This is a genomic window from Noviherbaspirillum phoenicis, from assembly GCF_047237965.1.
In the GTDB taxonomy this organism is placed as follows: domain Bacteria; phylum Pseudomonadota; class Gammaproteobacteria; order Burkholderiales; family Burkholderiaceae_D; genus Noviherbaspirillum_A.
The window spans coordinates 3,422,239-3,479,909 of the sequence record NZ_JBDFLX010000001.1; the positions used below are offsets into that span (position 1 = coordinate 3,422,239).

The window sequence follows — 57,671 nt, forward strand, 5'->3', positions numbered from 1 at the left end:
TAACGGGTGTTGCTGTCTCCAGCCGGATTGCTGACTGTCTTGATAATGACATTGTCGTTCCTGTCATAGCCGTAGCTGGTCTTGAGCGCCAGGCCTGCGGGGTCAACCACTTCCTCCGTGCGCCGGCCCAGCTTGTCATATTTATATTGCGTCTTCGTGCCGGCAGGGTCGGTGACGGTCAGCGTCTTGCCGCGCTGGTCATAGGTGGTGGTGGTCGTCAGATTGAGCTTGCCCGTGCCGACGTCAACGATTTGCTTGGTGACCTGGCCGTTCAGGTCGTATTCGGTCACAGTTGCCACGCCGCCCGGATCGACCGTTCTGGTCTGCCGGCCGAGTGCGTCGTACTCATAGCGCGTTACCAGGTTCAGGCCGGTGTAGGCGGGCGAGGCGGTGCTTGGGTCGACGGTGCGGGTCAGCACGCGGTCCGCCGCATCGTATTCCATGACGGTGCGAATGCCGCGTTCGTCGGCGGTCTCGATCAGGCGGTTGGCCTTGTCGAAAGCCTGCTTGCCGCTGCGCTGCAGCGGCAGGTCGGTCTGGGTGAGGTTGCCGTTGGCATCGTAGGTGTAGGTCACGGTGTTGCCTCGGCCGTCGACCACGCTGGCTACCTGGCCGTGCCGGTTGGTGCTGGTGCGTACGGTGACACCTTCGGGCGTGGTCATCGTGGTGGTGCGGGTGGCGCTGTCGTAGGACGTGGTGGTGACATTGCCCAGCGCATCGGTCTGGGTCCGCACCCGGTCGAAGGCGTCATAGGTGGTCGACTGCACTGAGCCCAATGCATCGGTAAGGCGGACCTGCCGGCCCTGGCGGTCATACTTGATGCTGCTGCTGTTGCCGCGGGCATCGGTGTTTTGCACAACGCGGCCGAAGGCGTCATAGGTCTGCGTGCTAGTGGCATTGATGCCGCTGGGGTCCGCGCTAGTGCTGAGCAACAGGCCGCGGCGGTCGTAGGCGAAGATCGATGTCAGGTTGCTGCTCGTGGCGATCGGGATGGTGACGCCCCTTTGCTCGCCAAAGGCGTTATAGCTATAGAACGTCAGATTGCCCAGCGCATCGCTGCTGCTGGCCACAGTGCCGTCCTTGTTGTAGGCATAGCTGGTCTTGCTGTCGAAGGCGTTGTTGGCAATGCCTTTAACCGCGTTAGTGATAGCGGCATCGACCAGGCCACCCTGCAGGCTGGCCAGCGTGCCGGCGGCAAGCGGGGTGCCATAGCGTGTCTCGGTAACCAGCTGGCCCAGTGCATTGTAGGTGTTGCCTTCCACCTCGCCCAGGGCATTGACGACATAGACCTGCCGACCATCCTGGTCGTAGTAGTAACGGGTGACGTTGCCGTTCTCATCCGTGGAACGCACCAGGCGGTCAGCCTTGTCATAGGCTTGCAGTGCCTTGTTGCCGCGGGCATCGGTGCTGACGGTGAGCCGGCCCAGCAGGTCGTACGTCATGCCTACGGTGCGCGCTTCCGTCGTGCCATGGGCCACGGTGACGCTGGTGACGTTGCCTGCGGCGTTGTATTCGCGGAAGGTTACCGTGCCCTGCGCGTTGGTGGTGGTGACTGCCCGGTTCAAGGCATCATAAGTTGCCTTTTCTTCCTGGTCGGCACTGGCGGTAGCAGGCCGCACGCTGGCCAGCGTGGTGGTGGCGGTAATAGTGCCCAGCACAGTGGCCGTGAGCGCACTGGCATAGCGACGCGTCTGGGTTTCGTTGCCGTTGGCATCATGGACATGCTCGGTGAGGTAGCCTTCGCCATCGATCGCGGCCGCCACGTCGCCCTCGGCATCGTACAGGGTGTAAGTGGTGATGTCGTCGGTGTTGCTGGCCGGGCGCAACTGGTCCAGGGTGCCGCTGTTGCGCAGGGTGGCCGTGGTGGGGTTGGCGTAGGCGGTGGTTTTCCAGAGCTGGCCCAGGTTGTTGTAGCTGTTCTCGACCAGATAGCCTTCGCCGTCGAGCGTGGCGCGCAGCAGGCCGTCGTTGTCGTGGAAGTTGCGGCTGACGCGGTCGTTCTGCGGGTCGGCGATGGGCACGACGGCCGCTGCGGTGGGCGCGCTGCCCAGGTTGGTGGTGTCGATCGGGTTGGCATATTCGATGGTGCGCACCAGTCGGGACTGGCCGTCATACTGGAATTCGGTGACGGCGCCGTTGGCTGCGACCTGTTCGATCAGGCGGTTGGCCTTGTCGTAGATGTTCCAGGTCTTCTGGTCGCTGGCATTGGCGGCAGGACGCAGTTCCTCGATCTGGACCAAGCTCTCTGCCTTGATGTCGGCGCCGCCAACCCGGAGGCCGAATTCATTGCTGTTGTCGCCGGTCCATTCATAGTAGGTCTCGACCAGGGAATGGCTGCCGACGCTGAGATTGACCGTATTGGCGAGCGTGGTAACGGCTTGCGCACGGTCGTTATTTATCTGAAGTACTCCGTCGATGTAGAGGTTGGAGCCGTCGTCCGAGCGGATATAGAAGGTGTAGTCGCCCGCGGTGAAGACATTGATGCTGCCAGTGAAGCGCATGGCGAACAGATCGGGGTTGGTGACATTCAGCGACGACACCTTCCTGGCATTTTCGACGCCGAAGGTGGCGGTGGTGAAGGCGCCCACCAGGGTGGCACTGCCAATGGCGGTGTTCGTCAACCCGACCTTCGACAAGGTCAGGGGATTCAGGCTGGGAATGGTAAAAATCTCCGCATCCATCACCGGCGAGAACATCGCCTTGACCGGGGTGGCATACCGTATGGTCTGCGTGACCTGCCCGTTCCTGTCGTACACATATTCGGTCAGGCTGCCGGTGCCGTCGACCTCGCCGTTCCTGCGGCCGGCAGCGTCGTACAGCAGCCAGGTGCGCACGCCAGTTGCGTCCTCGGTCATGCGAAGCTGATGATTGTTGTCGTAGTAGTAGCGGCTTGTACCGAGATCGGCGTCGACGGCGTCGCGCTGCTGTACGCTGACCAGGCGGCCAGCCTTGTCGTAGGTGCTGATTGTCTTCAGGCCGTTGGCGGCGGTCAGCGTGGTCTTGTTGCTGGCGTCGTCGTAGCTGTAGATGGTTTGCTGGCCCAGGCCGTTGGTGGCGACCAGCAGGCGGTCCAGGCCATCGTAAGTATAGGTCGTGGTCTGCGCGCTGCCGCCGAGCGGGGCAACGGTGGAGAGCAGCCTGCCGGCCTGGTCGTAGACATAGGTCGTGGCGGCCGCGCCGCTTGGGTTGCCGGCGCTGTCGACAGCGCTGTAGGTGGTGGCCCGGATCAGCTGGCCGCGGAAGTCATACTCCATGTCGGTGCGCTGGAGTTGCGCCTTGCTGGTGGTGCCGGCCCAGGTACTCAGTTCCGTCTCGGTGGCAGTGGCGGCGGCATAACTGCCCGCAAGGTATTCCATGCTCCTGATGCGCTGGCCCGCCGCGTTGTACTGGTGCTCCGTTACCCTGCCTTCGGGGCTGATCACAAAGCGCAGCCTGCCGGAGGTGTCATAGGCGTAGCGGGTGCTCAGCGGCGCGCCGGGAGTGCCGGCGGTGCCGGTATGGGTAGGGTCGGCGCCGTCCGGATCAGGCGTGAGGTAGGCCGTTTCCGTCAGCAGACGGTTGCGGCTGTCGAAGGTGCGCGTGACGGTATTGCCGGCCTCGTCGCGCTGCAGGGTCTGGTTGCCGTTGCCGTCGTACTGCATCACGACGCGGCGGCCTTCGCCATCGGTGATGGTGACGATGTCGCCATTGTTGTTGTAACTGAACTGCTGGATGCTGGTGACGCCGCCCGTGGAAGGTGCCGTAATGCTGCCCAGCCGGCCGTTGGCATCGTACTGGTAAACGGTTTTGTTGTTCAGCGCATCGGTGACGGTGGTCTGGCCTGTGCTATAGAGGTAGCCGGTGATGTTGCCCAGGGCGTCGGTGATGCTGGTGACGCGGCTGCTGGAATCGTAGTTGATGCTGATGGCGCTGCCATCGCTCTGGGTCACGGTCCTGACGCGTTTGCTGGCGCCATCGTAGGTGTAGCTGGTGGTATAGACAATGTTGTCCTGGGCATTGTCAGGCGTGAGGTCGACAGTGACGACCTGCAGGCGGTTGCTGCTGTCATAGCCATAGCTGACGCGACTGAACTGGCTGCCATCGGCGCGTTCGACGCGGATTCTGGTCAGACTGGTGCCGGTATAGTCGAGGATGGTTTTCTCGCCGGAAGCATTGAGCACTTGCTGCAGCATGCCGCTGGCCTGGTAGGTATAGGACACGACATTGCCGCTCACGTCCTTTTCGCTGAGCAGCTTGCCGCTGCCGTTGCTCCAGTCGTAGGTTTCTGTCACCCGGCTGTCGCCGTCCGTCCAGGTCCACCGGCTCGTGTTGCTGTCGTAGCTGAGCGTGTCATAGCTGCCGTCGCCATCGGTGTTGACATACATCCCGCCATTCAACTTGTAAATCAGTTCGGCGCCGTCGGCTGCCACGCGCACGATGCTGCTGTTGGCGGCGCCTATGGCGCCGCCCAGGTCCTTGAGGCTGCGGTAGAAACCAATGCGCCAGTTGTCGTTGTTGTCGCCGTCGGTCACGCCCTGGCTGTTATAGGTGCGCATCACTGCGGTATCGAGCGCCCGGCCTATCAGAAGCTCGTCCTGTCGCTGCAAGACGAGATTGCCATTGACGACATTGACCGCGAGCTGTTCTCCGCTTCTGCCCGTGTTGGGGCCGGTGGTGCTGTTGATCAGGGGCAGGGATGTGGCGACCAGGCCCAGGCTGTTGCTGCTTGCGATTGCGCTCATTATTTTTCCCGGAAGTGTTTGAATGGCTGCGTTGTCGTGGCGCGCGGGATATGGAATCCGGAGTCGATCGTGCAAGCGGCCCTGGCGGTCGCCTTGTTGTCGATCTGATTGGGAGAAACGATATTTCGCGCTCTACAACCAGTTATTCGCTGGTTTGCAGGGCGGATTTAGCGGGTTATCGAGAAAGATTGTGCGCAATTAGAGCGTTGGTGCGGATGGATGCTTGGGGGCATCGGGGTGCTTGTCTCGTTCTTCTGTAACGGGGGAGAGTGGGTAGGATAGTGCTGCCCGGGCGTTGCGGGATGACGCAACACGGCTGCACTGCTGTGGAGACAAGCCGGGAATCCGTCCCGGCGGCCGGGTTACTTTTTTTGGCGCAAAAAAAGTAACCAAAAAAAGGCGACCCGGTGATCAACCGCGCTGCGCGGGGTGCCCGTGCCAGCGGTGCCCGGAGCGGGGCGCGGCTAAACTCGCTCCGCTTCGCTGCACTCCGAGAGACGCCGCGCCTTTTCCCGCTCCGGGCACCGCTGATACGGCGCGCTCAACGGGATTTCACTACAACGGCCACTTCAAGAGCAACTGCAAGCGTAGGGCGTCATACCCCGGAGGGGTATTGCGCCATTTAAACCGGCGCGGCGCCGTTCCACTTTCCTCATCCTCACGGCAACGCCACTTCCCCCGCTGCCGCCGAACGCGTTCCCTGCACCGGCGGATTCGATGAGCCGCGATACGCAAACACCACCGACGCCTTCATCCGGTCGCTGTCGTTGCGACCCGCCGCATGGAACAGCTTGCTGTGAAAGAGCACCACGTCGCCCTGTTCCAGCACCGGCGCGACGCCGCGCGCGAACAGGGCCTGGTTCTGCGGCACTTCCGGCCGCAGGAAGTCGAGCGCATCCATCTGCTCCGGGGCCAGCGGGATCCGGTGCGAGCCGGGAATGAATTTCAGTGCGCCGTTGCGGGCCTCTTCATGGCCGAGCGCCAGCCATACCGAGATCAGGTCCGGACGGGTGTAGGCCCAGTAGCGGATGTCGCGATGCCAGCCGGTGGCGGTGCCGAAGTGGGGGTGCTTGGTCATGATGCAGTTGTGATGCGCCAGCGTCAGCACCACGTCTTCCTGCAGCAGCTGCTGCAGGCCAGCGACCAGCACCGGATTCTCGGCCCAGTCATGGAAGCAGGCATCGCGCTGCCAGGCGGCGCGCAGCCGGCGCGCGGTGCGGCCGCCCGGCGCATCCAGCGACGCCGGTGCGCCTTCGTAGCCGACTTCGGCTTCGTATTCCAGCGGTGGCACGGCGCGCGCCAGATGGTCATTCGTCACTGCCAGCATGCGTTCGCAATCGGCCGGCGCCACCATGCGGGGAAGGATCAGATAGCCATCGGCTTCAAACTGCGCGATCTGGCTGGCGGAAAGCGGCGCGGAATTCGGGATGTTCATGGCATTCGTCAGAAGAGCGGAGCCGTCATTATCGCGCCTGATGCCGGGTTACAACAATCGGCAGATGTATCGCGCCAAATGCGGGGAACCTCACCGATCGCGCTGGTAGGCGGGAAGCGGGGCGCCGCAGTCCTTGCAGAATTTCGCGTCGGCCTCATGGCCTTCGGACAGGCATTCCGGGCAGGTGCGGGTGGTGGTAAGCCGGAACAGCCTGTTCTGCATCGTCATTTCCGAACTGATGATGCCCGTCGGCACCGCCAGGATGCCCCAGCCCAGCAGCATCATGATCGATGAGATCGCGCGGCCGATGTCGGTCTTGGGCACGATGTCGCCGAAGCCCACCGTGGTGATGGCGGTGATGGCCCAGTAGACCGAGGTCGGAATGCTGGTGAAGCCATTGCCCGGTCCTTCCACCACGTACATCACCGTGCCCAGCAGCAGCACCACCATCATCACTACCGACAGGAAGATCAGTATCTTGCGCCGGCTTGCCAGCAGCGCCCGGGTCAGCATGCGGTATTCCTCGACATAGGACGTCAGCTTCAGGATGCGGAAGATGCGCAGGAGGCGCAGGATGCGCACGTCCAGCAGCACGTGGGCGCCCGGCATCATCATGGCGAGATAGGTCGGCAGCACCGAGAGGAAATCGATGGCGCCGAAAAAGCTGGTGGCGTAGCGCAGCGGCCGCCGCACGCAATACAGCCGCGCCGCGTATTCCACCGTGAAGAGCAGCGTGAAGAACCATTCCAGCGCGCCCAGCATGTCGCCGTGGCGCGACGATACGGCCTGCACGCTGTCGAGCACCACCACCATCACGCTGGCCAGGATGGCGACGATCAGCGCCAGGTCGAAGATGCGGCCGGCGCGGGTGTCGGCCTCGAAGATGACGGTGTAGAGCCGGGCGCGCAAGCCTTCGGACGGTTTGCCGAACTGGTGGCCCGGATCGGCCGGCGTGGCCGTGGCCGGGTGTTTGCCTGCATGCATGGGCATCTGGGTGGACGATGAATGGAAAGGCAAGTATAGCCGCCGTCGGCAGCGCCGGTTTGTCGCCGTTCAGGCTTCCCGGTAGAACAGCGCCAGCCAGACGCTGTCGGCATCGGGCGTGGTCCATTCGACCCGGTGTCGGCAATGCGCGGGAATCGTCACGTGCATGCCGGGCGTCATGCGCAGCAGGCGATCGCCTTCCTCGAAGCGCAGGGTGGCTTCGCCCTGCACCAGCATCACCCATTCATGCTCATCCTGGTCATACCAAAAGCCGGCCGGCGAATGCTGGCCGTGGGAAACGATGCGCTCCAGCCGGAAGGCGCTGCCGGCCAGCAGCGTATGGATGACTTCATCAGGCAGGGCTGCCGGCAGATTGCTGCAGAAATGTCCGGAATTTTCCATGGCGGCCATTATGCGTCAAATCAATCCGGGCGCAGGTAGCGGTGCGCCGGCAGAACTACCGGCCAGGGCTCACTTCTAATTGGCTCTTTTTCCATTTCAACAAGAAACGCGGCGGGGCCTGTTCCCTGCACACCTGGAGAAAACAATGAATGACATCACCACCGACAGCAGGCAGGAAGCCACGCCCGGGCGTGACTTCTCCGCGCTCGATCCGGGAAGCGCGCTGTCCAAGCATCCGCCCGGCAGCGAATTCCGCTACGAGGCGCCGTCCCGCGATCAGCTCTCAACCCTGGCCACCGGCGCCGGCATGGTGATCCTGGGCCTGGGCATTGCCCAGCTCCTGGCGCCGCGCCAGGTGGCGCGCTCGACCGGCATTCATGCGCATCCGTCGCTGGTGCGCGCTTCCGGCGCGCTCAGCGTGGCCAGCGCGGTCAATATCCTGAACAAGGGCAGGCCGGCGCCGCTGGGACTGGCGCGGCTGGCCTGCGTGGGGCTTGAACTGACCCTGCTGGCGCGCTCGGCCATGCATGCCGGCTCGTCCGGACGCCGCAGCCGGCTGGCCTTGACCGGCGCCGGCGTAGCCACGGCCGCGATGCTGGACATGAGCGCGGCGCTGGCGCAGACAGCCCGCCAGACCATGGGCGAGCGCAGCACCGAATCGGGCGCGATGGCGGTGGAAAAATGCATCACGGTCAACAAGTCGCCGGAAGAGTGCTACCGCTTCTGGCGCGAGTTCGACCGCTTCCCGGAATTCATGGAGCACCTGGAGGAAGTCAGCAAGGTCAACGACACCCGCTCGCACTGGAAGGCCAAGGCGCCGATCGGCTCCAGCGTGGAATGGGATGCCGACATCACCGCCGACCAGCCGGGCGAGCTGCTGGCCTGGCATTCGGCGGAAGGCGCGGATGTCGACAATGGCGGCACCGTGCGCTTCGAACGCGCGCCGGGCGGGCGCGGCACCATCGTCCGGGTCGAGATGCAGTACAAGCCGCCGGGCGGCAAGGCCGGCGCGCTGGTGGCCAGGCTGTTCGGCGAAAACCCGCTGCAGCAAATGGACGCCGATCTGCGCCGCTTCAAGCAGTTGATCGAGACCGGCGAAATCACCACCACCGAAGGGCAGTCGTCCGGCCCGCGCAGCACCATGGTCAAGCTGATCAAGAAAGGGGTACCGGGATGAGAGCCTTATGCTGGCATGGCGCCAAGGATGTGCGGGTCGACAATGTGCCCGATCCGAAGATACTCAATCCGCGCGACGCGATCCTGAAGATCACGTCCACCGCCATCTGCGGGTCCGACCTGCATCTGTACGATGGCTATATCCCCACCATGGAAAAAGGCGACATCCTGGGCCATGAGTTCATGGGCGAGGTGGTGGAACTGGGCAGCGCAGTGACCAACCTGAAGATAGGCGACAGGGTGGTGGTGCCGTTTCCGATCGCCTGCGGCAACTGCTACTTCTGCGAGGAGCAGCAGCATTCGCTGTGCGAGAACTCCAATCCCAATGCGGCGATGGCGGAAAAGATGTGGGGCCATTCGCCGGCCGGCATCTTCGGCTATTCCCACCTCACCGGCGGCTATGCGGGCGGCCAGGCCGAGTATGTGCGGGTGCCGTATGCCGACGTCGGCCCGATCCGGGTGCCCGACGGCCTGGACGACGAGAAGGTGCTGTTTCTGTCCGACATCCTGCCTACCGGCTACATGGCGGCGGAGAACTGCGACATCCGGCCCGGCCATGTGGTGGCGGTCTGGGGCTGCGGCCCGGTGGGCCAGTTCGCGATCCAGAGCGCCTATCTGCTGGGCGCGGAGCGGGTGATCGCGATCGACCGCTTCCCGGAGCGGCTGCGCATGGCGCGGGAAGTCTCGCGCGCCGAGACCATCAACTATGAAGAGGTCAATGTGCTGGATGCATTGAAGACCATCACCGGCGGCCGCGGTCCGGACGCCTGCATCGACGCGGTCGGCATGGAAGCGCATGGCGTCGGCCTGGTGGGCGCCTACGACCGCGTCAAGCAGGCGATGATGCTGGAAACCGAGCGTCCGAATGCGCTGCGCGAGGCGCTGATGGCCTGCCGCAACGGCGGCGTGGTGTCGATCCCGGGCGTCTATGGCGGTTTCCTGGACAAGATGCCGATCGGCTCCTTCATGAACCGTTCGCTGACCCTGAAGACCGGCCAGACTCATGTCCAGCGTTATCTGAAGCCCCTGCTGGACCGGGTGCAGGCAGGGGAGATCGACCCCAGCGTGATCATCACCCACCGCATGCCGCTGGAGCAGGCGCCGGATGCCTACAGGATGTTCCGCGACAAGCAGGATGAGTGCGTGAAGGTGGTGCTGAAGCCCTGAGGTATTGAAGCGCCCGGCAAAAGGTCTCCGGCGTCGGCTGCATGCCTGCCCGGAGGCCGCTGCCCGTCCGCAAGCGGCGGGGAAGGCCATGCCGGTATGGCGCCACCCGGGCGCGGCGCCGGCGTGGCGCAACGCCATGGCGGTGTGCGCCACTCAAGCCGCCATGAACCCGCTCTCCATCCGACCGGCCCAGCCGCCGGCCCAGGCAACCATGCCTGACCCTGGCCCGCAACCCGGCGGCTTGCCACCCAACGCGCCGCTCTGGCGCCATGTCGCGCAGGGCGCATGGATCACGCTGGGCGCCTTCAGCCTGCCCACCATGCTGTCGCCCTGCGTCAAGGGGCTGCTGTCGCCGCGCGCCTTTGCGCTGCGCACGCTGCTGGGCGGCTTTATCTATATCGACATGATCCAGCCGCCGCAGCAGGTGCGCTTTGCGCCGGCGCCTACGATCGACCAGGAAATCGTGGCGCTGACCCTGGGCATGACGCCCTACATCGCCGCCTTTTATGCGCAGGCCCGGCTTGCCAATGGCTGGTGCAGCCGCGACGGCAGTTCGGGCGCGCAGATGGCGGCGGCCAGCCAGCGCTTCTGGCAGCGCCTGTGCGGCTTCCTGCCCGTGCGCCTGGCGCCGGCGGCGCGCGGCTATCCGATCAATTTCGTGCTGGCGCGGGTAACGGCGCAGATGCTCGCGGTCAGCGCCGGCAGCCTGATGTCGGCGTGCTTCCATCATGCCCGCGGCGCGCGGCTGGAGCCGGTGGCGCGGCCTGCCGGCATGCCGTCGCTGCGGCAGCGCATCGAAGCCAATCCCGCCGCCTATCTGGCCTGCGGCCCGGCGTTTGCCTCGTCGGTCTGGATGACATTGCGGCTGGACCGCGCTGCCGCCCGCGCCGGCGGCGCGCTGCCGCCAGCCCTGGTGGCCTTGCTGGCAAGCCATGTGGTGGCGGCCTGCATCGCCACCGCGCTGATCCATCCAAGGCCGCTGGCCGCACACCATTGAGAAGACGCAAACGGGATTGAATGCGCGCGCTTCCGGTGCAGCAGGCAGGCGGCCCGGGCTACTTACGGCGTCATGAAAACACCTGATCACAACGGCGCGGCACGGCGCGCCGACCGGCCCGCAAGCATCCGTGTCCCTCGCGGACAAGCGCCTGAACCCGCGCCGCCCGCAGCATATGTGGCGCGTGCCATGCGTACGACCTTCTGCGCATTCACGGTGCCTACCATCCTTGCGCCCTTCCTGCCGGCACCCCTGCAGCCGTTAAGGCTGCTGGCCTGCGGCGCCATCTATGCCGACCAGCAGATGCAGCCCTCGGACACGCGCTTTCATCCGCAGCCCAGCCGCCGCCGGCAATACACGGGCATCATGGTGAGCCTGCTGCCCTTCATCCCGGCCTTCGCGTTGCAGGCGCACCTGACCGAGACCTGGTGCGCCAATCCGTCGAGCTGGGGCGGGCGCATGGCGGCGACCAGCCAGCATGCGTGGAACCGCTTCTGTCAGCGCCTGCCACGGCAGGTCAGCGCAGTCGCCGCGCGTTATCCGATCAACTCCGTGCTGGCCCGTTTCGTCGCGCAGATGGCGGCGGTCAGCACTGGCAGCATGCTGACGCTGGCATACCATCGGCGGCGCGGCAGCCAGCTCACCATGCGGGCGACGCCCTCGCCATCGCGCCCGCTGCGGGAACGGCTGCAGTCCAGGCCGGATGCCTATGCGATCGGGGCCGCGCCCTTTCTCCTGCCGGCCGCGCTCGACAGCCGCTTCGGACGCGCGATACTGCAGGCGCCCGGCATGCCGCGGGCACTGTGCGGCGTGGCCATTACCAGCGCCATCGTCGGCGCGGCGCTGTTGACGGCCGTGGTCGGCTCGGAGAACAGGTCATGAACGCGGACTATGAATCGATGCTGTTGCGGCTGTGCCTGCTGGCCGGCGTGCCGGCGGAGGAGCATGCGACGGTGGCCGGGCAGCAGGCGATGACGGTCAACGGCATGGCGGTCCAGTTCCGGCTGGAAGAGTGGTCGGGCTTTATCAGGATCTATGTCGAGGCCGGCCAGCCGGCGCCGGCGCGCCTTCCGGCCTTGTGCCAGTCCATACTGGAGCAGCAGCTGGAATTGCCGGTGCCGTTCGTGATGCTGACCGCGCTCGATGCGGCCTCGGGCGCGCTGATCCTGATCGGTTGCGCGCCCATGCCGTCGCACCAAGCGGAGGACGAGGAACTGCTCGCCTTTCTGCATGCCTGCGTGGATGGCGCCGCCCTGTTGCGGCGCGCCATCGACAGCGAGGAGGACAGGGTGACCGACCTGACGGCGTTCCATTACTTCTGAAGCTTCTGAATGGCGTTGCAGGTCCTGCAAGGCGGCAGCCCATGTCGCTGAGTCGCCCGGCCGCACGTCATGCAGCGCCTGCCGTCCATGCACCGTCCAGAGCGCAGCCATCGGCATGCGCCCCGAACGACGCCCGTTTCACATACTGCGCCGGTACTGTCCGCCCACCTCGAACAGCGCCTCGGTGATCTGACCCAGTGAGCAGACCCGCACCGCATCCATCAGTGTGGCAAACACGTTCTCGTCGTGGATCACCGCCTGCTGCAGCCGCTGCAGCATGGCCGGCGCCTCGGCCGCATGCCGTTGCTGGAAGTCGGCCAGGCGCCCGAGCTGGGACTGCTTTTCCTCGTCGGTCGAGCGGGCCAGTTCGATCTGCTGCGGCACGTTGCTCGCATGCGGATTGCGGAAGGTGTTCACGCCGATGATGGGCAGGCTGCCGTCATGCTTCCTGTGCTCGTAGAGCAGCGACTCTTCCTGGATCTTGCCGCGCTGGTAGCCGGTCTCCATCGCGCCCAGCACGCCGCCGCGCTCGGCGATGCGCTCGAACTCCTGCAGCACCGCTTCCTCCACCAGGTCGGTCAACTGCTCGATGATGTAGCTGCCCTGGTTCGGGTTCTCGTTCTTGGCCAGGCCCCATTCGCGGTTGATGATCAGCTGGATCGCCAGTGCGCGCCGCACCGATTCGTCGGTCGGCGTGGTGATGGCCTCGTCATAGGCATTGGTGTGCAGGGAGTTGCAGTTGTCGTAAATCGCAATCAGCGCCTGCAGCGTGGTGCGGATGTCGTTGAAGTCGATTTCCTGCGCATGCAGCGAACGGCCCGAGGTCTGGATGTGGTACTTCAGCTTTTGCGAGCGCTCGTTGGCGCCGTACTTGTCGCGCATGGTCACGGCCCAGATGCGGCGCGCGACCCGGCCCAGCACCGTGTATTCCGGGTCCATGCCATTGGAAAAGAAGAAGGACAGGTTGGGCGCGAAGTCGTCGATGTGCATGCCGCGCGCCAGATAGGCTTCCACGAAGGTGAAGCCATTCGACAGCGTGAAGGCCAGCTGCGAGATCGGATTGGCGCCGGCTTCGGCGATGTGATAGCCCGAGATCGACACCGAATAGAAATTGCGCACCTGGTGGTGCACGAAGTATTCCTGGATGTCGCCCATCACCTTCAGCGAGAACTCGGTGGAGAAGATGCAGGTGTTCTGGCCCTGGTCTTCCTTCAGGATGTCGGCCTGCACCGTGCCGCGCACGTTCTGCAGCACCCAGGCGCGGATCTTCTGGGCTTCGTCGTCGGTCGGCTCGCGGCCATTGTCGGCGCGGAACTTGTCCTGTTGCTGGTCGATGGCGGTGTTCATGAACATCGCCAGTATCGTCGGCGCCGGGCCGTTGATGGTCATCGACACCGAGGTGCTCGGGCTGCACAGGTCGAAGCCTTCGTACAGCACCTTCATGTCGTCCAGCGTGGCGATCGATACGCCCGAATTGCCGACCTTGCCATAGATGTCGGGCCGCGGCGCCGGGTCGGCGCCATACAGCGTGACCGAGTCGAACGCGGTGGACAGCCGCTTGGCATCCATGCCCTGCGACACCAGCTTGAAACGGCGGTTGGTGCGGAAGGCATCGCCCTCGCCGGCGAACATGCGGGTCGGGTCCTCGTTCTCGCGCTTGAAGGCAAACACGCCGGCGGTGTAGGGGAAGGAGCCGGGCACGTTTTCCAGCATCAGGAAACGCAGTATCTCGCCATGGTCCTCGAAGCGCGGCAGGGCGACCTTCCTGATCTTGTTGCCCGACAGGGTTTCATGGACCAGGCCGGTGCGGATTTCCTTGTCGCGGATCTTCACCACGTATTCGTCGCCGGCATAGGCGGCCTGCATCGCCGGCCACATTGCCAAAAGCTTTTTCGCGCCGGCATCCATGCCGGCGTCGCGGGTATCGGCCAGGTCGGTCAGGGCCGACAGCGTGCCGGCATCGGCGTCGGACTGCGCCTCGGCCAGCATGCGGGCCGACTCGGTGAGCTGCTGGCGTTGGCGCGCCAGCGTCACCTGGGCGCCGGTGAACCGGTGATAGTGGCGCACGGTGTCGGCGATCTCGGCCAGGTAGCGGCTGCGCGCCGGCGGCACGATGGCATTGCGTCCGGAGGAATAGCGCACCGCCACCGGCGCCAGCCGGCCCGGCTTCACTAGCAGACCCATGTCCTTCAGGCGCGCCAGCAGGCCCTGGTACAGCGCGGTCACGCCATCGTCGTTGAAGCGCGATGCCTGGGTGCCGTAGACCGGCATGTCCTCCGTTTTGCTGCTCCACAGCTCGCGGTTGCGCTGGTACTGCTTGGCCACGTCGCGCAGCGCATCCTGCGCGCCCTTGCGGTCGAACTTGTTGATGGCGACGAAGTCGGCGAAGTCCAGCATGTCGATCTTTTCCAGCTGGGAGGCGGCGCCGAACTCGGGCGTCATCACATACATCGACAGCCCCACATGCGGCACGATGGCGGCGTCGCCCTGGCCGATGCCGGAGGTTTCCACGATCACCAGGTCGAAGCCGGCCACCTTGCAGGCGGCGATCACGTCCGGCAGCGCGGCCGAGATTTCCGAGCCGGCCTCGCGGGTGGCGAGCGAGCGCATGAAGACCCGGTTCTGGCCCTGCCACGGGCCGATCGCATTCATCCGGATGCGGTCGCCCAGCAGCGCGCCGCCCGACTTGCGGCGCGACGGGTCGATCGAGATCACGGCGATGTTCAGGCCATCGTCCTGGTCGAGCCGGATGCGTCGGATCAGCTCGTCGGTCAGGGAAGACTTGCCGGCGCCGCCGGTGCCGGTAATGCCCAGCGTGGGCGTATTGATCGCCGCCGCGGCCTCGCGCAGCTGCGCCGGCAGGGCAGGGCTGGCCTTGCCGTTTTCCAGCGCCGTGATCAGCTGCGCCAGCGGCCGGTGCCGCTGCGCGATGTCGCCGTCCTGCAGCGCTGTAAGCGTAGTCGGCGCATAGGAAGAGAGATCGGTGTCGCAGGCCTGGATCATGGACTGGATCATGCCCACCAGGCCCATGCGCTGGCCGTCTTCCGGGCTGAAGATGCGCGTCACGCCATAGGCATGCAGCTCCTCGATCTCGGCCGGCACGATCACGCCTCCGCCGCCGCCGAACACCTTGATATGCGCGCCGCCGCGCTGCCTGAGCAGGTCGATCATGTACTTGAAGTACTCGACATGGCCGCCCTGGTAGCTGGAGAGGGCGATGCCCTGCGCGTCTTCCTGCAGCGCCGCGGTGACGATGTCGTCGACCGAGCGGTTGTGTCCCAGGTGGATCACCTCGGCGCCATTGGCCATCAGGATGCGGCGCATGATGTTGATGGACGCGTCATGGCCATCGAACAGCGAGGCGGCGGTAACGAAACGCACCTTGTTGGCCGGCTTCCAGGCGGCAAGGTTCTGGGTAACGGACAGGTCGGTCATGGAGTCTCCGGAATTCTTGTAGCGCTCAGGCAAGGCCGGCGCGGATGGCATTGATCTGGAATTGACGTTAACGTCAACGTCAAGGAGTATGCCTCAAACCATCGTGAAAAGGGTAGCGGCGCGGCGCCGCACGGCATGCAACCGCGGTGTAGCCGGATGGCGTCAGCATGAAAAAGATTCCTGGCGGAATCAATGCCTGGTTTGCTACTATTGCAAACAGGAAATATATTCAAGCCCACCATGTCCCTTTCCAGCCGACTGAAAACCCTCTTTCCCGCTACCCTGGTCTTGGCCCTGTGCGCCGGCGCCAGCCAGGCCGCCGATCTTCCGTCACCCGATCTGGGCAAGCTGCTGGCCACGGGCGGCGTGAGCCAGGTGGAAGGCGCTGGCGGCGGCGGCTTGACGCCCTGGGCGCTGATCACGGGCTATGGCACCCGCGACAGCTATGGCGCCAACCTGCATGCCACCGCGATCCGGACCCAGGACTATGGCCTGGACAGCCATGGCGTGGCGGTCGGATTGGCCGACCGGGTGGAACTGTCGCTGGCGCGCCAGACCTTCCGCGGCAGCGACGGCGCGCTCGACGGCTTGCGCATCGGGCAGGACATTGCCGGCGTCAAGGTCCGGCTGGCCGGCGACGCGGTATATGAACAGGACAGCTGGCTGCCGCAGATCGCCGTCGGCGCGATGGCCAAGCGCAATACAGGCGTGTCTGGCCTGGCCGGTGTCGACAACGTGAAACAACTGGGCGCGGCCAGCGACCATGGCGTGGATATCTATCTGTCGGCCACCCGCATCCTGCTGGACAGAAGCCTCTTGATCAACGGCACGCTGCGCGCCACCCGCGCCAACCAGATGGGCCTGCTGGGTTTTGGCGGTGAGCGCGGCAACCATTACCAGCCGATGCTGGAAGGCTCGGTCGCCTACCTGTTCAGCCGCACCGTAGTGGGTGGTGTCGAATACCGGATGAAGCCGCGCAACCTGGCAGTGGACAGGGAAAAGGATTACTACGACGTCTTCGTCGCCTGGTTTCCATCCAAGCATGTCTCGCTGACCGCCGCCTGGGTGGCGCTGGGCGACATCACCGTGCTCAACCCGACCCGGCAGAAAGGCGTCTACCTGTCGCTGCAGGCCGGCTTCTGAATCTCTCCCCATAGCGCTTACCGACCATGCAATCCTTCCGCACCCTGATCGCCCTCCTGCTCGCCGTGGGCAGCCTGCATGCCTTCGCCGCCGACGATGCTCTCTACCAGGACCTGGGCGGCGGCGCCGGCATCCGCCGCATCGTGGCCGATCTGCTGCCGGCGGTGCAGGCCGACGCCCGCATCAGTGCCTCGTTCGACGGCGTCGACCTGGAGCACCTGGCGGAAAAGCTGGAAGAGCAGTTCTGCGATGTGGCCGGCGGCCCGTGCAAGTACAGCGGCAAGGACATGCAGACCATCCATGAAGACCTGAAGCTGAACCATGCGCATTTCAATGCGCTGGTGGAGGATCTGCAGGCCGCCATGGAGCGCAATGGGGTGCCGTCGCGGGTGCAGAACCGGTTGCTGGCGCGGCTGGCGCCGATGCACAGGGATGTGGTGACGAAGTAGGGGGATGGGGCGAGGCGCCTTTTCGGTACAGGTAGCGACAGTGGCGGTTGCTTTTGACGTACGCGCAGCGACAGTTGCGGTTGCGGTTGCGGTTGCAGTTGCAGTTGCGGTTGCGGTTGCCGTTGCCGTTGCCGTTGCCGTTGCCGTTGCGGTTGCCGTTGCCGTTGCCGTTGCCGTTGCTGTTGCCGTTGCCGTTGCAGTTAGGGTCCCCGTCTGTGTACCGCCGTGTCGGCGATGCCCGGAGCGGGAAAAGGTGCGGCGTCTGTCTGAGTCAAGCGCAGCTTGGCGAGTTTAGCCGCGCCCCGCTCCGGGCATCGACGGCACGGGAACCCCGCGCAGCGGGGCGGCACAGTCGGGGTCGCCTTTTTTGGTTACTTTTTTGGCGAAGCAAAAAAGTGACTCGCCCGCCGGGGCGAACACCCGGCCTGGTCATGACGACAGTGCAGTGGAGTTGTTTCACCCGGCGTAAAAACGTCACTGCGAAGCAGCAGTTGCTTTTGAAGTTTGAAGTTTCAATATGAACGTCAACAACAACACCGACAGTGCTGCCCGTGCCTTGCCGGGTGACGCAAGGCGATTGCACTGCCGTGGAGACAAGCCGGGAATCCGTCCCGGCAGCCGGGTCACTTTTTTTGCTTCGCCAAAAAAAAGTAACCAAAAAAAGGCGACCCGGTGATCGCGCCCCCGCTGCGCGGGGGTTCCCGTGTCAGCGGTACCCGGAGCGGGGCGCGGCTAAACTCGCCAAGCTAAAGCTTGGCTCAGACAGACGCCGCACCTTTTCCCGCTCCGGGTACCGCTGACACGGCGCGCTCAACGGGACTTCACGGCAACTGCAAAAGCCAACTGCAACGGCCACTTCAAAGGCAACGGCCACTGCAACGGCCACTGCGACTGCAACCCCTTGCGCATACTTCAATATCGCTTGCAGGCCTCAAGGCCGCACCGAAACGTTTCAATCGCGCTAGGCCTGCCTGTACACGCTAAAGCCGCGGCTTGTGAAAGCGTTTGGAGGAGGCCTGATCGCGGCGAACGAATCACATGTCAAGAAACGCACCAGCGAAAAAAGATACTCAGCAAGAGGGGCCTGGCCTCACAACTAAGCCGATTGAATTTTTTAACTGGAGAAAACATGAGCAAGCATCACGGCATTGGGCAAAAAGCTGTTCCGCAAGACGTCAGGATGACAGAGCTGCTGTTGGACGATGTTGTCGGCGCGGGGAACGAACCTCTCATCATCAGCTTTTCGGACACTTTGGAAGCGCGGGAGCGCGTCAGATACGCATGTGAAGAGTTCGGCTCCGAGTCAGAAGAAGCAATGAAGCAAAAAAAGCTCCTCGCAGATATGGTATCCAGGCTGCCTCCGATCGACAGATAGCCTGGATCATCCATGGCAAACGCAATGCGCATCGCCCAACCGGCAACCTGCAATGCGCCTGACTATTTCCCTTGCAATCCCATCCGTCATCGTTAATAATCCAAATGAGAATAATTCTCATCTTTCGGGGCCTGACAGCCCCGGATGTTTAATTTTTTATCCGTTTAGCCGTTTCAAGCTGTCCCACTCTTAATAGCCAGCCCCCGCGACAGCGGCAGCCAGCCACCATGCCATTTGCAAAGGAATGATGATGCCCACTGCCACCCTGACGTCCGAATTTCCTGATTCGTCTGCCGTTGTCTCCCAGCCCGAGCTGCTGGTGTCGGCGGCGCTGCACCTGATGTCGCATTACAGCACCCAGGCCCGCGAAGGCGGGCCTTGCCTGAAGCTGGCTTCGGTAATCGAGCGTCACCTGAAGGCGCTGGCGGCGCTGCCGCAGCTGGCGCCGGTGCTGCAGGGCACCTGCAGCCAGCTGGCCGAACAATGGGCCATGCATATCGAACAGGCAGTGCCGTCGGCGCGGCCGACATTGCTGACCCGAATGCTCAACGGCACCCGTGCCTGAGAGGAGATTTTTCGGTCAGGATGCAGCCGAAGGATGTGCCTTTCCCTGTACTGACCGACGCGCGAATGACGGGCCGGCGCCGCACATGCGTCGGCGCCCGGCATGCCAGGCCTGCCTGGAAATCAGAATTCTTCCCAGTCGCCGCCCTGCTCGGCAATCCGGCTTGCCGGCGCTTTCGCCCCGGCCGGAATGGCCGCCACGGCACGCGGACTGCCGGCGACCGGCGCAGCGGGAGCCTGCCGGCCTGCGGGCACGGTGGCTACCGCGCCTTCCGCTGACAACTTGAACGTGCCGACCGTCACCGCCAGCGACGAGGCCTGTTCCTGCATCGAACCGGCCGCTGCCGCCGCCTGCTCCACCAGCGCCGCATTCTGCTGCGTCACCTGGTCCATCTGCGCAATGGCCTGGTTCACCTGCTCGATGCCGGCGCTCTGCTCATTACTGGCCGCGGTGATCTCGGCCATGATGTCGGTCACCCGCTGCACGCTGGCCACCACTTCCCGGATCGTGCCGCCGGCCTGCGCCACCAGCCGGCCGCCGGCCTCGACCTTTTCCACCGAGTCGCCGATCAAGCCCTTGATCTCGCGCGCCGCCGCCGCGCTCTTCTGCGCCAGGCTGCGCACTTCGGTGGCCACCACCGCGAAGCCGCGGCCCTGCTCGCCGGCGCGGGCTGCTTCCACCGCCGCGTTCAGCGCCAGGATGTTGGTCTGGAAGGCGATGCCGTCGATCACGCCGATGATGTCGACGATCTTCTTCGAGGAGCTGTCGATGGCGGCCATGGTGTCGACCACCTGGGCCACCACCTCGCCGCCCTGGGTGGCCACGCCTGATGCGGTGAGCGCCAACTGGTTGGCCTGGCGGGCGTTGTCGGCATTCTGCTTGACGGTGGAGGTCAGTTCCTCCATCGACGAGGCGGTTTCCTCCAGCGAGGAAGCCTGCTGCTCGGTGCGCGAGGACAGGTCCATGTTGCCGGAGGCGATTTCGCTGGCCGAGGTCGCGATGTGGTCGGCGCCGCTGCGCACCTGGCTGACCAGCCGGCCAAGATTGTCGTTCATCGTGGCCAGCGCCTTCATCAGCTGGCCGGTCTCGTCCCTGCTGGCGACCTCGATGCGGCCCGACAGATCGCCCGCCGCCACCCGGTTCGCCACTTCCACCGCCTGTGCCAGCGGCCGGGTAATGCCGCGGGTGAGGAAAACCGAGAAGCCGATGCCGGACAGCACCGCCAGCGCGCTGACGATCAGCAGCATCGCGCGCCCGTGGCGGTATTGCGCGGCGATGTCGTCGGCCTCTTCATTGATCAGCCGGGCCTGCTGCTCGGTCATGGCGCGGATCGCGGCCAGATAGGCGGCTAGCTTGGGCCGGGTCTCGTTGTCGAAATGGGCGATCGCCTGCGCCTGGTTGCCCGCTGCCTTGGCGTCCAGCGCCACCTTGCGCGAGGCTGTGTAGGCCTTGCGCGCCTGCATCAGCGTGTCCAGCCGTTCCTTCATCATCGGCTGCGTGAGGCTCTCGATGAAACTGTTCTGCACGAGTTCCGCCCGCGCGCTGGACGACTTCATCGCATCGCCCAGTTCCTTTTCACGCACCGCATCGCTGGTGCGCAGTGCATCCGCAGCCCGCACTGCGTTGAGTTCGATCGCAAGCCGCCATTCGCCGAGCAGGCGCTCGTCGCGCAGGCTCGACTTGATCAGTGCCTCTGTGGCGTCGGCGGCATGCTGCATGCGCCAGATGGCGGTGCCGGACAGCACCAGAAGCATGGCCAGCACACAGGTAAATCCAACAGCAAGACGTGATCCGATTTTCAGATTCTTCATGACAGAATAAGGATAAGGATGAAATGACGTAGGCTCCGCCAGAGACGGGATGAAGCCGCAGTATTCTCCACTGTCAATGTTTCTGCAAATAAATTAAATGATTAAAGTCAATTTTTTGATGCGCCGTGGCACGGGAGCCGCTTCCGAACCCGGCTGCAACGTGATCGGTTGCAATATTCGCCACGGGCAAACACGGTATAGTCGACCCTCTTGACCGACAGGCAAATCAGATGGCCTTACGCTTTTTATCCGGTGGCGGCACGATGGGTCGGATGATGCGCGACCACGACTGGGACAATTCGCCGCTGGGCAGGCCGCAAACCTGGCCGATGCCGCTGCGTACCATCGTCGGCGTGATGCTGTCGGCTAACCAGCCGATGTTCGCCGTCTGGGGTCCGGAGCGCTCGCTGCTCTACAACGATGGCTATGCCGAGATCCTGGGCAACCACCATCCGGCCGCGCTGGGGCGGCGCTTCTTCGACGTCTGGCGTGAACTGGTCGACGAGGTGGGACCCATCATGGACCGCGCTTACGCCGGCGAGCCGACTTCCATGAACGACCTGATGCTGACGATGCAGCGCCACGGCTATCCGGAAGAAACCCATTTTTCGTTTTTCTATGCGCCGCTGCGCGACGAGGGCGGCAACGTCGGCGGCGTATTCTGCGGCTGCACCGAGATCACCGCCCAGGTATTCGCCGAGCGCAGCCGGCTGGCCGAACTGGACCGCTTCCAGGTGCTGTTCAACCAGTCGCCCAGCTTCGTGGCGGTACTGCGCGGGCCGGAGCATGTGTATGAGCTGGTCAACCCCAGCTACCTGCAACTGATCGGCCACCGCAGCCCGATCGGCCGCACGGTGCGCGAGGTGCTGCCCGAAATCGGGGCGCAGGGCTATTTCGAGCTGCTGGATCATGTCTACCGCAGCGGCGTGCCGTATGCGGCCAGCGCGGTCGACGTCTTCCTGATGCGCACGCCCGGCGCCGGGCTCGAATTGCGGGTGCTGGACCTGCTGTTCCAGCCGATGCGCAATGCCGCCGGCGAGGTGATCGGCATCCTGATCAACGGCACCGACATCACCGAGATGCATGCGGCCCAGGAACAACTGCGCGAAAGCGAGATGCGCAACCGCCAGATCCTCGACGGCGCCATCGATTACGCCATCATCGCCACTGACCTGGAAGGCCGCGTCAATCGCTGGAACCAGGGCGCATGCAGGCTGTTTGGCTGGTCCGAAATCGACATGCTGGGGCAGACGCTGGAACGCGTGCTCAATCCGGAGGACCAGGCCGCCGGGCGGCTGGCGCATGACAGGGAAACAGCGCTGGCCGGCGGCACCGCAAGCGATGAGCGCTGGCACCGGCGCAGGTCGGGCGAGCTGTTCTGGGCCAGCACCGAGACCACCGCATTGCGCGACGAGTCCGGCGTCGTCACCGGCTTCGTCAAGGTGCTGCGCGACCGCACCGAGGAACACCTGGCGGCGCGCGCGCTGGCCATCTCCAACGACCAGCTGCAGCGCGCGCAGACCGCCGGCGGCGTCGGCGTGTTTACCGTGGACCTGGAAACCGGGCGCATCCGGACGACGCCGGAGTTCTGCCGCATCTTCGGGCTGGCGCCGGTGGAGTCGCTGCCGGCCGGCAGCATCGAGTCGCTGGTGTTTTCGGAAGACCAGCATCTGATATCGAACCGCGCCAGCCGCGAAACCGGCAGCGCGGCGGTCCGCGCACAGTACCGGATCCGCCGCGCCGACGACGGCAGCGTGCGCTGGATCGCGCGCAGCGCCGAGTTTCAGTACGATGCGGCCGGCCGGCCGGTCAGCATGGATGGCGTGGTGCAGGATGTCACCGAGCGCCATGCCGCCGAAGTCCAGCTGCGCAACAGCGAGGAACGCTTCCGCACCTTTGCCCAGGCCTTGCCCAACCACGTGTGGAGCGCCTATCCCAATGGCCAGCTGAACTGGTTCAACGACCAGGTGCTGGCCTATACCGGCAGCAGCCACGATGCGCTGGCTGGCGAAGGCTGGCTGTCGGTCATCCATCCCGACGACACCGAAGCGGCCGGCGCGGCCTGGCAGCATGCGTTGCAAACCGAGTCGCTGTACGAGATCGAGTTCCGCATCCGCCGCCGCGACGGCGCCTGGCGCTGGTTCCTGGCGCGCGCCCTGCCGATGCGCGATGCCGACGGCGTGCTGACCCACTGGCTGGGCACCAACACCGACATGGAAGACCAGCGCGCCGCCCGGGAAATCCTGATGAGCACCAATGCCGCGCTGGAGCAGCGGGTGCAGGCGCAGACGCTGGAGCGGGAACGGATCTGGAACCTGTCGCAGGACCTGCTGGTGGTGGTGGGCGCGGACGGCCATTTCCGCAACGTCAATCCGGCCTGGACCCGCATCCTCGGCTTCCGGCCGGAAGAGGTGATCGGCAAGCATGTCGACGCGCTGATCTATCCGCCCGACCGTGACGCCACGCTGGCGGCGCTGGCGCGCGCGTCCCGCGAAAACCTGAACCAGTTCGAAAACCGTTACCTGCACAAGGACGGCAGCTTCCGCTGGTTTTCCTGGTCGGCCTCGCATGACGACAACGGCGTGGTATATGCCACCGGCCGCCATATCACCGCCGAGAAGGAGGCCGCGGCCGCGCTGGCCCGCACCGAGGAGGCGCTGCGCCATGCGCAGAAGATGGATGCGGTCGGCCAGCTCACCGGCGGCATCGCGCATGACTTCAACAATCTGCTGCAGGGCATCACCGGCTCGCTGGAGATGCTGAAGCTGCGCATCGACGCCGGGCGCTATGACAGCGTCGACCGCTTCGTCACCGGCGCGATCAATTCCGCCACCCGCGCCGCATCGCTGACGCACCGCCTGCTGGCGTTCTCACGGCGCCAGCCGCTGGACCCGAAGGCGGTCAAGGTCAATCCGCTGGTGGCGTCGATGGAAGACCTGCTGCGGCGCACGCTGGGCGAGCGCATCCAGATCGAGCTGGTGCTGGCCGGCGGCCTGTGGCCGACGCTGTGCGATCCCAACCAGCTGGAAAACGCCATCCTCAACCTGTGCATCAATGCCCGCGACGCCATGCCCGACGGCGGCAAGCTGACCGTGGAAACCTGCAACGCCCATCTCGACGATGTGTATGCGGCCGGCATCCGCGGCCTGGCGCCGGGCCAGTATGCCTGCATCTGCGTGACCGACACCGGCACCGGCATGTCGCCCGACGTGCTTGAACGCGCGTTCGAACCCTTCTTCACCACCAAGCCGCTCGGGCAGGGCACAGGGCTGGGGCTGTCGATGATCTATGGCTTCGCGCAGCAGTCCGAGGGCCATGTGCGCATCTACAGCGAAGTCGGGCAGGGCACCACGGTAAAGCTCTACCTGCCGCGCTTTCGCGGCACGCTGCCGGGCGAGGACGACACGCCGCACCTGAACGACGCTCATCTGTCGGCCGAGAGCGAGATCGTGCTGGTGGTGGAGGATGAAAAGGTGGTGCGCTCGCTGATCGTGGACGTGCTGCATGAACTGGGCTACCGCGCGCTGGAAGCCGAGGACGGACCCAGCGGCCTGGCGGTGCTGCAGTCGCGCGGCAAGATCGACCTCCTGGTCACCGACATCGGCCTGCCCGGCCTGAACGGCCGCCAGCTAGCCGACGCCGCCCGCCTGATGCGGCCGGAGCTGAAGGTGCTGTTCATGACCGGCTACGCGGAAAACGCCGCCTTTGCCAACGGCTTCCTCGAGCACGGCATGGAAATGATCACCAAGCCGTTTGCGATGGAGCGGCTGGCCAGCAAGCTGCGCGAGATGGTGGAACGGCGCTAGGCGCCTGCGTGGCAGAAGGCGGCGCCGCCAAAACGCATCGTCTTCTCACGCGTTGGAGCCGACTGCCCTTCTGCCGCACGGATGCCCGGGAGCGGTCTGCCGGGCCATGCGTTGCGAGCCAGCCCTGGCCGCAAGGCGTCATTCGTTGCGCCGCTTGCCTGCCAACACGTCGTATTCCGAGTGGAACTCCAGACTGAACGGAAAGAAGGCTGTTGGATTGGCGCGCACCCTGCGCGCAAGCGCGCACCGATAATCTTCGCTGGCCAGCGCGCGCTCTTCATCTGAAGTTGCAAGTGGAATGCTCATCCGGGGCCGGTAAAACATGGTGGTATCCGGAGCCTTGCTGCAATCGACCGAGAGCACATGGATCTTTCCCTTGCGCCACAGCACGTAATCGCCGTCGCGCTCATGCACCTTGATGTAGTGGCTGAAGTCCAGCGGAAGCAGCTTTTCATAGACGGCTTCGATCAGGGGCCGGACTGCGGCGACAAACTCGCTGCGGGAAGACGGGGCGGGCTTGTCGTTTTGTTCCGTATAAAAGCGGGCCGGCTTCGCGAATGCCGGCTTGCTGCCCTGGCGGGCACGGCGCGGCCAATGGCGGCAGGCGCCGGCCATCACGGCGCCGCGCACGTCCTGCGGCTGCATCCGGCGGTACCATGGCCGCGCGCCACCCGGGCTCGCATCGGCGCCTGCGTCGTTGCCCGGAGTTTCATGCGCCGGCCGGAACCGGATGATACGGCCGTCTCTGCCATCCGCTGCCATGATGCGGGCGCTGGCACCCGCCGCTGCGGCGTCGATACGCAGCGAGCTTGGCGAACGGACGCCTATTTTCGGCGGATGTACCGAAAGCGGGTTTTGCCCGGATCTGACCGATCGGGGCTTGCGCAATGGCGCAAGAGGCTTGCGCGGGATGGTTGTGATTGCCAGGGTCATGGCGATGATCTCCGGTTTTTGCTTCAACGGGGCGAGAGTGCGGCTGCCTCGCCTGCATGGACTGATCCCGAGCGCATGAGCATGTCCGGCGCGCCCGGATCAGAGCCGGAGTATTGTCGCCCCGTGCGCGCCGCGGCAATCAGGAATCGCATTGCCTCCGCGGAAAAACATCGTGCCGTGTCGCGTCGCTGCAATGCCAATGGCCGGCATTCGGCACACTCATGCGATTGCCATGCTGGCTGACCATGCCAGGCTCAGCAACACGAGTACGGCATAAGGGAATGCAACCGTAGGTCGCAGCATGTTCTTGCCGTATTGCGCCAGCAGGCCAGTTGTTCCCGGCCTTGATGCCAGCCATTCGGTATGCAGCTGGCAGGGTAAGCCGGTGTGCGTGGTGTCTTCCCGCAGCAGGCGCTCAATGCGCAGGATGCGTTCGCCCAGGCGCGCCTGAAAAGTCCGCAGGATCGCTTCCTGCAGCCAGAGCACCATCAGCAACGCAATGATTGCCAGCGCATCCAGTCCCAGCGCCGGGCCGACGACCAGGAGCGCGACGGCGGCGAGCTTGATGAGGAGACCGTTTCTCTCATGCTGCTCATGATTGCCTTGCAGGACGGCCCATTCATCGGACAGGGCGGAGTTGCGTTCGGCTTGATGCATCATTTCTTTTTTGTTAATTGGAAGGGCAGGTTCTGCGTTATGCAGCCTCTTCTTTTGAGCGATTGAAAATATCATGTCCTCACGCGATCTGGTCCTGCCTGTGTCAATGACGTTGATGCTGCTATGACGGACAGGCCTGATGCGAGGCGGGGTAGGGAAACGGTAAAGCGTTTGCGCGGTTGCAGTTGCTTTTGACGTACGCGCAGCGACCGTTGCCGTTGCGGTTGCCGTTGCCGTTGCCGTTGCCGTTGCAGTGGCCGTTGCAGTTGCGGTTGCTTTTGAAGTGGCAGTGAAATCCCGTTGAGCGCGCCGTGTCAGCGGTGCCCGGAGCGGGAAAAGGTGCGGCGTCTGTCTGAGCCAAGCGCAGCTTGGCGAGTTTAGCCGCGCCCCGCTCCGGGTACCGCTGACACGGGGACCCCGCGCAGCGGGGCGCGATCACCGGGTCGCTTTTTTTTGGTTACTTTTTTTGGCGAAGTGTATAGACCGGGGACATGGGTAACAACTGTGCCGGGACATGGGTAACACTTTGGCGTATTCCATATCAAGCCAAAGGATTCTCTAACCATGCCCTGGAAAGACGTTGACATGATGACCCTTCGACAAGAATTTACGGCGCTAGCGCAGCAGGATGGCGTGAACTTCAGTGCCCTATGCACGCGTTTTGGAATCAGTCGCAAGACAGGATACAAATGGCGTGAACGCAGCATGACGCAGGGCCCTGCTGGCCTGCAGGACTGCTCGCGCAGACCCTGCAATACGCCACTGCGTACCAGCCAGGCAAACGAAGAGCTGGTAGTGAAGGTGCGTCTGAAACACCCCACCTGGGGCGGCCGCAAGATTCATCGCAGCCTGCTCAATCAGGGTCACATCCAGGTGCCAACCCCCAGCACCATTACCCGGATTCTGCATCGACATGGCTTGATCTCAGAAAAGGCAAGCGCAAACAGCACCGCCTGGCAGCGCTTCGAGCATGCCCAGCCCAATGATCTCTGGCAGATCGACTTCAAGGGCCATTTCCAGACCGGCCAGGCCACGTGTCATCCACTGACCGTGCTGGATGATCATTCACGCTACAACATCGTCCTGCAGGCTTGCCTGAACCCGGACACTGCCACTGTGCAGGCAGCTCTGGAAACTGCCTTTCGCCATCACGGCATGCCAGTACGGATCAACGCTGACAACGGTTCTCCATGGGGCAGTCCGTCGCAGCACGAGCATGGCATCACCAAGCTCACCATCTGGTTGATTCAGCTGGGCATTCGCATCAGTCACAGTCGTCCGGCTCATCCACAGACCAATGGCAAGGACGAACGTTTCCATCGCACGCTCAAGGCAGATGTGCTGCACGGGCGTCACTTCGTTGACCTTGAGGAGGTCCAGAACGCATTCGACCGCTGGCGAATGATCTACAACAACGAGCGGCCGCATGAAGCCATCGGCATGGCCACGCCGGTAACCCGGTTCCGGCAAAGCCGTCTGGCCTATCCCGAGCGATTGCCAGAGATTGTTTATCCGCAGGAAGACCTGGTGGAGACCGTCGGGTGGAACGGGCATGTGAAGTTCCACAAGCGCAGCTTTCGCGTCTCCAGCGCCTTGCACAGGCATCGTATTGCGGCCCGCGCCCTGTCAGGCCAGGACGGCATTTATGACCTGTACTTTGCGCATCAGCGATTTGGCCAAATCGACTTGCGCAATGCCGAAAAGCACGATTAAATCTGTTACCCATGTCCCGGCACATGTGTAACCTATGTCCCCGGTCTATACAGCGAAGCAAAAAAAGTGACCCGGCCGCCGGGACGGATTCCCGGCTTGTCTCCACGGCAGTGCAGCCGTCTTGCGTCACCCGGCAAGGCACGGGCAGCACTGTCGGTGTTGTTGTTCAAAGGGTTTTGAAGCCTAAACCTTTAACGTCAAAAGCAACTGCTGCTTCGCAGTGACGTCTTTCCGCCGGGTGAAACAAGCCGACTGCACTGTCGTCATGACCAGGCCGGGTGTTCGCCCCGGCGGGCGAGTCACTTTTTTGCTTCGCCAAAAAAGTAACCAAAAAAGGCGACCCCGACTGTGCCGCCCCGCTGCGCGGGGTTCCCGTGCCGTCGATACCCGGAGCGGGGCGCGGCTAAACTCGCCAAGCTGCGCTTGACTCAGACAGACGCCGCACCTTTTCCCGCTCCGGGCATCGCCGTCACGGCGGTACACAGACGGGGACCCTAACTGCAACGGCAACGGCCACTTCAAAAGCAACGGCAACTGTCGCTGCGCGTACGTCAAGAGCAACTGCAACCGCCATCGCCTCCGTACTGCGCCAGCCCTTATTGCCCGTCGCCGCTATCCTTGCCACGCAGCGCCCGCTGCGGCTGCAACTTGCCCCCACGCGTTGACCGCTGCGGCTGAAGCGGTAACGGCCGCGCGCCAGCCCGGCCGCGCGGCGCTTTCTGCGATGGTTCGACCCGGAAGCTAAGCTTCTGCCGCTTCGCCAGTGCCTTGTTCGCCATTGCGTCGTGCTCCGCCGACCTGGTGTTACAGCACGTAGCGCGACAGGTCTTCGTTGACCGCCAGTTCGCCCAGCCTGGCATCGACATAGGCGGCGTCGATCACCAGCGACTTTTCCTGGCTGTCGCTGGCGGAATAGGACATTTCCTCCAGCAGCTTTTCCATCACCGTGTACAGCCGGCGGGCGCCGATGTTCTCGGTCTTTTCATTCACCGAATAAGCGATCTCGGCCAGGCGGCGGATGCCGTCCTCGCGGAAGTCGATCGCCACGCCCTCGGTGCCCAGCAGCGCTTCATACTGGCGCGTCAGGCAGGCGTCGGTGCCGGTCAGGATGCGCTGGAAATCCTCGATCGACAGCGAGTCCAGCTCCACCCGGATCGGGAAGCGGCCCTGCAGCTCGGGGATCAGGTCCGATGGCCGCGAGAGGTGGAAGGCGCCGGAGGCGATGAACAGGATGTGGTCGGTCTTGACCATGCCGTACTTGGTGTTGACGGTAGTGCCTTCCACCAGCGGCAGCAGGTCGCGCTGCACGCCGGCGCGCGAGACGTCGGCGCCGCCGGATTCCGAGCGCGAGGCGATCTTGTCGATCTCGTCCAGGAACACGATGCCGTTCTGCTCGACATTGGCAATGGCCTTCTGCTTCAGCTCGTCCTCGTTGACCAGCTTGCCGGCCTCTTCCTCGGTCAGCAGCTTCATCGCGTCGGCGATCTTCATCTTGCGCGACTTCTTGCGGTTGTTGCCCAGGCCAGAAAACATCGACTTGATCTGCTCGGTCATTTCCTCCATGCCCGGCGGCGCCATGATTTCCATCTGCGGCGCCGCCTCGGCGACCTCGACTTCGATTTCACGGTCGTTCAGCGAGCCCTCGCGCAGGCGCTTGCGGAAAGTCTGGCGGGTGCCGCTGTCGCTGGTCGACTCGGCGCCGTTGTTGAAGCCGAAGTCGCGCGCCGGCGGCAGCAAAATATCCAGCACCCGGTCTTCCGCCGCTTCCTCGGCGCGGGTCATCATCTTGCGCTTTTCGCTTTCGCGGGTCTGCTTGATGCCGATGTCGATCAGGTCGCGGATGATGGTGTCGACATCGCGGCCGACATAGCCCACCTCGGTGAACTTGGTGGCTTCCACCTTGATGAAGGGCGCGTCGGCCAGCTTGGCCAGGCGGCGGGCGATCTCGGTCTTGCCCACGCCGGTGGGGCCGATCATCAGGATGTTCTTGGGCGTGATCTCATGGCGCAGCGGATCCGGCACCTGTTGCCGGCGCCAGCGGTTGCGCAGCGCAATGGCGACCGCGCGCTTGGCGCGGCTCTGGCCCACCACGTGTTTGTCGAGTTCGGAAACGATTTCCGGCGGAGTCATGTTCATTGTTGTATCCCGTATGCAGTACTGAGGGGGAGGCGGACGCTGGCGCCGCCCTTATTCCAGGGTTTCGACGATGTGCGAGAGATTGGTGTAGATGCACAGCTCGCCGGCGATGGTCAGCGAGCGCTTGACGATCTCTTCCGGCGACAGGTCGGTGTTTTCCTGCAGCGCCTTGGCGGCCGACTGGGCATAGACGCCGCCCGAGCCGATGGCGCCAATGCCGTCGGTCGGCTCCAGCACGTCGCCGTTGCCGGTGATGATCAGCGTGCTTTCGCGGTCGGCCACCAGCAGCATGGCTTCCAGCCGGCGCAGCATGCGGTCGGTGCGCCAGTCCTTGGCCAGTTCCACCGATGCGCGCATCAGGTTGCCCTGGTGCTTGTCGAGCTTGGCTTCGAAGCGCTCCAGCAGCGTGAAGGCGTCGGCGGTGCCGCCGGCGAATCCGGCCAGCACCTTGCCCTGGTGCAGCCTGCGCACCTTGCGCGCGGTGCCCTTGACGACGACATTGCCCAACGTAACCTGGCCGTCGCCGCCCAGCGCAACCACGTTGCCGCGGCGCACGGAAAGAATGGTCGTGCCGTGAAATTGTTCCATGCTTGCCTCTGAAATGAATGACCGGGCGCGTTGCAACCCGTGGCGGCGCCCGGTCCGAATCAGAAGAATGGGGCCGCCGGGAACAATTACAAGACTGGCACCACGGCCGAGATCAGTGCTTGCGCGGCAGCACGCGGACGATGTCGGTCAGGCCGATCATCGAAAACAGCGCCGCTACCAGCCGGCTGACATGGTGCATCTCAATGGTGCGGCCGTTGCGGGCCAGCGGCGCCAGGCCCACCATCAGCTGCCCGGCGGCGCTGAAGTCGACCCGGTCCAGGCGCGCGCAGTCGAGCACCAGCGGATCGTGCAGGTCGGCATGCTGGGTAATCGCGGCCAGCAGCGGCTCGGTGCGGCCGTCCACCACGGCAGGCATCAGGAACGCGCTGCCGCCGGACGGCTCGGCGGCGTCTTCGCGCGCGGCGCTGCTGCCGTGCACCGGCGGCACGAAAGGCGGCGGCGAGACTTCAAAGGTGATGCAGTAGTCGATGCTGGTTTCCTCGAACTCGTGCTCGCGGTTCTGCAGGCGCAGGATTTCCAGCAGCAGCAGCCAGGGCGCCTCGGTCTCGTCGCGGCGGCCGACTTCCAGGATGGCGCGGATGCGCGCGGTCAGCTCATTGGCGCCGATCACGGACACATCATGCTGCTGCAGTTTCTTCAGGGTGCGCAGCAGCAGGCCGCAGCCGACCGGCGCGACTTCGGTCACGCGGCCGAATTCCAGCCGCAGCGCCTGGTGTTGCTCGGCGATTTTCAGCACCTTTTCCACCAGCTTGACGATGCCGGCGTCGAGCTTGCCGGCAAATGCCACCGACGGCAGCGCCGGACGCGTGGCCGCCGGCGGCAGCGTCTTGCGCCAGGCCGGCGGCGAGGTTTCGAAACGGCGCGCATAGTCGATCGACAGGTGCTCGAACTCGGTCTGCCGGCCAGTGGCCTGGTACAGGTCGAACAGCATCAGCCAGGCGTCGACGCCGGCCTCGGGCTCGGCCGCCGCCATGCGCAGCATCTGCTCGGCGACTTCATCCTGCTCATTGGCAAACAGGATTGCCGCCTCTTCCAGCATCGGCGCGGCTTCGGAGGCATTGACTTCTAGCCCCAGCCCACGCACTTCCGCGCCGAGCAGCATGTCGGTGGAATGGGCAAGGTCGGGCAGGGTGTTCTGCGATGCTTGCGGAGCTTCCTGCTGGCTGTTGGCGGTGAGCAGGTGGGAGGGCACGAACTCGGACGACATCTCGGACTCGATGGCGTCGATCTTCCTGGCGGTATCGGACGCGCGATGGCTGCGCTGGCGCTGCTGCTCGGTGTCGGGCGGCGCGGGCGTGGCCGGCGTGCGGGAACGCGGCGCGTCCTTGTCGCCGGGCGCCGATGGCGCATCCTTTTTGCCGAATAGACCGAAGAGTCCCACGTTGTCCTGCCGCCTTTGCTGAACTTGCCGAAGAGGGAGCGTCGCGGTGAAGGGCGCCGTGGCCGTCACGGCTTGCCGCACGCAAGTCCGGCAAGCATACCATGCGGCCAGGCCAGGCTTGCAAGCGGCCCGGGCGCCTGGCCGCAGGCCGATTAGAAAGCCGTGCGCACGCCGACGATCAGGTTGCGGCCCGGCAGCGGCGCCTGGTCCTTCAGCACCGAGGTGGACAGGCGGATGTCCTGGTTCAGCAGGTTGCGGGCGAGCAGGAACCAGGTGACGTCGTAGCGGCCCAGGCTCTGGGTATAGGACAGGTTCGCATCCAGCTGGGTGTAGCCGGGCGTGGCGCTGGTCTCGAAGCTGGCCAGGCGGTCCTGGCGCAGCGCCCGCAGCAGCGAGGCGCCGCCGCGCCACGGGCCCTGCCGGTAATTGACGTCGACGCCGAAGCGGCTTGCCGGCTGCAGCGGCAGATTGCCGGCGTTTTCCAGCCTGCCGCGCGAGGTGTCGGCGAACAGCCGGCTCGACCAGCCGGCGCCGCGCTGGTTGTAGCCGATCTCGGCTTCGGCGCCGCGTATCGTCGCATCGCTTTGGCGGAAGATGCGCTCGTTGAGTTCATCGCCCGGATTGCCGGCGTCATCGAGTTGGCGTCCGGTAATGTCGCCGTAGACGAAGTTCTTGACGCGGTTGTAGAAGAGATTGGTCTTCCAGCGCACCAGGCCTTCAGTCTTCTGCAGGCTCAGTTCCAGGTTGCGCGAGGTTTCCCTGGCAAAGGCCGGATTGCCAATGTCATAGGTGCGGGTCGCCTCGTGCGGCCCGCTGGAATACAGCTCCTCGGTGGACGGCGCGCGCTGCGCCAGCGAGCCGGTCAGCCCCAGGCCGTAGCCCGGCTGGAATGCCCACAGCCCGCCCAGCGACCAGGAGCCGAGGTCGAAACTGCGTTCGCGCTGGCCGTCGGGCGTGCGCTTGACCGACTCCAGCCGGCCGCCGGCGCTGACCCTGACCGGTCCGAAGTCGCGCTCCTCGACCAGGAAGCCCGCCATCGAGCGCGACCGGGTGGCCGGCACGGTGGCGCCGCCGCCATCGGCCGCCAGCGCGGAAAAGCGCTCGTTCTCGGCCTGCAGGCCGAAGGTGCCGCGCCAGCCGGCAATGCGCTGATGGGTCAGTTCCAGCCGGGTCTCGAATGCCCGGTTCTTGAAATTGGTCTGCGGCACATTGTCGGCATTGAGTTCGTCATGCTGGTAATCGGTGTAGCCCAGGCGCAGCCGCGCGCTTTCGAAGCCAGCAAACGGATTCCTGACCAGGCTGTCGATGTCGTAGCGGGTCTGGTCGAGGTCGATGCGCGCGCCTTCGTCGGTCGGTATGCCATAGCGCTTGTTGAGGGTGGCCACCGATGCGCCGACATAGCCCCATGACTGCACGGTGGACAGGCCGACGCCCAAGCTGTTCTGGCGCGAGAAGGAATTGGGCAGGCGGCCGGAGGCGGAGGAGGGGTCGTTCAGAACCTGATGGTCCGGAATCCGGTAGTCATCGGCATTGCGCACATTGCCATCCACGTGCAGGCCGATCGCGCCGGCCGCGCCGTCGAGCGACAGCGACATGCTTTTCGCCCGGTCGACGCTGCCGTAGCGCACCTCGGCCTCGCCGGTAGGCGCCGGCGCCAGCGTGGTCGGGATGCGGTCGTTGATCACGTTGACCAGGCCGCCGATCGCGCCCGAACCGTACAGCAGCGAAGCCGGGCCGCGCAGGATCTCGACCTGGCGCGCGGTGGCGCTGTCGGCGGCGACCGCGTGGTCATTCGACAGCGTCGATACATCCGATATCGACATGCCGTTCTGCAGCATCTTCACCCGGCCGCCTTCCAGACCGCGGATGATGGGGCGCGAAGCGCCGGCGCCGAAGGCGGAACTGGAAACGCCCAGTTCATGCGACAGGGTCTCGCCCAGCGAACCGGCCTGGCGGTTGCGCAGTTCATCGCCCGAGACGACGCGCGCCGGCGTCAGGATCTGTGCATTTTCACCGCCGGCCAGCGGACTGGTGGTGACGGTGACTTCCGGCAGCGCATCGGCGGCATGCAGGGACGGGGCGTGGGCGGCGCAGGCGAGGAGCGCGGCGCGCGCCAGCGTGGAACGTTGGAATGGCATGGAATTTCCTGAAACGGGATCAAACGGGAATGCCGGCCTGTCCGCAGCAAAGGAAAAAGCGGCAGGAGCCTGGCAAGGTGAACTGGTTTGGGCGGTTCAGGAAAGCGGCGGCGCGCGGGAAGAGAAGTGGCAGTGGAAGGGCTGCTGCCAGGAGGCATAGGCAGTCCACAGCGCCAGCACGGCAGCGCCGGGCAGCAAGGGCGCCAGATAGGGCGGCGTCGACAGCGCGGCGGGCAGCGTGGCATCGTCGAATGCCGCGCAGGAGTGGGTTGGATCGGCGGTCGGGCTCTGGCGCTCGCTGTCAGCGACGCCAAACTTCACGACCTGTGCCGGCCCGGCAAGCTGCCAGCCGGCATGGGCAATGCGGTGTCCCAGCCCCAGCCACTGCGCCGCCAGCAGGCAGCACAGCATCAGCAGCGCCAGGGCGCTGCGGCTGGTGACGGAGACACGGGCGGGTTTCAATCGCCGTACAGCTTCTGTTTCAGTTCGCGGCGCTGCTGCGCTTCCAGCGACAGCGTGGCGGTCGGGCGCGCCAGCAGGCGCGGAATGCCGATCGGCTCGCCGGTTTCCTCGCACCAGCCGTAGTCGCCGGCATCGATGGCGGCAATCGACTGCTGCACCTTCTTCAGCAGCTTGCGCTCGCGGTCGCGGGTGCGCAGTTCCAGCGCATGTTCTTCCTCGATGGTCGCGCGGTCCGCCGGATCGGGCACCAGCACGGTTTCGCGCAGGTGCTCCGTGGTTTCGCCGGCATTCTTGAGCAGGTCCTTTTCAAGCTGTTGCAGACGGGCGCGGAAAAACGCCAGCTGCGCGGCATTCATGTAATCCTTCTCGCCCATTTTCAGAATTTCTTCTTCAGTGAGGAGAGGCGCGTCAGCGACGGTTGGTTTGGTTGTCTTGGTTGCCACTTCGGTAACTTTCGAAACTACGGTTTAGTCAATGTATCCGTTAAACGGACAAACGTTTTGTTGCTGCTCAGTAGTATGCCGGAATGCGGAATGCTGTCAAAGAGGAAATACCGGCAGATGTCGTTTTGTCGAACAGCAACCTTCAATGCGTACCGGATTGCCTTGTTTCTGCTGCCTGCCACCGTACCGTCCTGCCACGCATTTTGGTGCCGCGCCGTGGCAGGGGTTTAAAAAACCGCAACAGTTTATACCAAACACTGTTCCAGTCCTTGAAGAAAAACATCCTGCGGCAGATTCACTCCGATGAACACCATCTTGCTGCCGCGTTCCTCGTGTTCCAGCCAGGGTGCGCCAATATCCGAGCCCATGGTCTGGTGCACGCCCTGGAACACCACCTTGCGGTCCGCGCCCTGCATGTAAAGAATGCCCTTGTAACGCAGCATGCGCGGCCCGAACACCTGGATCAGCCCGCCGAGGAAATTGTCCAGCCGGGCGGTGTCGAACGGCCGCTGGCTGCGGAACACGAAGGCGGCGATATCGTCGGTGTGGTTGTGATGATCGTGATGGTTGCAGTGCTCACCGTGCTCATGCTCATGGCCATGGTCATGACCGCAGTGCTCGTCATGCACGTGCTCCGCCTCGGCCAGGAAGTCGGGGTCGATGTCGAGCTTGTCGTTGAGGTTGAAGCCGCGCAGGTCCAGCAGGCCCGAGATCGGCATGCCGTCCAGGCTGTTGCTGCTGATCGGCGCGCGCGGGTTGATGCGCTTCAGGCGCGCCGTCAGCTGCGCGACTTCCTCCGGGCTGCACAGGTCGGTCTTGGACAGCAGGATGCGGTCGGCGAAACCGACCTGGCGCTGCGCTTCCTCTCGGTCGTCGAGCTGCTGCATGCCATGTTTTGCGTCGACGATGGTGATCACCGCGTCCAGCATGTAATGCAGGCTGACTTCCTCGTCCATGAAGAAGGTCTGCGCCACCGGGCCGGGATTGGCCAGGCCGGTGGTCTCGATCACCACGTGGTCGAACTGCAGCTCGCCGGCATTGCGCTTGATGGCCAGCGTGGACAGCGCGCTGATCAGGTCGCCGCGTACCGTGCAGCAGATGCAGCCGTTGTTCATCTCCACGATCTGCTCGTTGCTGTCCTGGACCAGGATCTCGTTGTCGATGTTCTCGGCGCCGAACTCGTTCTCGATCACGGCGATGCGGTGGCCGTGCGGCTCCTTCAGCAGCCGGTTCAGCAGCGTGGTTTTGCCGGCCCCCAGAAAGCCGGTCAGGATGGTGGTCGGGATCATGGCGTGCGCTCCTTGGTGTCAGGCGTCGCGCTTCTTGGCGCGCGGATGCGCGGCATCATACACCTGCGCCAGGCGCATGAAGTCGAGCGAGGTATACACCTGGGTCGAGGAAATCGAGGCGTGGCCCAGCATTTCCTGCACCGCGCGCAGGTCGCCCGAGGACTGCAGCACATGCGAGGCAAAGGAATGGCGCATCACATGCGGATGCACGTTGGACGGGATGCCCAGCGCCAGCGCGTGCGCGCTGATGCGGCTGTGGACCATGCGCGGCGTCATGCGCTTGCCGCGCACCGAGAGAAACAGCGCATGGCGCGCCAGGCCGGAGTCCGGCCGCAGCAATTCCCTGCGCGCCGGCAGCCAGGCGCGCAGCGCTTCCAGCGCGGCCCGTCCCACCGGCACGGTGCGCTTCTTGCCGCCCTTGCCGGTGACATGCACCTCGCCGGAAGCATCGTCCACCCAGCCAGCCGACTCATGACCCTCTTCCCGCGCATAGGCCACGTCCAGCGACACCAGTTCCGACACCCGCAGGCCGCTGGAATAGAGCAGCTCGAACATGGCGCGATTGCACAGCTCGTTCGGCGCCTGCGGGTCGCTGCCCGGCCGCGGCTGCGACACCAGCTGCACCGCATGGTCGGCCGACAGCGCCTTGGGCAGCGCCTTGCCGCGCCGCGGCGGACGAACGCCATCCACCGGGTTCGACGCCAGCGGCAGCTGCTCCGACAGCCAGTTATAAAAGCCGCGCCAGGCCGAGAGCCGGCGCGCGATCGAGCGCGGATGCAGGCCGCCGCCATGCAACTGCGAAGCGAACTTGCGGATATGGAAATGCGACAGCGCCTCCAGCGCCGGCGCCTCGGCCGGCGGCGGAAAGGCAGCCACGATCAGGCGCTCCAGTTCGGCCAGTTCATGGCGGTAGCCGCTGACCGTGTAGGGCGACAGCCGGCGCTGGGTTTCCAGGTTCTGCAGATAGCCGGCGTAGTGGGCCTGGCGTTGCTGCGCGCTCATGGTCTTATCCCAGCAGGCTGCCGAGCGCGGCGCTGGCGGTGCCGGCGAAGCGGACCAGGAAGTCGGTCGACATGGTTTCGGAAAAACGCTGCGCGTCCGGCGAACCCAGCACCAGCAGGCCGAAGCTCTGCTGCGCGCCCGCCGCGCGCAGCGGCAGCATGGCGATCGACTTCACGGCGGCCGGCTCGTCCAGCCAGGAAGCCGCTTCGAAGTCGTTGTTGGGGCCGCAGAATGGCGCATCCAGGCCGTTGGCGAAGATGCGGATGTCGTCCGACGCCGGCGCGGCAAACCAGGCCTGCGCATGCGGCGCGGCCACGCTCCACAGCCGCAGGGTGGCCTGCGGCACGTCGAAGCGCTGGCGCAGGCCGTCGACCAGGATGCGCGGCAGTTCGGTGTCGTGGCGGCTGGCCAGCAGGCTGCAGGTCCACTGATGGAATTTGTCGGCGATCTGGTCGTTCTCATGGCCGTTGCGCATCAGCGCGGCCAGCTTCAGTTCCAGCGCCTTGTGCTTCTCGCGCAGCACTTCCATCTGCCGCTCCTGCAGCGAGATGGCGCGACCGGAAAAGCCGCTGGTCAGTTTGACGGCGGCCAGCAGTTCGTTGTGCTCTTCGAAGAAATCCGGATGGCTGGCAAGGTAGGCGGCAACGGCGGTGGATTCGAGGGACATGAGTGTCGGTGTCGGTGACGATGAATGGGAAACAATCAGTGCTGGTTCAGAGTTCGATTTCGCCGTCGAACACGGTCACGGCCGGGCCGGTCAGCAGCACCGGCGCCGTGCCGCCGGCCCAGGCGATGGACAGGTCGCCGCCGCGGGTGGCGACCTTCACTGGCGTATCCAGCAGGCCGCGCCGGATGCCGGCCACCACCGCCGCGCAGGCGCCGGTGCCGCAGGCCAGCGTCTCGCCGGCGCCGCGTTCGAACACCCGCAGCCGGACCGCATGGCGGTCCAGCACCTGCATGAAGCCGGCATTGACCCGCTTGGCAAAGCGCGCATGCTGCTCGATCGCCGGGCCCTGGCTGGCCACCGGCGCGGTCTCGCTGTCTTCCACCACCTGCACCGCATGCGGATTGCCCATCGAGACGACGGACATCCACACCGTGGCGCCGTTTACATCGAGCGGCCACAGCGTGTCGTCGCCCTGCGGCCGGCCTTCCAGGCCCGCGGCATCGAACGGCACCCGGGCCGGTTCCAGGATGGGCGCGCCCATGTCGACCGTGATGCCGCCATCGGCTTCCAGGCGCGGCTCGATCACGCCGGACAGGGTCTCGACCCGGATGGCGCGCTTGTCGGTCAGGCCTTTTTCGGTAACGTAGCGGACGAAGGCGCGGGCGCCGTTGCCGCACTGCTCGACCTCGCCGCCGTCGCTGTTATAGATCCGGTAGCGGAAATCCACGCCGGCCGACTGCGGCCGCTCCACCACCAGCATCTGGTCGGCGCCGACGCCGAAACGGCGGTCGGCCAGGTGGCGCCACTGCGCGGGCGTGAAATCGATCTGCTGGTTAATGGCGTCGATGACCACGAAGTCATTGCCGGCGCCGTGCATCTTGGTGAATTTGAGTTTCATGGCTGTTGTTGGCCGTCGGCCGGTTCGCCCGCCGCGACAGGCAACGGGGACGGGGCATCATACACGCCGGCAGCGCCCGGCGGGCGGGTCTTGAAGCGCTTGTGCGCCCAAAAATATTCCTCGGGCGCCTCGCGCACCCGGTCCTCGATGAAGGCATTCATGCGGCGCGTGGCGGCGGCCAGATCGTCGCCTGGATAGTCTTCCCAGGCCGGGTAGAAACGCACCCGCCAGCCGCGGTAGCCGGGCAGGTAGGTCGCCACCACCGGGATCACCTTGGCGCCGGTGGCGGCGGCGATCCGGGCCGGTGCGGTGAGGGTGGCGGCCGGCATGTCGAAGAAGGGTACGAACAGCGCGTCGCGCTCGCCGAAGTCCATGTCGGGCAGCATGAAGTAGGGAATGCGCCGCTTCATCGCGCGCAGGATGGGCTTGATGCCGTCCTCGCGCGAGAACAGCTCGGCCGGATGGAAGCGGTTGCGGCCGCGGCGCAGCGCGGCGTCGAACACCGGGTCGCGCTGCTGGGTGTACATCGAGCAGCCGGAGACGTCCAGCGCCACCGCCACGCCGGCCACGTCCAGGCAGACGAAATGCGGACACAGCAGGATCACCGGGCCGGCGGCGATGTCGTCCAGCGGCAGGCCGGGCTCGACCCGGATCAGGCGCCGCAGCCGCGCCTCGCTGCCCCACCACAGCACGCCGCGTTCCAGCACGCTGCGGGCGTAGTCCTGGAAATGGCGGCGCGCCAGGCGCAGCCTGGCATTTTCATCGAGCTCCGGCAGGCACAGCCGCAGGTTGGTCAGCGCAATGCGGCGACGATCGCCCATCACCATGAACAGCACGCTGCCCACCATCTCGCCGAAGCGGCCCAGCGCCGGCAGCGGCAGCCAGTGCAGCAGCCACATCAAACCAAGCAGGAGCCGCATCATGCTCCAGCCGCCGCTGCCACTGGCGCCGCCACGCCGGGCGGTGTCTTGTAGCGGTTGTAGCTCCAGAAGTACTGGTCGGGGCACAGCGCGATCAGCTTTTCCATCGCCGCGTTGATGCTGCGCGCCTGTTGTTCCGGCGTGCCCGCGAGGTCTTCCTCGAAGCGCACGAAGCGCAGTTCGAAGCCGCGGCCATGCGCCAGCCGCTCGGCATAGGCCAGGATGATGGGCGCGCCGCTCATCTGGTGCAGCTTGGCCGGCAGCGTCATGGTGTAGGCCGGCTTGCCATAGAAGCCGGCCCAGGCGCCTTCGCCCTGCTGCGGCACCTGGTCCGGCAGCAGGCCGATCGCCTGGCCGCCCTTTAATGCCTTCATCAGCATGCGCACGCCCGAGAGATTGGCCGGCGCCAGCCGCATGGCTGGCCGCGCGCGCGCCTGCTCCAGCAGGGGTTTCAGGGCCGCCTTGCGCGGCGGCCGGTACAGCACCGTCAGCGGGATATGCTCCGACACCGCCTGCGCCAGGATCTCGAAGCAGCCCAGGTGCGGCGTCAGGAAGATCAGGCCGCGTCCCTCGGCCAGCGCCGCGCGCGGCAGTTCCAGGCTCTCGATATGGGCGGCCGGCAGCACCCGGCGCGCCGGCGCCAGCCAGACGAAAGGCAGCTCCATCACACTCTTGCCGGCGGCGGCTATGGCGCGGCGGCGCAGGTGGCCGTAGCCGGCACGCGCCAGGTTGTCGTTGAGGCGACGGCGATAGGAAGGGGAGGCGGCATACACTACCCAACCCAGCGCCGCGCCCGACAGATGCAGCAGCGGCAGCGACAGGTGCGACAGCAGGCGAAATAAGTTGACAAGCATTAAAGAAGGCGTCAGGTTTTTGCGCGAATTTTTTAAGACGCGTAAAATAGCACGAAGTTTTATCCGCCGAGTTAACAGACAACTTGCGAGGCGGCCTACAAATCTCGCTAAAGCGTCGCAGGCTCATCGATAGGCCGCGACTTTACGACTATCACCATTCAAGGAGCCTGCATGGCACACGAATACCTCTTCACTTCCGAATCCGTCTCCGAAGGCCATCCCGACAAGGTGGCCGACCAGATTTCCGACGCCATCCTCGACGCCATCTTCGAGCAGGACCCGAAGGCCCGCGTGGCCGCCGAAACCCTGTGCAACACCGGCCTGGTGGTGCTGGCCGGCGAGATCACCACCCATGCCAACGTGGACTACATCAGCGTGGCGCGCGACACCATCAAGCGCATCGGCTACGACAATGCCGACTACGGCATCGACTACAAGAGCTGCGCGGTGATGGTCTGCTACGACAAGCAGTCGCCCGACATCGCCCAGGGCGTGGACCGCGCGGTCGACCTCGACCAGGGCGCCGGCGACCAGGGCCTGATGTTCGGCTACGCCTGCAATGAAACCCCGGAACTGATGCCCGCCGCGATCCACTATGCGCACCGCATCGTCGAGCGCCAGTCGCAGCTGCGCAAAGACGGCCGCCTGCCATGGCTGCGTCCGGACGCCAAGTCGCAGGTCACGCTGAAGTATGTGGACGGCCGCCCGGTCGGCATCGACACCATCGTGCTGTCGACCCAGCATGCGCCCGAGATGCAGCAGAAGGACATCGAGGAAGCGGTGATCGAGATGATCATCAAGCCGGTGGTGCCGGCGGAATGGCTCAACGGCACCCGCTACCTAGTCAACCCGACCGGCCGCTTCGTCATCGGCGGCCCGCAGGGCGACTGCGGCCTGACCGGCCGCAAGATCATCGTCGACACCTACGGCGGCGCGGCGCCCCATGGCGGCGGCGCCTTCTCCGGCAAGGACCCGTCCAAGGTCGACCGCTCGGCTGCCTACGCTGGCCGCTACGTGGCCAAGAATATCGTCGCCGCCGGCCTTGCCGAACGCTGCCAGATCCAGATCTCCTACGCCATCGGCGTGGCGCGGCCGACCTCGGTGATGGTCACCACCTTCGGCACCGGCAAGATCAGCGACGAGAAGATCGCCGACCTGGTGCGCGAGCATTTCGACCTGCGTCCGCGCGGCATCGTGCAGATGCTCGACCTGCTGCGCCCGATCTACAGCAAGACCGCTGCCTACGGCCACTTCGGCCGCGAGGAGCCGGAGTTTTCCTGGGAGCGCACCGACAAGGCGGAAGCCTTGCGCGCCAACGCCGGTTAAGCGTGCGCGTCGCCGCTGCGCTGTTCCTTGCAGGTTGGCTGGGTGCGGCAGCGGCGCGGGCAGCGCTGCCGCCGCCATCGGCCCATTGCATGCAACTGAGCCAGGCGCTGCCCGGCATCAAGCCGGCCGACTGCCAGGCGCAGTCGTTGGCGCCCGGCGGCCGCTCGGTGAAGGGCCTGCCGCTGCTGGTGCGGCGGGTGCCTGCCGCGGCCAATGGCAAGGCCAGGCCCACCCGCATCCTGCTGCTGGGCGGCATCCACGGCGACGAGCCGACCTCGTCGGCCATCATCCTGCGCTGGATGCGCCATCTCGGCACGCCGGCAGCACGCCAGTTCAGCTGGAGCATTGCGCCGCTGGTGAATCCGGACGGCATGCTGACTGGCAAACAGACCCGCACCAACGCCCGCGGCGTCGACCTCAACCGCAACTTCCCCACCCATGACTGGCAGCGCGAAACCGAGCGCTACTGGGTCAGGACCACCGGCCGCGACCCGCGCCGCTTCCCTGGCAAGACACCGCTGTCCGAGCCCGAAAGCCGCTGGCTGGACGAGGAAATCCGCCGCTTCCAGCCCGACCTGATCGTCTCGGTGCACGCCCCCTTCGGCCTGCTCGACTTCGACGGTCCCGCCACGTCCCCGCCCAGCCGTTTCGGCCGGCTGCGCTACGACCCGATCGGCGTGTATCCCGGTTCGCTCGGCAATTACGGCGGCGGGCAGCGCAAGGTGCCGGTGGTGACGATCGAGTTGCCGCACGCGCAGCAGATGCCGAATGATGCCGAGGTGGAGAAGATCTGGCGCGACATGCTGGCTTGGGCGGGGAGGAATGTGATCAGCGGGAAGCTGGCGGCGAATTAGTTGCAACCCTGAGAAGCGTTGTGGATACAGATGACCCATTAATCCTGTATGGAGAGGCTCATGAATAATCTGCTCAACAGTATAAAAACCAGGTTTTTCAACGCCGGCTTTACAGCCGATAGCTGTGAATTAAAAAACATCAAAAGCGAAAATGCCGCGGCTAGAGTATTAACTCCTGGTATGCCTCGGGCGCAATATTCCGATTCCCGTAAGCCTCCAGTGCGCTCCTTATTCAGTAAAGCCTGTCAGTCCGTCAATGCCCTGGTGATTTCTGCCAAGGCCAGTGCGCTTGGCCAGGCAATGGTAAGAGGATTCGCCGCTCTTGAATCCACCCTGTCTCCAGTGCATGCAGACAAAATTCATTCCGTGTCGGTGAAGCGTTCTTCCGCTTTGCGTGCGTCACCACCTTCTCCTGAGTCTGCTGCATTAGCTAAGGTATCGGATGCAATAGGGCGTAAAGAGCCGAACGAAACAATAAAAGCTTTAAGAGAGATGCATGCGCTTGTTGGCAGCGATGAGGAAAAGCTGGATCAGCTTGTCATGATCAGGTTCAAGACGGTAGGGAAAACCCAGATAAATGCATTCCACATGCTGGATCAGTTTCTTTCGAATGATCCCTGGAAAGGGGAGCAGCAACGTCATGACGATGCGGATCGTCAAGTAAGAGAGTTGTACGGCAATCTTTGCAGGAGCTTCGAAGCAAGCTGGACTGCCATGCCACGCTGACAGCAAGGGATTGCAGGCAGAAGAGTCCTTCGAGTAGCAAATGAACCCACAAGATGCCAACTTAATTGCTGGCATCTTGTCCTTCTTGAAAGCCTGCTTTCTTGCCGATCAGCACAGCACTGAAGTCAAGGGCGCATCGCCGTGACCGGCACTGACATCTTCCGCCTTTTCCGTTAAAATCCCCGGTTCGTCAAGGAGCGTTGCGACAGAACCCGACACCAGCCCGTTCTGCCAGGCTTGGCGAATCAACAATGCAACCGCGCTCACGTGACTTTTTTCTCGATTTTCTACAGAAAGGAGGCGTGATGAGCGCCCTGCCACAATCTTCCCAAGCCGCATCCCAGTCCAAATTTACCGACTACGTCGTTGCCGATCTGTCCCTGGCCGCATGGGGCCACAAGGAAATCCGCATCGCGGAAACCGAAATGCCCGGCCTGATGGCCATCCGTGAAGAGTATGCCGCTGCCCAGCCGCTGAAGGGCGCTCGCATCACCGGCTCCATCCACATGACCATCCAGACCGCGGTGCTGATCCAGACGCTGGAAGCGCTGGGCGCCAAGGTCCGCTGGGCATCCTGCAACATCTACTCCACCCAGGACCACGCCGCCGCCGCGATCGCCGACGCCGGCACCCCGGTGTTCGCCTTCAAGGGCGAGTCGCTCGACGACTACTGGGAATTCACCCACCGCATCTTCGAGTGGCCGGACACCGCCGAAGGCCCGCAGTATGCCAACATGATCCTGGACGACGGCGGCGACGCCACGCTGCTGCTGCACCTCGGCACCCGCGCTGAAAAGGATGCGTCGGTGCTGGACAATCCGGGTTCGGAAGAGGAAGTCTGCCTGTTCAATTCCATCAAGAAGCGCCTGGCGTCCCAGCCCGGCTGGTATTCCACCCGCCTGGCCGAGATCAAGGGCGTGACCGAGGAAACCACCACCGGCGTGCACCGCCTGTACCAGATGCACCGCGACCTGAAGCTGGCGTTCCCGGCGATCAACGTCAACGACTCGGTCACCAAGTCCAAGTTCGACAACCTGTACGGCTGCCGTGAATCGCTGGTGGACGGCATCAAGCGCGCCACCGACGTGATGGTGGCCGGCAAGGTGGCGGTCGTGGCCGGCTACGGCGACGTGGGCAAGGGTTCGGCGCAGGCGCTGCGCGCGCTGTCGGCCCAGGTCTGGGTTACCGAGGTCGACCCGATCTGCGCGCTGCAGGCCGCAATGGAAGGCTACCGCGTCGTCACTATGGACTACGCCGCCGAGCATGCCGACATCTTCGTCACCGCCACCGGCAACTACCATGTGATCACCCATGAGCACATGAAGAAGATGAAGGACCAGGCCATCGTCTGCAACATCGGCCACTTCGACAACGAGATCGAAGTCGCCGCGCTGCGCCAGTACACCTGGGAAAACATCAAGCCGCAGGTCGACCATGTGATCTTCCCGGACGGCAAGCGCATCATCCTGCTGGCGGAAGGCCGCCTGGTGAACCTGGGTTGCGGCACCGGCCATCCGTCCTATGTGATGAGCTCGTCGTTCGCGAACCAGACCATTGCCCAGATCGAGCTGTTCGTCAACACCGACAAGTACCCGGTTGGCGTCTACACCCTGCCCAAGCATCTGGACGAGAAGGTCGCCCGCCTGCAGTTGAAGAAGCTCAATGCGCAGCTGACCGAGCTGACCGAGGAACAGGCCAGCTACATCGGCGTGTCCAAGGAAGGCCCGTTCAAGCCGGAACACTATCGTTACTAAGCGCTGAACCCGGGGCGGCGCGAGCCGCCCTTTTTTGTCTGTCCAAGCCGATTAACCCCACCATGGAGTGACCATGCGCCTGCTGCTTGCCTGGCTGATCAATACCGTCTCCCTGTTCGCCGTGCCCTACCTGCTGCGCACGGTGTATGTGCAGGATCTCGGCACCGCCCTGATCGCCGCCTTGCTGCTGGGCCTGGTCAATACGCTGATCCGGCCCATCCTGGTGTTGCTGACGCTGCCCGTCACCCTGCTGACGCTGGGCCTGTTCATCTTCATCATCAATGGGCTGATGTTCTGGGCGGTGGCCAACCTGGTCAGCGGCTTTGCCGTGGCCGGCTTCTGGTCCGCGGTGGGCGGCGCGCTGCTCTACAGCGTGATTTCATGGGGCCTGTCGGCCTTACTGTTGAGAAAATAATGTCCGAGAACACTTACAGCATAGAACTGTTCCCGCCCAAGACGCCGGAAGGCGCGCAAAAGCTGCGCGCCACCCGCGCCGAGCTGGCGCAACTGAAGCCCCGTTACTTTTCCGTGACCTTTGGCGCCGGCGGCTCCACCCAGTCCGGCACCCGCGACACGGTGCTGGAAATCGCCGCCGAAGGCCATGAAGCCGCGCCGCACCTCTCATGCATTGGCCGCAACCGCGACGAACTGCGCGCGATGCTGGCCGAATACCAGGCCAACGGCATCAGGCGTGTGGTGGCACTGCGCGGCGACCTGCCCAGCGGCTACGGCATGCTGGACGCCTCCTCTGGGGAATTTGCCTATGCCAGCCAGCTGATCGAATTCATCCGCAAGGAAACCGGCGACTGGTTCCACATTGAGACCGCGGCTTACCCGGAAGTGCATCCGCAGGCAAGGTCGGCCCAGGACGACCTGCGCCATTTCGCCGGCAAGATCCAGGCCGGCGCCGACAGCGCCATTACCCAGTACTTCTACAACCCCGACGCCTACTTCCGCTTCGTCGAGGATGCCGCGAAGCTGGGCGTGACCGCGCCCATCGTGCCCGGCATCATGCCGATCATGAATTACACCCAGCTGATGCGTTTCTCCGACATGTGCGGCGCGGAGATTCCGCGTTGGATACGGCTGAAGCTTGCGGGGTTCGGGGATGATACGGCGTCACTGAAGGCGTTCGGGCTGGATGTGGTGACGCGGCTGTGCGAGAAGCTGCTGGCGGGCGGGGCGCCGGGGTTGCATTTTTATACGTTGAATCAGGCTGGAGCGACCAGGGAGATTTGGGGACGGCTGGGGCTAAATTTGCAATTAACCGCTCGTTGAAAATTCGTAATGTCATGCCTATGGAGGTAAGTTTTGGCAGTTATTAAGGAGCCTCCTGTGCAAAGAGTGGCTCCAGGAACGTAAAGCGCCGGCATTAATTTGACGGCGCGTTGATTCTCAGCTCAGAGACAAAAGGAAAACCATCTTTCCACGGCAGTTTGCAACACTTGTCTCTCATAGCTTCGAGCAGTATAGGTCGACGGACCCTTTTCCTCCTGCCAGGATACATACGCGTATAAGGAATCTCTCAGGAGCGTGCCATGTGCCTAGCAGGCTTACATTATTTTTTTTCCCGTGAAGAATCCCCGAGTTCTTCCCAAGTGTCCACTCAGGGAAAAAATTCAGACGCGCTCCGGAAAACCGCAGAGTCCAAGCTGGGAAACCGACAGGTCGAGCATGGTGATCCTGCTATCCCCAGGGTCCAGTCAGATCACAAAATCTGGGCATCAATCAAGTCATTGACAAAGCGCGTTGCTCAAAATTTGATGTCATTGATTCTCACTGGACGGCTCAGGAGCACCGTCATAGAGAATTTCAAAACTACCTTAAAGAAAGACTTGTCCAGCCCAAGCGGACTTGAATGGCAATGCAAAGTTTACGAATCTTGCTGCGCGCTTCTCGATATAGGCTGTAGGCCGGACGCGATAATGAGAGAGCTTGAAAATACATTGCCGGAGGCTGAGTACAATGCCTTGCATGAAAACTTTTTAGAGTATCAACAAGCATTAATGGGAAACGGCGCGAGAGATGCTGTTGCAAAAGAGCTTCTCCGCAGTGCCTCTGCTCACTATTTTTCGCTATGTTTAAAAGACCAATTTTTATCTTCGCATTCGATGCTGAAGCATATAGAGAGACTGCTTGTTCATATGCGAAGAGATGGAATTGACTTATACGCCAATTTTCATAGCGCCTGGGTGAGTGCAGGAAAGACGATACATGCGGAATTAGTTAAATTTTCCCACAGGTCTAATAAATCAGTAGAGCGGAATTTCGGGAGTTATAGACCTGAGGATTTGAAGAAAATTGAAAGCGAGAAATCTAGGTTAAAGTCGTTAATAGAACGGGTCACAAAGAAGACCTGCGTTCGCCCTAGAAACAATCATGCCTTAGGAGAGTCAAAAAGCATGAAAAATGCCAGATTAATTAAAACGGCGAAAGAAACTTTAAAAAAGCTTGCCGAATCTGGAAAAGGCAAAAGTCGACTAGAAAAGGAGGTTACTGTTATGAACGATCTTATTTCCTCCGGTTTGGATAAGCCTAGTATGCAAGTCGTTGTGGACGATTACATTGATCAGCTATTCGATAAAAAGGAGTCTGAGAGCTACGAAAATCTGGCTGCGGTTGTGCGGGTTTTTGATGAAGATCAGAAATTGCTTGACAAAGAAGGGTTTGTTGGATTGCTTTCAAATCGAATTCAGGAAAAGCATAAGGAGAAATTGAAAGCTGCTCAGCCCGGAGAAATTTTCGCGAACAAGATGTTACGTCACCCACTTTGAATTTTTGAATACTAGGTTTTGCGGGAGAGAATGCTTCACTCCTCTCCCTGCATTTCCGGTTTGTTTGATAAAGCTTAACTTCTCTTTCCGGAATTCCGGGGATTCAGTTGACCCGTGCCATGTACTTGGGCATGAAAAACCTGAGATTCGGACAGAATCAGCTCCATCACCATATCGAACACATCATTCTCAAAGTCTACCTTGCCAACTGCATACGCGATGCCAACAGGCTTTACCCCCGGCATCGCCGCCAGCGTCCGATCGTAATACCCCCCGCCATACCCCAACCGATAACCCGCTTCATTAAACCCAACACACGGCAGCAACAGCAACTCCGGCTCCACCGGACAAGCCCGTCCCACCGGCGCCATCACCCCATGCGCATCCTTCACCAGCGCCTCGCCCGGCCGCCACGCATAGAACACCAGCGGCGCATCCCGCTCCACCACCACCGGCAACGCCAGCGTCACGCCCCACGCCACCAGTTCCGGATACACCGGCGTCAGATCCGGCTCGCCCGCATGTGGCCAGTACACGCCCATGGACTTCACCGGATGCGCTTCCAGCCAGTCCAGCAGGTGCCGGCCGATCACCTTGTCCCGCCAGGCTTTCTCCTCCGACGGCATGGCCTTTCTCGCCGCCAGCAATTCCTTCCTCAAACGTTGCTTTTCATTCATGTTGTAAGTAGTGTCCAGATGCAATTCCGGCGGCCAGCCGGACGGGGGAGCGTGCTATTCTAGCCGCTCCCCAAAACGAGCAAGAATAAGGCAGCAATCTGATGTTTCCGATGAAATGGACCGCCGGGCTGGTGCTCGCCTGCGCCGCGTTCGGCACCCATGGCGCGCAGGCCCAGCAGCGCCAGCAAGCACAGCAGCAACGTCAGCAGCCACCACAGCCACAGCAGTTCGCCAGCGACGATGACATGTTCGCGGCGCTGCGCGAGGCGGCGCGGCGGGACGACGGGGCGAAGGCGTTCGATCTGTCTTCACGGCTGTCGAACTACGCGATTCCCTCCTACATCGAGTATTACCGGCTGAAACCGCAAGTCAAAAACCTGCCGAATGCCGACATCCGCGACTTCCTGAAGCGCCACGAGGGCAGCGCCATCGCCGACCGGCTGCGCAACGACTGGCTGCTGGAACTGGGCCGGGCGCGCGACTGGACCACCTTCGACGAACAGTATCCCCAGTTCGTGCTGGATGACGATACCCAGGTCAAGTGCTATGCGCTGATGTCGCGCATCGAGCGCGGCCACAACGTGGCGGCCGACGCCCGCGCGCTGCTGGTGTCGCCGCGGGATTATGGCGAAGCCTGCCCGGCGCTGGTGATGCGGCTGGCCGAAACCCGGCAGTTCAATGACGACGATGTCTGGGACCAGGTGCGGCTGGCGGCGGAATTCAATTCTCCCAACCTGATGCGCAAGCTGGCGCTGGCCACCGACGCGCCGGAAGGGCTGATCGCCCAAGCCTATGACAAGCCGGCGGCCATCATCGCCAGGAGCGCCAGCGGCAGCCGCGCGCAGCATGAAGCCTTCCTGATCGCGGTCGGCCGGGTGGCGCGCAACAACCTCGAGCAGGCCGGCGCCGAAGTGCTGGGCGCCTCGTCCTACCTGTCGCCGCGCGAACTGGCCACCGGCTGGTCCATGGTGGCGATGCAGGCGGCGCAGAAGCTGCAGCCGGACGCGGTCGAGTACTGGAAGAAAACCACCGGCGCGGCGATGTCGCTGGACGGCTACCAGTGGCGGGTGCGCAGCGCGCTGCGCGCCGGGAACTGGGCCATGGTCAAAAGCGGCATCGAAGCCATGCCGCCGACGCTCAGGGACGACAGCCCCTGGGTCTACTGGCTGGGCCGCGCCTGCAAGGCGCAGGGGCAGCGTGAACAGGCCGATGCGCTGTTCAAGTCGATTGCCTCGGTCAATGGTTTCTACGGCCAGCTAGCGCTGGAAGAGCTGGGACAGAAAATCACCATCCCGCCGCGCGCCGCCGCGCCGAGCGAGGAAGACATGGCCGCCATGTCGGCCAACCAGGGCTTTCGCCGCGCCTTCCGCTTCTTCGACATGAACATGCGCTTCGAGGGCTATCGCGAATGGAACTGGCAGCTGCGCAAGATGACCGAGCGCCAGCTGCTGGCCGCGGCGGAATTTGCCCGTCGCAACAATGTGCTGGACCGCATGGTCAATACCTCCGACCGCACGAAGACCGAGTTTGACTTTACGCAGCGCTTTCCCTCGCCGCACCATGACATCATGCATCCTGCCACCCGCGACCTTGGCCTGGACAAGGCCTGGGTGTACGGCCTGATCCGGCAGGAATCGCGCTTTATCCAGACCGCGCGCTCGCATGTGGGCGCATCAGGCCTGATGCAGCTGATGCCGGCCACGGCCAAGGAAGTCGCGCGCAGGATAGGCATGGCGGACTTCAGCCAGGCCCGCATCAACGAGATCGGCACCAACATCATGCTGGGCACGAATTACCTGTCGATGGTGCTGCAGTCGCTGGACGGCTCGCAGCCGCTGGCCACCGCCGCCTACAATGCCGGTCCGGGCCGGCCCAAGGCCTGGCGCTCGACGCTGACGCGGCCGGTGGAAGGCGCCATTTTCGCGGAGACCATCCCGTTCGCGGAAACCCGTGGCTATGTGAAGAACGTGATGTCGAATGCCACCTACTATGCGGCGCTGTTCGAGAATGCGCCGCAGTCGCTCAAGGCGCGCATGGGCACCATTGCGCCGAAAGGCTATGCTGGCAGCGAAAACGGAGAACCCTTCTGATGGACATCCTGCGCGGACCCTATTGCAGCAATGTGCTGGTGCTGGGCGGCACCGGCTTCATCGGCAGCCGTCTGGTGGCGCATCTGGCCGCGCAGGGGCGCTGCATCACGCTGCCGACCCGGCGGCTGGTGCATGCGCGCGAACTGATCACGCTGCCCAACGTGGAAGCGGTCGAGGCCGACGTGCATGACGAAGCCACTCTGGCGCGGCTGATGCAGGGTGTCGACGCGGTGATCAATCTGGTGGGCGTGCTGCATTCCCGGCGCGGGCCGGGCGGCTCCGAGTATGGCCCCGACTTCGCGCGCGCCCACGTGGAGCTGCCGCGCAAGGTGGTGGCCGCCTGCGGCCGCGCCGGCGTGCGCCGCTCGCTGCACATGAGCGCGCTGGGCGCGGCGACCAATGGGCCGTCGATGTATCTGCGCTCCAAGGCGGCCGGCGAACTGGCGGCGCTGTCCGACCCGCGGCTGGCGGTGACGATCTTCCGGCCGTCGGTCGTGTTTGGCGAGGGCGACCAGTTCCTGAACATGTTTGCCCGGCTGCAGAGCCTGCTGCCGGTGATGGCGCTGGGCGGCGCCGACGCCCGTTTCCAGCCGGTGTACGTGGAAGACGTGGTGCAGGCCTTCGCCAATGCGCTGGAAGACCGCGGCAGCTTCGGCCAGGTGATCGAGCTGGTGGGGCCGAAGGTCTACACCCTGCGCCAGCTGGTGCAGCTGGCGGGCTACTACAGCGGTCATCAGCGGCCCGTGATCGGTTTGCCGCCGGCGCTGGCGCGGCTGCAGGCCTGGTTTCTCGAGCATGCGCCGGGCGGCCCGATCATGAGCCGCGACAATCTCGATTCGATGCGGGTCGACAATGTCGCTTCGCCCGGCACCACGCCGATGCCCACCGCGCCGGAAGACGTGGCGCCGTTCTATCTCGGCCCCCAGCCTTCGCCCACCGGCTACGATCATGTCCGCCGCCGCGGCTAGAAGCCTGCCCGGCTGGCGTTGACACAAACGTCGCGCCGTCAATCTCACTTTCCCTGTTTCCCGGAATCCCCATGCAATCCACGATCCTCGACCCCACGCTGTCCGAAACCCTGGCCAGCGCCGAAAGCAACAGCTACAAGCTGGTGATCGCCAATAAGAACTACTCCTCCTGGTCGATGCGGCCCTGGGTGGTAATGACCGCCTTCGGCATTCCGTTCCAGGAAATCCGTATTCCGCTGGGCCAGCCGGAAACCGGCAACAAGATCGCGATGTATTCCACGTCAGGCCGCCTGCCGGTGCTGGTCACCCGGGAAACCTCGATCTGGGATTCGCTGGCCATCTGCGAATACCTGTCCGAGCAGTTCCAGGAAAAAAACATGTGGCCGCAGGACATGGTGGCGCGGGCGCTGGCGCGTAGCATCTGCGCCGAGATGCATTCCGGCTTCACGGGTCTGCGCAGCGCGATGCCGATGCATATCCGCGGCCGCTTTCCCGGCCATGGCCGCACGCCGGAAGCGCAGGGCGACATCGGCCGCATCTGCGAGATATGGGAAACCTGCCTGGCCAATTTCGGCCATTACCAGTTCCTGTTCGGCGACTTCTCGATTGCCGACGCCTACTACGCGCCGGTGGTGACCCGCTTCCAGACCTATGGCGTGTTCCTGGCGCCGGCGCTGCAGGCCTATGCCGACCGGGTGATGGCGCATCCGGCCGTGGCGCAGTGGGTGCGCGAAGCCGAAGCCGAGACCGAGGTGATCGAGCGCTACGAACCCTGGCCCGACGGCGCAGATGGTACTGACATCGAATAAGCGGCAGCACGCATGAAGACCTTCGTCGTCGGCGGCGCGGTGCGCGACCGTCTCCTCGGCTTGCCGGTGCAGGACCGTGACCATGTGGTGATCGGCGCCACGCCAGAGCAGATGCTGGCCCGGGGTTTTCGTCCGGTCGGCAAGGACTTCCCGGTGTTCCTGCATCCGCGCACCAGCGAGGAATATGCGCTGGCCCGCACCGAGCGCAAGACCGCGCCCGGCTACAAGGGTTTTTTGTTCCATGCCGCGCCCGATGTCACGCTGGAAGAAGACCTGGTGCGGCGCGACCTGACCATCAATGCGATTGCCCAGAGCGAGGACGGCACGCTGATCGACCCGTTCGGCGGCCAGCGCGACCTGGCCGCCCGGGTGTTTCGCCATGTGTCGGACGCCTTTGCCGAAGACCCGGTGCGCATCCTGCGCCTGGCGCGCTTCGCGGCCCGCTTCGCCGACTTCACGGTCGCGCCCGAAACGGAGGCGCTGATGCAGTCCATGGTGGCTGCCGGCGAGGTCGATGCGCTGGTGCCGGAGCGGGTCTGGCAGGAGCTGTCGCGCGGCCTGATGGAGCAGCAACCCTCGCGCATGTTCGAGGTGTTGCGGCAGTGCGGCGCGCTGGCGCGCCTGCTGCCCGAACTGGACGGCTTGTGGCGCGTGCCGCAGGCGCAGGCTCAGGCGCCGCATCAGGCGCCGGCCAGCGTCGGCATGCAGGCGATGCGTGCGCTGGACACCGCGGCGCGGCTGGGGCAGCCGCTGGCGGTACGCTTTGCCGTGCTGATGCTGGACCTGGGCAAGGGAACGCCGGCGCCCGCCGACGGCGCCCACGATTACGGAGAGGCGGCCAGAAGCGTGGCGCTGGCCGACGGCATTTGCCGACGGCTGAAAATCCCGAACGATTGCCGCGATCTGGCATTGATGTCCGCACGCGAGCAGGACAAAGTGGCCGATGCGCTCGCATTGCGTCCCGATGACATTGTCAGGCTGCTGGAGCGCTGCGACGCCTTCCGCAAGCCGCAGCGCTTCATCGACATGCTGCATGTGCTGGAGTGCGCGCAGCGTGCCAGGGCAGGCAGTGAAGACCGGCCTTTTCCCGCAAAAGCCTGGCTGGAAGCCGCCTTGCATGCGGCACGTGGAGTGGACGCTGGTGCGATAGCCGCATCGGCAAAGGAACGTCATCCGGACCAGCCGGCACACATTCCCATGGCAATACAGACGGCCAGGATTGCTGCAGTTGCAATATGCCTCAAGGAAACAACACCGCGGTAATATTTCATACTGGAAATTAGCCAGTCGCGTTATTCTTTCTCCCTGTCCATTTTTTACCAAGATTTCCTCTTCGGTAGCCTTGAGTACCATCAAGCAAGCGTGTTTTAGAAAAGGGATTCCAGCATTTTTCGCACAGTTGTCCTAGAATTGGTTGTGCGTTGCAGCATGCTGTGACTCCTGGAGCAATCATGAAACTATTGAGCAATGCCTTATCCCGTTTGACCGAACGCGATCCTGAAGAAGGCCCGGAGAAATTTCCGGTGCGCGTGAAAGCCCTGGCCGAACGTGACCGTCGCCGTTTGTTGATGCATTTTCTCGGTCTCAATGAGTCGGACCGCCTGCTGCGTTTCGGCACCGTGCTGCCGGATGAGCTGGTCACCCGCTATGTGCAAATGCTTAATTTCTCGCGCGATACGGTGTTTGGCGTCTATGACAGCCGTTTCAGGCTGATGGGCGTGGGTCACCTGGCATTCGCGCCGCGCGAAGCGCTGCCGGCGGTGCGCGACGCCACCACCAAGGAGCGGGTTGCCGAATTCGGCGTGTCGGTCTCGGCCGAGGCGCGTGGCATGGGCATAGGCAGCAAGCTGTTCCAGCGCGCCGCCATCCATTGCCGCAATGCCGATGTTGACACCCTCTACATGCACTGTCTGTCGTCGAACCGGGTGATGATGCATATCGCCAAGAAATCCGGCATGGATATCGAGCGCTCCTACGGCGAGGCGGATGCCTACCTGAAACTGGCGCCGGCCAGCCCGGCCACCGTGATGCAGGAAGCGGTGGAAGAGCAGGTAGCGATGCTGGACTACACCCTGAAAGCCAATGCCCGCATGGCCACCAAGTGGCTGGCCAATCTGTCGCGGGATACCTGAAGCGGGGCGGATTCGTTAATTTCTTTTACCTGAAACGCCGGCATGCCGCCTTGCAGCGCATGCCGGCGTTGTCGTTTGCGGCGGCGATGAGTAAGCGCGCACCGCAAGCATTTCGTTTCTTGCAGATGAACCGGTTATCGGAAGGAGCCACCTAGATTTATGTCAGTACTTTCCTGGCGACGAAGCAAGGGGTACCCAACTTCGATTTCGGTGAATCATGGAGGGAAAATGAAAAACAGTGTTAAAGAAAATGCGATTGAACTCGGGCTGGATGACTTAAAGGCAATTTCGGGTGGCATCTCCCCAAAAACCGCCGAATCGTTCAAGACACTCATGCGCGCAAGCATCATGTTGCAAGTGGCATCGAGTCCAGAAGAAATGCGTTTCGCCGCTCGCACCTATCTCTTAGCTTGGCGGATTACGAAAATGAGCTTATCGCATCTGAAAAAAATCCATGAACTAGCAATCACGGTGATCCGATGAACGCCTGGCAACAGGACACCAACGTCATCTCAAGTATCCAGGGCGATGCGATTTGTTGACCATCATCACAGGCTGACAAATCGCAAACTCCCCTTGCTTCATATCCCTATCATGCCTTCCAGCAGTTCTTTCAAGCACGCCGCATTGGCTTTCCTCCTCTATTGATGCCAAACTGTCGCGTTTGCTAAGCGATCAAGCAAAGGCCTTCCCACGCGGGAACCACGGCCCTGTTGATCAAAAACGCCTTGTTGTAGTCCGATTAACGCCCCAAATGGGCGTTATGTTAATGTTGCTCTAAAATGGTCGCTCTGATGGTCCGCCCACAAGGTGGGTTGTCGGCCGCGAGACGTCGCACCCCAAAGACACAATTTTTGGCTTGGAGACAGAATGAATGCACCCCTTCCTGCGGATCGGCAATCGCCGGCCGCCGATATTTCCCTGGATGACAAATACACGCTGGAGCGCGGCCGGGCCTTTATCACCGGCACCCAGGCGCTGATCCGGCTGCCGATGCAGCAGCGCATGCGCGATGCGCGCGCCGGCCTCAACACCGCCGGCTTCATTACCGGCTACCGCGGCTCGCCCCTGGGCAGCGTGGACCAGACCGCGATGAAGGCGAAAAAGCACCTGGAAGCCCAGCATGTGCGCTTCCATCCCGGCGTAAACGAAGACCTGGCCGCCACCAGCATCTGGGGCACCCAGCAGGTCAACCTGTTCGAGGGTGCGCTGTACGACGGCGTGTTCGGCATGTGGTATGGCAAGGGGCCGGGCGTGGACCGCTGCGGCGACGTCTTCAAGCATGCCAACATGGCCGGCACCAGCCGCCACGGCGGCGTGCTGGTGCTGGCCGGCGACGACCATGCAGCCAAGTCGTCGACCACCGCACACCAGAGCGAGCACATCCTGAAAGCCTGCGGCATACCGGTGCTGTATCCGTCCTCGGTGCAGGAATACCTGGACTACGGCCTGCACGGCTGGGCGATGAGCCGCTACACCGGCCTGTGGGTGTCGATGAAGTGCGTGACCGATATCGTCGAGTCGGGCGCCTCGGTGGACCTGGACCCGGACCGGGTCAGGATCGTGCTACCGGAAGACTTCGACTTGCCGCCCGGTGGCCTGAACATCCGCTGGCCGGACGCCGTGCTGGAGCAGGAAGCGCGGATGAACAATTACAAGTGGTATGCGGCCCTGGCCTATGCCCGCGTCAACAAGCTCAACCGCATCGTCTGGGATAGCCCGCGGGCGAAGATCGGCATCATCACCGCCGGCAAGTCCTATCTCGACACTCGCCAGGCGCTGGCCGACCTCGGCATCGACGAGCAGGTGGCGCGCGACATCGGCATCCGGCTCTACAAGGTCGGCATGACCTGGCCGCTGGAAGCCGAAGGCGTGCGCGAATTCGCGCAGGGGCTGGAGGAAATCCTGGTGGTCGAGGAAAAGCGCCAGATCCTGGAATATGCGTTGAAGGAAGAGCTGTACAACTGGCGCGACGATGTGCGGCCGCGGGTGGTCGGCAAGTTCGACGACACCGGCGAATGGAGCAGCAACCGTCACGAAGGCCACGGCAACTGGCTGCTGCCGGCAACCTATGAACTGAACCCCGCGCAGATCGCGCGGGCGATCGCCAGCCGTGTGTCGCGCTATTTCGCCGGCCATCCGATCGAGGCGAAGGTCAGGGAACGCATCGCCTTCCTGGAAGCCAAGGAAGCGGTGCTGAAGGTGAGCGCGCCCGATCCGTCCAAGGACCGCATACCGCATTTCTGCTCGGGCTGTCCGCACAACACCTCGACCAAGGTGCCGGAGGGCAGCCGCGCGCTGGCCGGTATCGGCTGCCATTACATGGCGCTGTGGATGGACCGCGAGACGGCCACCTTCACCCACATGGGCGCCGAAGGCGCGACCTGGATAGGCGCGGCGCCCTTCACCAGCGAAAAGCATGTGTTCGCCAACCTGGGCGACGGCACCTATTTCCACTCGGGCCTCCTGGCGATCCGGGCGGCGGTGGCCGGCAAGGTCAACATCACCTACAAGATCCTGTACAACGACGCCGTGGCGATGACCGGCGGCCAGAACGTGGACGGCCCGCTCGACCCGGCGATGATCTCGCGCCAGATCGCGGCCGAAGGCGTTTCGCCCATCATCGTGGTGACCGACGACCCGGAAAAATACCCGGCCGCGATCGACTGGG

The 57,671-nt window shown here is 63.9% G+C and carries 46 protein-coding genes and 1 riboswitch (2 of these 47 only partly in view); of the genes, 25 read left to right on the forward strand and 21 right to left on the reverse strand.

Annotated elements, in window-relative coordinates:
- The 4 genes from ABC383_RS15335 to ABC383_RS15350 all read right to left on the reverse strand — a co-directional run.
- A protein-coding gene (locus ABC383_RS15335) for a polymorphic toxin-type HINT domain-containing protein (protein WP_413014956.1) crosses the window boundary here: on the reverse strand, nucleotides 1–4,721 show its 5' end (the start). 9,028 nt of this gene lie to the left of the window's left edge; only the first 4,721 of its 13,749 coding nucleotides appear in the window; the start codon lies at nucleotides 4,719–4,721; its stop codon lies beyond the left edge, outside the window.
- A gap of 658 nt (nucleotides 4,722–5,379) precedes the next feature.
- Nucleotides 5,380–6,156: a phytanoyl-CoA dioxygenase family protein gene (locus ABC383_RS15340; protein ID WP_413014957.1), complete on the reverse strand. Its 777-nt coding sequence runs from the start codon at nucleotides 6,154–6,156 to the stop codon at nucleotides 5,380–5,382.
- Between the two features lie 90 nt (nucleotides 6,157–6,246).
- Complete coding sequence (locus ABC383_RS15345) at nucleotides 6,247–7,140, reverse strand: ion transporter (RefSeq protein ID WP_413014958.1); 894 nt, start codon at nucleotides 7,138–7,140, stop codon at nucleotides 6,247–6,249.
- A 69-nt stretch (nucleotides 7,141–7,209) separates the two neighbouring features.
- Nucleotides 7,210–7,542 (reverse strand): cupin domain-containing protein, encoded by a 333-nt coding sequence (locus ABC383_RS15350; RefSeq protein ID WP_413014959.1) that lies wholly within the window; start codon nucleotides 7,540–7,542, stop codon nucleotides 7,210–7,212.
- 145 nt (nucleotides 7,543–7,687) lie between these two features.
- Between ABC383_RS15350 and ABC383_RS15355 the strand changes: the two genes are divergently transcribed.
- From ABC383_RS15355 to ABC383_RS15375, 5 genes are all read left to right on the forward strand, one after another.
- Nucleotides 7,688–8,719, forward strand: coding sequence for an SRPBCC family protein (locus tag ABC383_RS15355; RefSeq protein ID WP_413014960.1), 1,032 nt, complete (start codon nucleotides 7,688–7,690; stop codon nucleotides 8,717–8,719).
- A complete protein-coding gene (locus ABC383_RS15360; RefSeq protein WP_194715356.1) occupies nucleotides 8,716–9,885 on the forward strand; it encodes a zinc-dependent alcohol dehydrogenase in 1,170 nt (389 codons plus the stop codon). The genes ABC383_RS15355 and ABC383_RS15360 overlap by 4 nt, the downstream gene beginning before the upstream one ends.
- Before the next feature lie 88 nt (nucleotides 9,886–9,973).
- Nucleotides 9,974–10,882: a hypothetical protein gene (locus ABC383_RS15365; RefSeq protein ID WP_413014961.1), complete on the forward strand. Its 909-nt coding sequence runs from the start codon at nucleotides 9,974–9,976 to the stop codon at nucleotides 10,880–10,882.
- A 189-nt stretch (nucleotides 10,883–11,071) separates the two neighbouring features.
- A complete protein-coding gene (locus ABC383_RS15370) occupies nucleotides 11,072–11,764 on the forward strand; it encodes a hypothetical protein (RefSeq protein ID WP_413014962.1) in 693 nt (230 codons plus the stop codon).
- Nucleotides 11,761–12,204, forward strand: coding sequence for a type III secretion system chaperone family protein (locus ABC383_RS15375; RefSeq protein ID WP_413014963.1), 444 nt, complete (start codon nucleotides 11,761–11,763; stop codon nucleotides 12,202–12,204). The genes ABC383_RS15370 and ABC383_RS15375 overlap by 4 nt, the downstream gene beginning before the upstream one ends.
- A gap of 138 nt (nucleotides 12,205–12,342) precedes the next feature.
- On the opposite strand, the gene icmF is transcribed toward ABC383_RS15375, so the two are convergent.
- Complete coding sequence (icmF, locus tag ABC383_RS15380) at nucleotides 12,343–15,639, reverse strand: fused isobutyryl-CoA mutase/GTPase IcmF (RefSeq protein ID WP_413014964.1); 3,297 nt, start codon at nucleotides 15,637–15,639, stop codon at nucleotides 12,343–12,345.
- A gap of 240 nt (nucleotides 15,640–15,879) precedes the next feature.
- Between icmF and ABC383_RS15385 the strand changes: the two genes are divergently transcribed.
- The 4 genes from ABC383_RS15385 to ABC383_RS15400 all read left to right on the forward strand — a co-directional run bounded on the left by ABC383_RS15385 (nucleotide 15,880) and on the right by ABC383_RS15400 (nucleotide 19,171).
- On the forward strand, nucleotides 15,880–16,782 hold the full coding sequence (locus ABC383_RS15385; protein WP_413014965.1) for a DUF3034 family protein: 903 nt from the start codon (nucleotides 15,880–15,882) through the stop codon (nucleotides 16,780–16,782).
- A 26-nt stretch (nucleotides 16,783–16,808) separates the two neighbouring features.
- The gene (locus ABC383_RS15390) at nucleotides 16,809–17,231 is read left to right on the forward strand and encodes a group I truncated hemoglobin (RefSeq protein ID WP_413014966.1); all 423 of its coding nucleotides are present in this window, start codon (nucleotides 16,809–16,811) and stop codon (nucleotides 17,229–17,231) included.
- A gap of 1,129 nt (nucleotides 17,232–18,360) precedes the next feature.
- A complete protein-coding gene (locus ABC383_RS15395; protein WP_413014967.1) occupies nucleotides 18,361–18,606 on the forward strand; it encodes a hypothetical protein in 246 nt (81 codons plus the stop codon).
- Between the two features lie 250 nt (nucleotides 18,607–18,856).
- On the forward strand, nucleotides 18,857–19,171 hold the full coding sequence (locus ABC383_RS15400; protein WP_413016382.1) for a hypothetical protein: 315 nt from the start codon (nucleotides 18,857–18,859) through the stop codon (nucleotides 19,169–19,171).
- 122 nt (nucleotides 19,172–19,293) lie between these two features.
- Here the strand turns inward: ABC383_RS15400 and ABC383_RS15405 are convergent, their stop codons facing one another.
- On the reverse strand, nucleotides 19,294–20,982 hold the full coding sequence (locus ABC383_RS15405; RefSeq protein WP_413014968.1) for a methyl-accepting chemotaxis protein: 1,689 nt from the start codon (nucleotides 20,980–20,982) through the stop codon (nucleotides 19,294–19,296).
- Nucleotides 20,983–21,212: 230 nt separating this feature from the next.
- Here ABC383_RS15405 and ABC383_RS15410 point away from each other — a divergent pair, with 230 nt between their 5' ends.
- On the forward strand, nucleotides 21,213–24,788 hold the full coding sequence (locus tag ABC383_RS15410) for a PAS domain S-box protein (RefSeq protein WP_413014969.1): 3,576 nt from the start codon (nucleotides 21,213–21,215) through the stop codon (nucleotides 24,786–24,788).
- Nucleotides 24,789–24,926: 138 nt separating this feature from the next.
- Here ABC383_RS15410 and ABC383_RS15415 read toward each other — a convergent pair whose 3' ends face one another.
- Both ABC383_RS15415 and ABC383_RS15420 read right to left on the reverse strand, forming a co-directional pair.
- Nucleotides 24,927–25,721 carry a hypothetical protein gene (locus tag ABC383_RS15415; RefSeq protein ID WP_413014970.1) on the reverse strand — a complete coding sequence of 265 codons (795 nt, stop codon included), beginning with the start codon at nucleotides 25,719–25,721 and terminating at the stop codon, nucleotides 24,927–24,929.
- Between the two features lie 219 nt (nucleotides 25,722–25,940).
- On the reverse strand, nucleotides 25,941–26,453 hold the full coding sequence (locus ABC383_RS15420; RefSeq protein ID WP_413014971.1) for a hypothetical protein: 513 nt from the start codon (nucleotides 26,451–26,453) through the stop codon (nucleotides 25,941–25,943).
- 489 nt (nucleotides 26,454–26,942) lie between these two features.
- On the opposite strand from ABC383_RS15420, the gene ABC383_RS15425 reads away from it, so the two are divergent.
- The gene (locus ABC383_RS15425) at nucleotides 26,943–28,091 is read left to right on the forward strand and encodes an IS481 family transposase (protein WP_413012297.1); all 1,149 of its coding nucleotides are present in this window, start codon (nucleotides 26,943–26,945) and stop codon (nucleotides 28,089–28,091) included.
- An 804-nt stretch (nucleotides 28,092–28,895) separates the two neighbouring features.
- On the opposite strand, the gene hslU is transcribed toward ABC383_RS15425, so the two are convergent.
- The 12 genes from hslU to ABC383_RS15485 all read right to left on the reverse strand — a co-directional run bounded on the left by hslU (nucleotide 28,896) and on the right by ABC383_RS15485 (nucleotide 40,890).
- Nucleotides 28,896–30,227, reverse strand: a complete 1,332-nt coding sequence (gene hslU / locus ABC383_RS15430; RefSeq protein ID WP_413014972.1) for an ATP-dependent protease ATPase subunit HslU — start codon at nucleotides 30,225–30,227, stop codon at nucleotides 28,896–28,898.
- 51 nt (nucleotides 30,228–30,278) lie between these two features.
- A complete protein-coding gene (gene hslV, locus ABC383_RS15435; RefSeq protein WP_194715554.1) occupies nucleotides 30,279–30,815 on the reverse strand; it encodes an ATP-dependent protease subunit HslV in 537 nt (178 codons plus the stop codon).
- Between the two features lie 112 nt (nucleotides 30,816–30,927).
- The gene (locus ABC383_RS15440) at nucleotides 30,928–32,217 is read right to left on the reverse strand and encodes an STAS domain-containing protein (RefSeq protein ID WP_413014973.1); all 1,290 of its coding nucleotides are present in this window, start codon (nucleotides 32,215–32,217) and stop codon (nucleotides 30,928–30,930) included.
- Between the two features lie 152 nt (nucleotides 32,218–32,369).
- Complete coding sequence (locus ABC383_RS15445) at nucleotides 32,370–34,355, reverse strand: TonB-dependent receptor (RefSeq protein WP_413014974.1); 1,986 nt, start codon at nucleotides 34,353–34,355, stop codon at nucleotides 32,370–32,372.
- Between the two features lie 96 nt (nucleotides 34,356–34,451).
- Nucleotides 34,452–34,817, reverse strand: coding sequence for a hypothetical protein (locus ABC383_RS15450; protein ID WP_413014975.1), 366 nt, complete (start codon nucleotides 34,815–34,817; stop codon nucleotides 34,452–34,454).
- Nucleotides 34,814–35,260, reverse strand: a complete 447-nt coding sequence (gene dksA, locus ABC383_RS15455; protein ID WP_194715551.1) for an RNA polymerase-binding protein DksA — start codon at nucleotides 35,258–35,260, stop codon at nucleotides 34,814–34,816. Before dksA ends, ABC383_RS15450 begins: the two co-directional genes overlap by 4 nt.
- 245 nt (nucleotides 35,261–35,505) lie before the next feature.
- Nucleotides 35,506–36,549 (reverse strand): CobW family GTP-binding protein, encoded by a 1,044-nt coding sequence (locus ABC383_RS15460; RefSeq protein WP_413014976.1) that lies wholly within the window; start codon nucleotides 36,547–36,549, stop codon nucleotides 35,506–35,508.
- Between the two features lie 18 nt (nucleotides 36,550–36,567).
- Nucleotides 36,568–37,551: a tyrosine recombinase XerC gene (locus ABC383_RS15465; protein WP_413014977.1), complete on the reverse strand. Its 984-nt coding sequence runs from the start codon at nucleotides 37,549–37,551 to the stop codon at nucleotides 36,568–36,570.
- Nucleotides 37,552–37,555: 4 nt separating this feature from the next.
- Nucleotides 37,556–38,218, reverse strand: coding sequence for a DUF484 family protein (locus tag ABC383_RS15470; RefSeq protein WP_413014978.1), 663 nt, complete (start codon nucleotides 38,216–38,218; stop codon nucleotides 37,556–37,558).
- A gap of 46 nt (nucleotides 38,219–38,264) precedes the next feature.
- A complete protein-coding gene (dapF, locus tag ABC383_RS15475) occupies nucleotides 38,265–39,116 on the reverse strand; it encodes a diaminopimelate epimerase (RefSeq protein WP_413014979.1) in 852 nt (283 codons plus the stop codon).
- A complete protein-coding gene (locus tag ABC383_RS15480) occupies nucleotides 39,113–40,036 on the reverse strand; it encodes an LpxL/LpxP family acyltransferase (protein WP_413016383.1) in 924 nt (307 codons plus the stop codon). Before ABC383_RS15480 ends, dapF begins: the two co-directional genes overlap by 4 nt.
- Nucleotides 40,036–40,890: a lysophospholipid acyltransferase family protein gene (locus tag ABC383_RS15485; RefSeq protein ID WP_413014980.1), complete on the reverse strand. Its 855-nt coding sequence runs from the start codon at nucleotides 40,888–40,890 to the stop codon at nucleotides 40,036–40,038. Before ABC383_RS15485 ends, ABC383_RS15480 begins: the two co-directional genes overlap by 1 nt.
- 171 nt (nucleotides 40,891–41,061) lie before the next feature.
- On the opposite strand from ABC383_RS15485, the gene metK reads away from it, so the two are divergent.
- From metK to ABC383_RS15520, 7 genes are all read left to right on the forward strand, one after another.
- On the forward strand, nucleotides 41,062–42,216 hold the full coding sequence (gene metK, locus ABC383_RS15490) for a methionine adenosyltransferase (RefSeq protein ID WP_413014981.1): 1,155 nt from the start codon (nucleotides 41,062–41,064) through the stop codon (nucleotides 42,214–42,216).
- A 2-nt stretch (nucleotides 42,217–42,218) separates the two neighbouring features.
- Nucleotides 42,219–43,070 carry a M14 family murein peptide amidase A gene (locus ABC383_RS15495; protein ID WP_413014982.1) on the forward strand — a complete coding sequence of 284 codons (852 nt, stop codon included), beginning with the start codon at nucleotides 42,219–42,221 and terminating at the stop codon, nucleotides 43,068–43,070.
- Nucleotides 43,071–43,130: 60 nt separating this feature from the next.
- Nucleotides 43,131–43,796: a hypothetical protein gene (locus tag ABC383_RS15500; RefSeq protein ID WP_413014983.1), complete on the forward strand. Its 666-nt coding sequence runs from the start codon at nucleotides 43,131–43,133 to the stop codon at nucleotides 43,794–43,796.
- A gap of 186 nt (nucleotides 43,797–43,982) precedes the next feature.
- A riboswitch (S-adenosyl-L-homocysteine riboswitch) is annotated at nucleotides 43,983–44,068 on the forward strand.
- 33 nt (nucleotides 44,069–44,101) lie between these two features.
- Entirely contained in the window at nucleotides 44,102–45,550 is a 1,449-nt protein-coding gene (ahcY, locus tag ABC383_RS15505) for an adenosylhomocysteinase (protein WP_413014984.1), read from the forward strand.
- A gap of 73 nt (nucleotides 45,551–45,623) precedes the next feature.
- Complete coding sequence (locus ABC383_RS15510) at nucleotides 45,624–45,965, forward strand: phage holin family protein (protein WP_194715542.1); 342 nt, start codon at nucleotides 45,624–45,626, stop codon at nucleotides 45,963–45,965.
- Entirely contained in the window at nucleotides 45,965–46,828 is an 864-nt protein-coding gene (gene metF / locus ABC383_RS15515; RefSeq protein WP_413014985.1) for a methylenetetrahydrofolate reductase [NAD(P)H], read from the forward strand. Before ABC383_RS15510 ends, metF begins: the two co-directional genes overlap by 1 nt.
- 647 nt (nucleotides 46,829–47,475) lie before the next feature.
- Nucleotides 47,476–48,324, forward strand: a complete 849-nt coding sequence (locus ABC383_RS15520; RefSeq protein WP_413014986.1) for a hypothetical protein — start codon at nucleotides 47,476–47,478, stop codon at nucleotides 48,322–48,324.
- 74 nt (nucleotides 48,325–48,398) lie between these two features.
- On the opposite strand, the gene ABC383_RS15525 is transcribed toward ABC383_RS15520, so the two are convergent.
- Nucleotides 48,399–49,001 carry a 5-formyltetrahydrofolate cyclo-ligase gene (locus tag ABC383_RS15525; protein WP_413014987.1) on the reverse strand — a complete coding sequence of 201 codons (603 nt, stop codon included), beginning with the start codon at nucleotides 48,999–49,001 and terminating at the stop codon, nucleotides 48,399–48,401.
- Between the two features lie 101 nt (nucleotides 49,002–49,102).
- Here ABC383_RS15525 and ABC383_RS15530 point away from each other — a divergent pair, with 101 nt between their 5' ends.
- The 7 genes from ABC383_RS15530 to ABC383_RS15560 form a co-directional block, all read left to right on the forward strand.
- On the forward strand, nucleotides 49,103–51,091 hold the full coding sequence (locus tag ABC383_RS15530) for a lytic transglycosylase domain-containing protein (protein ID WP_413014988.1): 1,989 nt from the start codon (nucleotides 49,103–49,105) through the stop codon (nucleotides 51,089–51,091).
- Nucleotides 51,091–52,059, forward strand: coding sequence for a complex I NDUFA9 subunit family protein (locus ABC383_RS15535; RefSeq protein WP_413014989.1), 969 nt, complete (start codon nucleotides 51,091–51,093; stop codon nucleotides 52,057–52,059). The genes ABC383_RS15530 and ABC383_RS15535 overlap by 1 nt, the downstream gene beginning before the upstream one ends.
- 71 nt (nucleotides 52,060–52,130) lie before the next feature.
- Nucleotides 52,131–52,868, forward strand: coding sequence for a glutathione S-transferase family protein (locus ABC383_RS15540; RefSeq protein ID WP_413014990.1), 738 nt, complete (start codon nucleotides 52,131–52,133; stop codon nucleotides 52,866–52,868).
- A gap of 12 nt (nucleotides 52,869–52,880) precedes the next feature.
- A complete protein-coding gene (locus ABC383_RS15545) occupies nucleotides 52,881–54,131 on the forward strand; it encodes a multifunctional CCA addition/repair protein (protein WP_413014991.1) in 1,251 nt (416 codons plus the stop codon).
- Between the two features lie 188 nt (nucleotides 54,132–54,319).
- Nucleotides 54,320–55,000: a GNAT family N-acetyltransferase gene (locus ABC383_RS15550; RefSeq protein ID WP_413014992.1), complete on the forward strand. Its 681-nt coding sequence runs from the start codon at nucleotides 54,320–54,322 to the stop codon at nucleotides 54,998–55,000.
- 228 nt (nucleotides 55,001–55,228) lie between these two features.
- The gene (locus tag ABC383_RS15555) at nucleotides 55,229–55,483 is read left to right on the forward strand and encodes a hypothetical protein (protein WP_413014993.1); all 255 of its coding nucleotides are present in this window, start codon (nucleotides 55,229–55,231) and stop codon (nucleotides 55,481–55,483) included.
- 387 nt (nucleotides 55,484–55,870) lie between these two features.
- Nucleotides 55,871–57,671: the 5' portion of an indolepyruvate ferredoxin oxidoreductase family protein gene (locus ABC383_RS15560; RefSeq protein WP_413014994.1), read on the forward strand. Its footprint extends 1,784 nt past the window's final position; 1,801 of the gene's 3,585 nt are visible here — the first part of the coding sequence; its start codon is at nucleotides 55,871–55,873; its stop codon lies beyond the right edge, outside the window.

Bases quoted from the DNA above. Each gene is read 5' to 3' on its own strand.
- ABC383_RS15340 (WP_413014957.1), bottom strand. From the start codon at position 6,156: ATGAACATCCCGAATTCCGCGCCGCTTTCCGCCAGCCAGATCGCGCAG.
- ABC383_RS15345 (WP_413014958.1), bottom strand. From the start codon at position 7,140: ATGCATGCAGGCAAACACCCGGCCACGGCCACGCCGGCCGATCCGGGC.
- ABC383_RS15350 (WP_413014959.1), bottom strand. From the start codon at position 7,542: ATGGAAAATTCCGGACATTTCTGCAGCAATCTGCCGGCAGCCCTGCCT.
- ABC383_RS15355 (WP_413014960.1), top strand. From the start codon at position 7,688: ATGAATGACATCACCACCGACAGCAGGCAGGAAGCCACGCCCGGGCGT.
- ABC383_RS15360 (WP_194715356.1), top strand. From the start codon at position 8,716: ATGAGAGCCTTATGCTGGCATGGCGCCAAGGATGTGCGGGTCGACAAT.
- ABC383_RS15365 (WP_413014961.1), top strand. From the start codon at position 9,974: ATGCCGGTATGGCGCCACCCGGGCGCGGCGCCGGCGTGGCGCAACGCC.
- ABC383_RS15370 (WP_413014962.1), top strand. From the start codon at position 11,072: ATGCGTACGACCTTCTGCGCATTCACGGTGCCTACCATCCTTGCGCCC.
- ABC383_RS15375 (WP_413014963.1), top strand. From the start codon at position 11,761: ATGAACGCGGACTATGAATCGATGCTGTTGCGGCTGTGCCTGCTGGCC.
- icmF (WP_413014964.1), bottom strand. From the start codon at position 15,639: ATGACCGACCTGTCCGTTACCCAGAACCTTGCCGCCTGGAAGCCGGCC.
- ABC383_RS15385 (WP_413014965.1), top strand. From the start codon at position 15,880: ATGTCCCTTTCCAGCCGACTGAAAACCCTCTTTCCCGCTACCCTGGTC.
- ABC383_RS15390 (WP_413014966.1), top strand. From the start codon at position 16,809: ATGCAATCCTTCCGCACCCTGATCGCCCTCCTGCTCGCCGTGGGCAGC.
- ABC383_RS15395 (WP_413014967.1), top strand. From the start codon at position 18,361: ATGAGCAAGCATCACGGCATTGGGCAAAAAGCTGTTCCGCAAGACGTC.
- ABC383_RS15400 (WP_413016382.1), top strand. From the start codon at position 18,857: ATGCCCACTGCCACCCTGACGTCCGAATTTCCTGATTCGTCTGCCGTT.
- ABC383_RS15405 (WP_413014968.1), bottom strand. From the start codon at position 20,982: ATGAAGAATCTGAAAATCGGATCACGTCTTGCTGTTGGATTTACCTGT.
- ABC383_RS15410 (WP_413014969.1), top strand. From the start codon at position 21,213: ATGGCCTTACGCTTTTTATCCGGTGGCGGCACGATGGGTCGGATGATG.
- ABC383_RS15415 (WP_413014970.1), bottom strand. From the start codon at position 25,721: ATGACCCTGGCAATCACAACCATCCCGCGCAAGCCTCTTGCGCCATTG.
- ABC383_RS15420 (WP_413014971.1), bottom strand. From the start codon at position 26,453: ATGATATTTTCAATCGCTCAAAAGAAGAGGCTGCATAACGCAGAACCT.
- ABC383_RS15425 (WP_413012297.1), top strand. From the start codon at position 26,943: ATGCCCTGGAAAGACGTTGACATGATGACCCTTCGACAAGAATTTACG.
- hslU (WP_413014972.1), bottom strand. From the start codon at position 30,227: ATGAACATGACTCCGCCGGAAATCGTTTCCGAACTCGACAAACACGTG.
- hslV (WP_194715554.1), bottom strand. From the start codon at position 30,815: ATGGAACAATTTCACGGCACGACCATTCTTTCCGTGCGCCGCGGCAAC.
- ABC383_RS15445 (WP_413014974.1), bottom strand. From the start codon at position 34,355: ATGCCATTCCAACGTTCCACGCTGGCGCGCGCCGCGCTCCTCGCCTGC.
- ABC383_RS15460 (WP_413014976.1), bottom strand. From the start codon at position 36,549: ATGATCCCGACCACCATCCTGACCGGCTTTCTGGGGGCCGGCAAAACC.
- ABC383_RS15465 (WP_413014977.1), bottom strand. From the start codon at position 37,551: ATGAGCGCGCAGCAACGCCAGGCCCACTACGCCGGCTATCTGCAGAAC.
- ABC383_RS15470 (WP_413014978.1), bottom strand. From the start codon at position 38,218: ATGTCCCTCGAATCCACCGCCGTTGCCGCCTACCTTGCCAGCCATCCG.
- dapF (WP_413014979.1), bottom strand. From the start codon at position 39,116: ATGAAACTCAAATTCACCAAGATGCACGGCGCCGGCAATGACTTCGTG.
- ABC383_RS15480 (WP_413016383.1), bottom strand. From the start codon at position 40,036: ATGCGGCTCCTGCTTGGTTTGATGTGGCTGCTGCACTGGCTGCCGCTG.
- ABC383_RS15485 (WP_413014980.1), bottom strand. From the start codon at position 40,890: ATGCTTGTCAACTTATTTCGCCTGCTGTCGCACCTGTCGCTGCCGCTG.
- metK (WP_413014981.1), top strand. From the start codon at position 41,062: ATGGCACACGAATACCTCTTCACTTCCGAATCCGTCTCCGAAGGCCAT.
- ABC383_RS15500 (WP_413014983.1), top strand. From the start codon at position 43,131: ATGAATAATCTGCTCAACAGTATAAAAACCAGGTTTTTCAACGCCGGC.
- ahcY (WP_413014984.1), top strand. From the start codon at position 44,102: ATGAGCGCCCTGCCACAATCTTCCCAAGCCGCATCCCAGTCCAAATTT.
- ABC383_RS15510 (WP_194715542.1), top strand. From the start codon at position 45,624: ATGCGCCTGCTGCTTGCCTGGCTGATCAATACCGTCTCCCTGTTCGCC.
- metF (WP_413014985.1), top strand. From the start codon at position 45,965: ATGTCCGAGAACACTTACAGCATAGAACTGTTCCCGCCCAAGACGCCG.
- ABC383_RS15520 (WP_413014986.1), top strand. From the start codon at position 47,476: ATGAGAGAGCTTGAAAATACATTGCCGGAGGCTGAGTACAATGCCTTG.
- ABC383_RS15525 (WP_413014987.1), bottom strand. From the start codon at position 49,001: ATGAATGAAAAGCAACGTTTGAGGAAGGAATTGCTGGCGGCGAGAAAG.
- ABC383_RS15530 (WP_413014988.1), top strand. From the start codon at position 49,103: ATGTTTCCGATGAAATGGACCGCCGGGCTGGTGCTCGCCTGCGCCGCG.
- ABC383_RS15535 (WP_413014989.1), top strand. From the start codon at position 51,091: ATGGACATCCTGCGCGGACCCTATTGCAGCAATGTGCTGGTGCTGGGC.
- ABC383_RS15540 (WP_413014990.1), top strand. From the start codon at position 52,131: ATGCAATCCACGATCCTCGACCCCACGCTGTCCGAAACCCTGGCCAGC.
- ABC383_RS15545 (WP_413014991.1), top strand. From the start codon at position 52,881: ATGAAGACCTTCGTCGTCGGCGGCGCGGTGCGCGACCGTCTCCTCGGC.
- ABC383_RS15550 (WP_413014992.1), top strand. From the start codon at position 54,320: ATGAAACTATTGAGCAATGCCTTATCCCGTTTGACCGAACGCGATCCT.
- ABC383_RS15555 (WP_413014993.1), top strand. From the start codon at position 55,229: ATGAAAAACAGTGTTAAAGAAAATGCGATTGAACTCGGGCTGGATGAC.